Source organism: Flavobacterium sp. FG19 (assembly GCF_057809475.1).
Window position 1 is genome coordinate 1 of sequence record NZ_JBMDKA010000039.1, and the last position, 44,701, is coordinate 44,701.

Consider the following 44,701-nt stretch of genomic DNA (forward strand, 5'->3'; position numbering starts at 1 on the left):
CGTCGCCTTTCTTTTAAGAATCCTCATCATTTATTTGTTGAGGATTTTTTGTTTTTATGACTTTTTGAAAAGAACAAATTTCAAATACTTTCACCAGTTCGCTGCGCTCACGGATCAATCCGAAAAACTCTGGATTGATGAAATTTGAAATGTAGTTTGAAATTTGGGTTTTATAATTTATCTCCAACTAGCTATACAGGAGTTTCTCATTAGGGTACTTTTTTTATTTTTCCTCCGCTTTTTTCTTCTGTCTGATAATACTTTCCTTCTTTTTTATAATATGCTCTTAAAATTGCTGTTTTAAGTGGATTTTTTTATCTGCTCTACTTGTTTTAATTTATTGGTAAATTTGTTTTTGTAATTGTTACTATTATGAAAGAACTCCTTACTCTGATTAACGGCTTTCAAAAATTAGATGCTGAGACTGAAGAAGCGGTCAGGAAATATTTTAAAGTCGAAAAATGCAAAAAAGATGAGCTGATTATTCGGGAAGGAAGAGTCTGTGATAAAATATATTTTATTAAGTCAGGGGCAATTCGAAGGTTTTGTCTGGAAGACGGAACTGAAGTAACGAAATGGATTTATACCGACCATCAGTTTGTAACTTCTCTAAGCAGTTTTTTTGAGCAGAAACCTTCTTTTGAAAATTTTCAGGCGTGCGAAGAAACCATATTGTATTCTCTGTCTTATACTGACGAACAAATTTTACTTGAATATCCTCTTTTTGTAAAGTTTCATATAAATCAGCTTCGTTTATACCTTTCCAGGATAAATGAATTTCATCATTTGTTCAGAGTAATGTCTGCTCATGACAAGTATTTATTTTTACTGAATTCTTTTCCTCAGATTATCATTAAAGCCAAATTAAAACATATTGCCTCTTTAATCGGGGTTAGTCAGGAAACCCTGAGCAGAATCAGGGCTTCGATTTCTTGACTTCAGATCAAGAAATGCTGTTTATTTTTTATCAACTTTTGCAGTCTGTATTTTAAAAGATAAAAGATGAAAAATACCAGTATTGCAAAAAAGGCTGTTATTGGAGAGAATGTTAGTATTGGAAATTTCACCACAATTGAAAGTGATGTTGTAATCGGCCCTAATACTTATATCGGAAATAATGTTACCATTTTAAACGGAACACGAATCGGACAAAACTGCGAGATTCATTCCGGCGCTGTTCTTGGAGGAGCTCCGCAGGATCTGAAATTTAAAGGAGAATATACTTTACTCGAAATAGGAAATCATACCATTATCAGGGAATTTGTTACGATAAACAGAGGTACCGCATCCCGATATAAAACTATAATCGGCGATCACAATCTGATTATGGCAAGTGCGCATATAGGTCATGACTGCATCATAGGTAACCATACTATTATTGGTTTTAATGTTGGTATGGCAGGTGAAGTGGTTGTTGGCGATTGGGTTAATATCAGCGGACTTACCGCAATACATCAGTTTTCTAATATTGGAGATCACAGTATGATTACAGGGTTGAGCCGTATCGTTAAAGATGTTCCTCCGTTTGTCATGGCTGCGAGAGAACCTTTAAGTTATGCAGGATTAAATTCGGTGGGATTAAAAAGGAGAGGTTTTGAGCCAGATCAATTGGAAGAACTTAAAAGAATCTATAAAATAATATTCGAGGAGAAGAAGAATCTAAAAAATGCTTTGGAAATTATAGAGAGAGAATTTAAACCTACTCCAGAGCGGAATGTTATTTTACACTTTATAAAAAATTCCAGGAGAGGAATCATTAAAGGTTTCGTACAGGAATAAATTTCCTATTTTCTAAGATCTTAATAATTCCAAATCAAATATTTGTTTTAATTTTATTTTTAAAGTTTTCTGTTTTCGGAATGATTAAATTTAAAAAGTATCCAATGTTACAAACGAATACAAATCCAAAAGTGGATTTCTTTTTTGAAAAAGCAGATAAATGGCCGGAAGAATTAGAACTGATGAGAACTATAGCTCTGGAATGCCAGCTGACTGAGGAATTAAAATGGGGAACGCCGTGTTATACATTTCAGAATTCTAATATTGTTTTGATCCATGCTTTTAAAGAATACTGTGCCTTTTTGTTTTTTAAAGGTGCTCTGTTAAAAGATACGGATGGTATTTTAATCCGGCAGTCGGAGAATGTTCAGGCGGCAAGACAAATTCGATTTACAAATACAAAAGAGATTACCGATTTAAAAGCAATTCTGAAAACGTATATTTATCAGGCAGTAGAAATTGAAAAAGCGGGTTTAAAAATAGCATTAAAAAAAACTACGGACTTTGAGGTTGCCGAAGAATTTCAGAAAAAGTTAGAAGAAATGCCGAATCTGCAAAATGCTTTTTCCGCTTTGACCCCGGGAAGACAGAGAGCCTATCTGCTGCATTTTTCACAGCCTAAACAATCCAAAACCAGAGAAGCAAGAGTTGAAAAAAATATTCCGAATATTTTAAATGGTAAAGGACTGAACGACTAAAGAATCTGAAAGATGGATAAAAATCATAATCAGGACAATCGTGCTCTGCAGTTGCAAACTATATTGAAAGCCCCGGTTGATCTGGTTTGGGAAGCATGGACCAATCCAGAACATATTATAAACTGGTGGGGACCGAATGGTTTTACCAATACGATTCATAAAATGGATTTTCGGCAGGAAGGCGAGTGGAGTTTGACGATGCATGGACCAGATGGAAAAAACTATCCCAACCGAAGTGTTTTTAAAGAAATTATTCCACTTCAGAAAATAGTCTTCGAACATTTTAATCCGCATTTTGTTACAACTGTTTTGTTTGAATCTAAAAATACTGAAACCCTATTAAACTGGACACTTTTATTTGATACCGAAGAAATGTTTGATATAATTGTAAAAGCACATAAGGCCGATCAGGGGCAAAAAGAGAATATTGAAAAACTCGAAAAATATTTGTCTCAGCTGACCCGCAGCTAAACTTTTTAAAATATAAATCATGAGTAATTCTAAAAATGCATTATCGCCGGAACAACAGGAATCTTTGTTAAATATCTTGGAGGCCCGTTTTGAAAATAATAAACACCGTCATCCCCATATCGAATGGGCAGCTGTTGAGGCAAAACTAAAAGTCAATCCTGAAAAACTCTGGTCGCTTGACGAAATGGAAAGAACGGAAGGCGAACCGGATGTGACTGGTTATGATGAAAAAACAAAAGAGTATATTTTTTACGACTGTTCTGCTGAAAGTCCAAAAGGACGCAGGAGTATTTGTTATGACCCTGAAGCTTTAGAAAAAAGAAAAGAAAATAAACCCAAAGACAGCGCCGTCAATATGGCTGCTGAAATGGGAATTCAGATTCTGAATGAAGAAGAATACCGCAGTCTGCAAAAACTTGGAAAATTTGATACCAAGACTTCCAGTTGGATTTTAACACCGGCCAATATCAGAAAATTGGGTGGGGCTGTATTTTCAGATTTCAGGTATGATACTGTTTTTGTGTATCACAATGGTGCCGACTCCTATTATGCGGCACGTGGTTTTAGGGGGTCACTAAGGGTTTAGTTTGATGATTTAATATTGATAAAAGTACTGTTCCGCATTGTTATGTTGAAGAAAAGAAATTGGAATGGGGAGAACCTTACGAAGTTACAACTCTCATTTTTAATTTAGATATTCTTCCTGATTTGTCTGATATAGAGTTTACAATTGAAGTTTTAGGAAAAAATAATTTTAAGGATAACTTATTAAAGCTTTATAATGTTTTAAATAACAGAGAAGAAAATTCCCGTATTGAGAATTTTTCCGGTTTCATTGAAAACCGCAGTTATTTGTTAGCTTTGATCGAACAGTTTCTGGATTGTAATAAAACGAATGATTCTCCCTGGAATTGGGCGGCAGAAGAATATTACCTGGAAATAATTGAAGAGGATTTAAACAGAAAACTATTTTTTGACAGAAATGAATATTAAGAGAAAAATGATTGCTAAAAATACAGGAATGGTGATTATGGGTTTAGTACTTCTTTTTTCCTGCGGACAGAAAAATGAAAATAACGAAACCTTTACTACACCTCCCGATACAACAGCTGATGTGAATCCGGAAGATTTCAGGATTAAAGACTTTAAACCCAATCCTAATATCATAAAATTTAAAATTGTAAGCGGGATTTATTCAGAAGATGAAATTTCGAAAATGGACGAGAAAACGATTTGGTACCTGAATGAAAAAGGATTTAATAAAAAGACGGATACTATTCTATATTCAAAAGATAAAATCTATATTTCGTATCTGACCTTTAATAACGGATGTGCTGATAATGCCGGAGATTACAAAATTAAAGGCGATTCCTTAATTATCAATCTCGTCAATTTGAACGGGATAGTCTGTACAGAACGAATCTGCGACAGAGTGATGATCGAAATAAAAAATAAAGAAAATAAAAAATACAAAATTGCCAAATGGTAATTTTATAAAATACCAAATTAAAAAACAGTAAGAATGATATTAGCCTTTGATACGTATTACTTTGATACTAAAGCCAAAACCGTTTGTCTGGAATTCCAGGAATGGAACGAAAGTAAAAATTTTACCGTGTACACAGAAATAATTGATAATGTAGAAGAATATATTCCGGGAGAATTTTACAAGAGGGAACTGCCATGTATTATGAGTTTGTTAAATCAGACGAATCTGGAAAATGTGGAAGCGATTATTGTAGACGGATTTGTATATTTAGATGATGATAAGAAATATGGTTTAGGCGGGCATTTATATGAAAAACTGGATAAAAAAATTCCCATTATTGGTGTTGCCAAAACTAATTTTGCCAGTATTGAAAAAGACAAGAAACCCTTATTGAGAGGTGATAGTGCCAAACCGTTATATGTGACGTCTGTTGGAATTGATCTGGAAGAAGCCTTTCAAAAAGTACAGAGCATGGCAGGTGAATTTAGAATTCCAGCCTTATTAAAAGAATTAGACCGTTTAACAAAAGAGTCTTAAAAAAATATGAACAGACCGTTTTGGGAAGATGTAGAAAAATTTGAACTGGACAATCCTAACGATGAATATGGATTTTCAACCCGGCTGGCTTTAGAAAACAGCTGGACTATTTATTTTACAAAACTGGCAGTGCTCGAATATAAAAAATTCATGTATCTGGCAGCTGTATCAAATGAAATGGTTTCTCCTTCAGAAATTGTAGATATAGTATGGCATCAGCATTTGATATTTACTAATTCTTATACCTCATTTTGTTCCGTTCTTGGAAAAAGAATTGAACATATTCCGTCGACACATAATAAGTCCGATTTTGAAAAATTTCAAAAAGCAAAAGAAACCACCCAAAAATTATATGAGATACATTTTGGACAGCAGCCGGAAGAAATCTGGACTTTTGCAAGTCCCCTGGATTCAATGCAGTTAGACAATGCCAATTATAATCTTGGCGTATTAAAACTAATTTTTCTGGGTGCCTTTATACTTTTAAGTTTTCCGGTTTCTCTTCTTCTAAAACCTGTCTTAATCCAGATTGACAATCCTGATTTTTTATATTATTACGTTTTCTTATTTGCTTTGGTGACTTTTTTACTGATGCAGTTTGTTAAAAAGTCCTTTCAGTCACTAATTGAAAAACTAAAGTCGAAACAAATCATTAATACGCTTACGCCTTTCGAATTGGTTTTTTTTCAAAAAGATAATATAGACTTTGTAATTTATGGAGTCGTAAGCAATTTAATTGAAAATCAAAAAATACAAATTACCGGCAGTAAATTAAGTTTAATCGATAATACGCTAACCCAAAATGCATATCAAAACGCTGTTATTGCAATTATGGACGAATACGATTTTATGCCATATCCACAGTTAAATCAATTGATAAGAAGCAAACCTATATTTCAGCAGATAGAAAAAGGAGTCGAAAAAATCAGAGAAACTATTATGGATTCTAAACCGTTTTTACTGGTTGTAAAAATAGCAATGCTGGTTTTTGGATTTCTTTTAAGTATTGGTTTCAGCAGGATTATTATCGGCATGTCGAGAGGAAAAGCAGTAACTTATATCGTCCTTCTTACTGTAACTTTAGCGGCGGTTTCTTATCATTATTATAAAAAAATAATCAGCTACCTGTTTTTAAATACCATTCATTTTATTTTCAAAAAAGAAAAAAGCAATACCGAAGCGGAGCAGGACTGGCAGTGGAAGTATTTTTTATACGGAGGTCTGGCTGCTTCTTTTGTACCTCTGGTTATGCCTGTAAATAATAATGTTACATCATCAAACAGCAGTTCGGGCTGTGGAAGTTCGTGCGGCAGCTCCTGCGGAAGTTCGTGCGGCGGCTGTGGCGGCGGGGATTAATTTATTTTGTATTCGTCATTTTGGCTAACCAATTGTCCAAAATGGCTAAATGCAGGTTTTCGTTTCGCTCCATCTTTGCATTATAATTTTAAAACAATTCAAAATGCAAAAAACAATTTTTATTACAGGAGCTTCAGCCGGTTTAGGAAAATCAGCAGCAAAATTATTTCAGAGCAAAGGATGGCAGGTAATTGCGACTATGCGAAATCCGGAAAAAGAAACCGAATTAACGTCATTAAAAAACGTAATTGTTTTGCCTCTCGACGTTACCGATTTAGAACAAATTAACGCTGTCGTTAAAAATAGTACCGAAAAATATAGTGTAGATGTTGTATTAAATAACGCCGGTTACGGATTAATAGGAGCTTTAGAATCTTTGACCGAAGTCCAGATTGAACGTCAGATTGTGACCAACCTTTTTGGAGTTATTAGAATTACAAAAGCTTTCACGCCTTATTTTCGTCAGAAAAAAAGCGGTACTTTTATCAATGTTACTTCTACTTTTGGATTAATAGGATTCCCGACCTGTTCGATCTACAGTGCTGCAAAATTTGGTGTGGATGGTTTTTCAGAAAGTCTGGCATCAGAATTAACACAATTTGGAATTCAGGTAAAAGTCGTAGCCCCGGGCGGAATGAAAACCGATTTCGCCATCCGTTCAATGGAAACAGGACAGCATGAAGCTTATGAAAAACTTACCGCAGAAGTAAGTAAAGGTTACAGTGCTGAACAATTAGAACATTATACCAATGCCGATGACGTGGCCCGGATTATATATGAGGCAGCGACCGATAATAAAAATCAATTACGGTACATTGCAGGCAATGATGCCAATGCGTTATACAATGAACGCCTGAAAAACGGTGCTGAAACTCAGGTTCAGAATATCAAAGCCATGTTTACTTTTTAATTTAAGATAAGATGAAAAATCAGGCGATAGAATTAACGACTTTAAAATTAAATGGTTATACAACACAGCAGTTTATTGATGCCAATCAGGAAATTGATGCGTTTTTAAAACGTCAGAAAGGATTTCGTTCCAGAACCATTTTTGAACTCAAAAAAGGAATTGTGTATGATATGCTCGTTTGGGACAGTACCGCAGATGGTACCGAAGCGATGCACAGACTCCTGACAGAACTCAGCGATTCTCCTGTACATGATATGATCGATCAGAGTACCGTAAGCTGGAATATTGCAGCTGTAGAACATTTTATAAATTTGTAGTTATAAAGTTTCAGATTAATTTCTTAAAATGAAAAACCAGCCCAGACTATTTCATTCGATTTCAGAACTGCATAAAGCGATGGAAATTCCAAAGCCTCTGCACCCGCTTATTAGTATCATCAATTACGGCGAAGCAGTTTTTGATCCTAAAGAGTATGAGCAGGGCATTATAGTGGACTTTTATAAGATCTCTTTTAAAACGCATTTTTCAGGAAAGCTTCGTTATGGTCACGGATTTTATGATTTTGAAGAAGGCGGAATGTCTTTTGTAGGACCGGGACAAATTTTAAAAATGCAGGAGGAAGAAGCTGATTACAGCGGAATGTCATTAAATATTCATCCCGATTTTATCAGGCCTTATACTTTAAATACGCATATTAAAAAATACGGGTTCTTTTCTTACTCCGCAGCAGAGGCGTTGTATTTGTCCGAAAGTGAAAAGCAGACTATTGTGGGGGTTTTTACCAGTATTCAGAATGAACTGAAGGAACGTATCGATAACTTTAGCCAGGATGTTCTGATCTCGCAGATCGAACTTTTGCTTAATTACAGTAATCGGTTTTACAACAGGCAGTTTATTACCCGAAAAGCAGTTAATAATGACGTTCTTTCTAAACTAGAAACGTTGCTTGAAGATTATTTTACTAACGAAAAACCGCTTGAAAACGGACTGCCGACAGTTCAGTTTGCTGCGGAAGAACTCGGATTGTCTGCCCGATATCTGAGTGATCTGCTTCGGAATCTTTCGGGACAAAATACACAGCAGTTTATTCACGACAAACTGATCGAAAAAGCAAAAGATTATATTGCAAAAGGGACTTTGTCTATTTCTGAAATTGCCTATAAACTGGGCTTTGAGCATCCGCAGTCTTTTAATAAATTATTTAAGAAAAAGACCAGCTTAAGTCCGGTTGCCTTTCAGGAACAATTCAATAAAAATTAAAATAACCCTGATGTATTTTTGTTTTTGCCAAATGACAAATCCGGTCTCTGTAACTTTGATTAACTTGCCCCTATGAAAGAATTTATAGAATACATATTGCAGTTCGGGAATTTAAATCAGCAGCAGCAGGATTTAATTTCCAGTAAAGCCGAAGTATTAGAACTTCGAAAAGACGAGTATTTTTCGGAAGCCGGAAAAGTGGCACAGCGGGTGGGTTTTGTTTTAAACGGCGTTATTCGTGTTTGTTATTACAACAACAAAGGCGAGGAGATTACCAAATATTTTATCGACGAAAATAATCTGGTAGTCGATCTTGAAAGTTTTGAAAATGAAATTCCTTCAACGGCTTATGTACAGGCTGTTACCGATACTGTTATTATGGTTTTTTCAAAGAAGAACTGGAAAGAACTTTCTAATACCATTGTGGGATGGGATGCTATTGTACACAAAGTGGTTTCAAGAGCGCTGATGCAGAAAGTAGAAAGAAGAAGTCCGCTGATTTCTGAAGATGCTAAAACCCGTTATTTGAAATTTTTAGAAATATATCCCAATATTATCAATCGGGTGCCGCTTTCTTTTGTCGCTTCTTATCTTGGAATTACACAATCTTCTTTAAGCAGAATTAGAAAAAACATCCGTTAGCGTGCTTTTTGCCAAATGGCAAATGATTTCATTTTTAAAGTAAGGAACTTTGCCTTAATAATTTAAAACAATAGAAAAATGAATTCAGTATTAATAACAGGAGCAAATAGAAGCATAGGATTAGAATTAACTAAACAACTTTCAAAAAAAGGATTGTTTGTTTATTTAGGAACCCGCGATCTTGAAAAAGGAAATGCAGTTGTAAAAGAATTAAACGAAAACGGATTTCAAAATATCAAAGCGATTCAAATTGATGTTACGGATTCAGATTCAATTCTAGCTGCGAAAAATATTGTTGAAAAAGAGCAGGGGAAACTGGATGTATTAATTAACAATGCGGGAATAAGCGGTGATCTGCCTCAAAATGCATCAGAAACTAATATTACAGAAATCCGAAGAGTATTTGATACGAACTTTTTTGGTGTTATCAATGTTACACAAGCTTTTTTAGAACTGCTTAAAAAATCAGAAAGTCCGAGAATAAGTAATATTACTTCTGGATTGGGGTCTTTAACTTTGCATAGCGATCCAAATTGGAAATATTATAACTTCAAAACGGCTGCGTACGGAACTTCAAAAACAGCTCTGAATGCTTATACCGTTACATTGGCTTATGAATTAAAAGACCTTCCATTTAAAGTAAATGCCATCGACCCGGGGTATACCGCCACCGATTTCAACCATCATAACGGGCCCGGGACTGTCGAAAGTGCCGCTTCGTTTATTATCAAACATACCCTGACGGATCAAAACGGCCCAACGGGACAATTTTTCAGTAATGATATCGAAGAAGAGAGCGGGTTAAGTCCGTGGTAAAAGATACAACCGATTGATAAAAACTCCATTAATTTTTTTAATGGAGTTTTTTTTATGCTTTTCACGGGATAATTTTATTGCTGTTAAGTTGTTGGTTATTAACGTATTTGTTGTTTTTAAAAGTAAGAAAAAGAAAATTTTTACAATTATTTTTGTAAGAATAATAAGTTTTTTGTTAATTGCTGTCTGCTTTTCCGTTCCGGAGAAGTTCCTTCCCCTTAAAAATTTCCTCAAAAACAAAATTGATTTCGCTGCAGTTGTATGTAATGGGATCATTTAATCCGTATCATTTTAGGCTGTTTAAAAAATAGCCAAAATAAGTTATTCACCATAAGATAATGATATGAGAAGATTAATTGTTTTAGTAAGTGCCTTGTTTTTTATGAATCTGTATTCACAAAATCTGGATACAGCGTACCCGCATGTCGTACCAATGACACCCGAAGCCGCAGAATTGGCCAAATATGGAGATTCACCAGTGTCTCATTATACCGGGACTCCCAATATTAGTATCCCAATTTATGAAATAGATGCAAATGGTTTTAAACTTCCTATTGCCCTTAATTATCATGCTTCGGGTATCAGGGTCGATCAGGAAGCTACCTGGGTAGGATTGGGCTGGTCGCTTGATACAGGCAGCCGAATATCCAGAACAGTAAAAAGCGTGGATGATTTTTTATTGTCTAGTTATGATAAGAATTACGGTTCCTGTGAAAAAGGTTATTACGATGCCCCGGATATTGGTTCAACACTTGATAATCAATATTTACAAATTATGGAGCCAGGACTCTCTTGCTATTATTCGGGAGTAATGGGTGATATTGTTAATCATTTAAGGTATGACCCCGAACCGGATATTTTTTATTACAGTTTACCTAATATCAGTGGTAAATTTATATTAGACAAATCAAGAGGAGCTGTTTTGTTTGATAAATCCCATAATTTAAAAATTGAGGTGGTAAGATCTACAGGCAGTGTTACTTTTAAAATAACGGATAAAGAGGGAAATCAATACTTATACAATCAATGGGAAATTACCAAAAATTATTCCGGCCTGGGCTGGCTTAACAAGAATACAGAAAACTATAATACTCAGTATGATAGTGATCTTTCAACCTTTACAGAATGGTCTCCTTTTCGCATAGCATGTGAAACGTTTTTTGATGCAAGTTTTCAAAACCCATATCCTATGGTAACCAGCTGGTGTCTGACCAAAATAATTACAAATAATGGGAATGAAATCAATTTTACTTACGATACAGAAACGCAATTTTTGCCAACACAGGAGTCTTGTGAGAATTATAATTACAATCAGCAGACAGCTCTGTATTATTACAAATCAAAAGTGGTCAATACAGCCCTTAGGTTAAAAACCATTTCAGGTGATTTTGGGCGCATTGATTTTACTGGTACTGATCGATTTGATATAAAAGGGAATAGTAAAAAACTAGAGCAAATTTCCATTTATAACAATATAAATGCTCTAATAAAATCATACAAATTTGACTATAGTTATTTTAATAATGATTATTCGGGAAGTGTTCAGTATGAGCATGTCTTTAAAAGGCTTAAATTGAACAAAGTAACAGAATATGCTGGAAGCACGTCTTTAAATAGCGGTTACAAATTTGATTATTTTGAAGGCAGTTTTCCCGCCAAAAATTCAAAAAATGTAGATTACTGGGGATTTCAAAATGGAAAAACATACGGTGAAAAATATTATATAGGGCTTAAAATTAACAATGTAAATTATAACGGGGTAAAAAAAGACGCCAATTTCGACAAGGCAATTATTGGCACTTTAAAAAAAATAACCTACCCAACCGGAGGAACAGCAGAATATAAATACGAACCGCATATAATTCCTTCAGGATATTTTGAAAATCATACTTATGAACCTATATCAGTTTCGACCTCCAATATAGTTGAGGATATTCCGGTTTACAATCATTTTAGTGTAGCTCCTTTGGATAATTATCCTTCTTCACGTGTATATACTTTCCAGATAAGCAGTCCCACAACATTAAAAATCACGGGCAGTCTTGAAAGTTCTACCGGAGTAAAAGATCCTGGTTATTCTTATCGCAACAGTACTGTCAGTCCTTTGGGCAGGATTAGAAAAATAAGCCCTTCGACCAGCACATTGTTTACTTATGAATGCCCGCATGTTTATGAATATGTCTATGGGTCTGCTCCTTTAGGCCAAGGAAGTGAAGCGGAACTAGCGGTTAAAGAATATACGCTGGATGCCGGTACCTATGAATTTACGGCATATACTCCTCCAAGGGATGTTCTGGTTTATTGGAGATTATATTACCAAAATACAACAGTACTTACACCGGGAGTACCAGGGCCAACTTACAAAACAGGAGGGATCAGGATAAGCGAAATCAAGACCGATGCAAAAAGAAGAAGATTTGGATATCCGACCGGAATGATGCTTGCAGAGCCTGTATTGTATTATTTAGGAAGACGTGCCGGAATTCCCGATCATATTGGCAGTTGTCTTATACAAACATCAGAATCAAAGGCGCCTTTATCAACTTTTAACCAGGGTAATTTTGTGGGTTACAACTGGGTAGAAGAGTATATGCTAGATGATGAAGACGATACTTCTACAGTAAAATATACGTTTTTTAACGATTCAGAGTCAGATAAGTTTGATGACAATTTCCCGGATTCTCCAGCTTATATCAATTATACAAACGGACTGGTTAAATCTGTCGAAAAATTTGGCACAAAAATAACCGGAGGAATGGATATGCTTTTTGAAAAGGAAGAATTTCAATATACATCAACGTATAGTAATGTTATAAAAGCTTTTAGAGACAGGGGACAAAGGAGATTTGATAGCGATCTCCTGCCTTATTATTACAAAATAGAATACCCATTAAAAACCAAACTTACCAATACCCTTAAAACAGATGATGGGAAAAGTATCGTTACCGAAACCAATTACAGCTATAATACCAGGGACTTATTAAAGTCTGTCTCTTATACGGTTGACAATATTCCTATAACAGAAAAAATAAAATATCCTTTTGATTTTAGCGATGCGGTGAATACAGCTATGACAGCTAAAAACATGGTGGGCATACCGATAGAAAACCTTACAATAAAAAATAACGTTGTAACACAGGCAGTAAAAACAGAATATTTTAACAGTTCCGGTCTCTATCTGCCCAAAACAATATATAAAGGAGAATTTGGGAGCGCAGTTCCGGAATCTTCCTACGCTTCTTCTTATAAACCTTTTTTAAGCTTTGACAGTTACAATGCCAAAGCAAAATTACAGCAGCTTAAGTATACCAATGGCACAGAGACTTATTATGTATGGGGCTATAAGAACCAGCATCCCATTGCCAGACTGGAAAATTTTACAGCAGCAAACGCAGCAGCCATACAAAGTACTATTACGGCAGCGGTAAACGCTTCGAATGCCGATACTACCCCGGCACTCGAAAATGCACTGCGTACCGCTTTAACCAATTTAAGGAATGCGGCACCCAATGCTGTGGTAACTACCTATACCTACGATCCGTTAATTGGGGTTACCAGTGTAACTGACCCAAAAGGGTATACCGTTTTTTATGAGTACGATGCCTTTAACAGGTTAAAACAGGTCAAAGATGCCGAGGGTAAAATCGTAACCAGGAACGAATACAATTATAAACCTTAACGCCGCTGCCATGAAAAAGTTATTTTATATTTTAAATATCTCATTGTTTCTGCAATTTTCTATGGCTGCGCAAACGACTACGAGGAATTTTATCAAATCAACCAGTTTTCAGGTAGGCACCACTACCGGAACGGTAACCAATGATGAAAAAATAGAAGTCATTACTTATTTTGATGGTTTAGGCCGTCCTTTACAGCGAATTGCAAAACAGGCGGGAGGCAATAAACAGGACATTATAACCCCGTATGCTTATGATTATTTTGGAAGAAAAAAAAGAGATTATCTGCCTTATGCCAGAGCAGCCAGCAGTTTAAATTTTGAAACGAATCTGGAACCGGATTATTATGGAGATATTTATCAGCTCAGCTCTTTTTATGCGGCCAAATATCCTGCTGATTTTACCGGATTACACCCTTCGGAGGCTCCGGCATTTTCTGAAAAATATTTTGAAGCATCGCCTTTAAGCAGAATCAGGGAGCAGAGCGCTCCCGGTAAAGCCTGGAAACTGGATAAATTTAGTGATACAGATCATACCATTAAATTTGAGTATTATGGCAACAGTACAGATGATGCCGTAAAACGTTTCAAAGTTTCTTTTACAAACGGAAATAAAGAAACACCTTATATAGAAAGTCAGGGAACATATACAGAATTACAATTGTATAAAAACACTATTAAAAATGAGAACTGGATTTCTGGAAAAAACAATACAACAGAAGAATTTAAAAACAAAGAAGGACAGGTAGTCTTAAAAAGGACTTACGATGCCGGGGTTAAACACGATACCTATTATGTTTACGATATTTACGGTAACCTGGCTTATGTACTGCCACCCAAAGCAGAAGGCACCATTACAGCCGATGTTTTAAACGGACTGTGCTACCAGTACAAACGTGACCACCGTGACCGATTAGTGGAGAAAAAACTGCCAGGCAAGCAGTGGGAGTTTATCGTTTATGATAAACTTGACAGAGTTGTGGCCGCTGGCCCTGCCAATTCCCCTTTTAAAGACGATACGGCCACAGGCTGGATGATTACCAAATACGATGTCTTGGGCAGGGTTATTTATACCGGATGGAGCAGTCAGACCGTAAGTTCTGCGGCCAGAAACACCCTGCAGACCGCCCAGAACAATGCCTCAGTTTTGTTTGAAACCAAAGCAGCCACAACTATAGACGGTATCGCCGCAGGTTATAAAAACACCATAAGCCCGACCAGTTTTAAACTGCTGACCGTTACTTATTATGATGATTATACTTTTCCGGGAGCCCAGACAGCACCTTCCAGCATTATTGGACAAACCGTTTTGACCAATGCCAAAGGACTGCCTACAGGCAGCTGGACCAGAGCGCTGACCACAGCCGCTTCTACAGCAGGAGAAACCTCGACAATCTTTTATGACAGCAAAGGCAGAACCATAAGCACCTATCTAAAAAATCATCTGGGAGGCACCAGCCATACCGATATGGAACTTGATTTTACAGGAAAAGTTCTTACTTCCCAGACCGAACACCAGCGCTTAAGCGGAGGGACTAAAATTGCCGTGGAAGAAAAATTCACCTATTCGCCCCAGGGACGTCTTTTGACCCATACCCATAAAATTGGCTCCGGAACGCCGCAGCTCATGGCCAATAATACCTATGATGAACTGGGACAGCTTATAAGCAAAGGCGTAGGAAACACTGCTGCCGCACCCCTGCAGAAAATAGATTATGGTTACAATGTAAGGGGTTGGCTTACCGAGATTAACAATACAGCCAATTTACAGCAGGGCACCGATCCTAAAGACCTTTTTACTTTTAAGATCAATTACAATACCCTTAAGACCGGAATACCGGGAGAAGCACTTTACAACGGCAACATAGCCCAGACGATCTGGCGTACAGGATCCGATAATATCGAAAGAGCCTATGGCTACCAGTACGACAACCTGAACCGTTTAAAAAATGCCGTTTATGCCAAAAGCGGCAGTGTGACCAATGCCTATGATGAAAGCCTGACTTATGATAAAAACGGTAATATACTTTCCTTAAAACGAAATGGCGATATCGACCCGCAGATCCAGCCCATAGAGATCGATAACCTGGCGTATACCTATCCGGCCAATTCTAACCAGTTAAGCAAAATTGCAGACAACAGTAACAATACCAGCGGGTTTAACGATTTTAATAAAACAGGCGATGATTACAGTTATGATGCCAATGGTAATATGACTGTAGATAAAAATAAAAACATTAGCGGTATAGTTTATAATCATCTTAATCTGCCAAAGAAAATTTCATTTGTTGCAGGCGGTACAATTGAGTATATTTACAATGCTGCAGGGCAGAAACTTGAAAAACGGGTTACAGAAAACAGCCTTACCACGACAACCAATTATCTGGGCGGTTTTCAGTATAAAAATAATACTTTAGAGTTTTTCCCAACTGCAGAAGGGTATGTAAGAAACGATAGCGGAGCTTATACCTATGTTTACCAATACAAGGATCATTTAGGCAATATCAGGGTAAGTTATAAAAAGAATGCCCAGAACGTTCCTGAAATTGTTGAAGAAAATAATTATTATCCTTTTGGGTTACAGCATAAAGGGTATAATACGGCAGTGGCTTCTACCAATGCTGCATCGAAGTACAAGTACAACGGAAAAGAATTTCAGGATGAACTTGGGCTTAATATGTATGATTTTGGAGCCAGAAATTATGACCCTGCCATTGGCCGCTGGATGAATATGGACCCGTTAGCCGAAACCTCAAGACGTTTTTCGCCTTTTGCTTATGCTCTTAATAATCCGGTATATTTTATAGATCCGGATGGGATGGAGGCAGAAGTATTTAGTGGAGATAATCCCCGATTAAATAAAGAGGAAAAAGATTGGATTTATGATAAACAAATTATAAGTCAAGAAATAACCCCACTAAACCCTCAACAATATGTTCCTAAATTGAACACCCCTAGTTCAAATTACATCACGTCGACAGTAGTAAATAACAGAGGAGTAGTTATTGATTATCAAGATGACGGAGATGATAATATTTATTTAAATAACCGAAACGGTATTGTTGTGGGAAAAGAAAGAAAAGATATAGAATATATACTAGGTAAAGTTATTACTCAAAAAGACTTATTAGAGGATTTTAAATTTATTAATGGGATGATACATGATTATAGTTTAGTTAATGCTGAGAAGAAAAATGCAAAAAAAATTGAAGATATAAAAAATTGCCCTGTTTGCGATTCTAAAAGGTGTAATGGATCAGCTCATACAAGTGTAACTAGAGCTATTAATGCTGGAGTAAATGGAATGACGACATCAGGAGCGCTTTTATATGGTGGAGCAGCATGGTGGTCACAAGGTCCAACTGCATTTGGAGGAATTTTAGCATTGTTTAGTTCATTTGCACCAGGATATTTAGATGATAGTCAAAGTCAATATAAAGAATACAATTTGGAATTAAAAAAAGTACAAAAAAAGAAAAAAAATGAAAATTAACAACAATAGAATGTTTGATAAAAAGAAGTTATTCTTACTAGTTAAAAGACATAAACTTTTTTTCTTATACGTGTTATTTTGGTTTTACATTATGTATCTGAACAATAGAGAATTTAACTTAGGTAATATTGCTTTTAATTTGGTGCTTGCTTTGATTTTTTATTTAATAGGTGATGGTTTGGTGAATCAAAAATGAAAATTTAAAAACAAATTTTCCCCCGCTCCCGCACGAATCCAGGAAAAGAAAGACCTACAAAATTGCCTGCTGTTGGTAGCACAAAAAATGGAACAAAGGTTACTTTGAAAAATGGTGAATCATATATATTATTTAATAATAAATGGTTAAAATTATCAGGTCGATTAGTTGATGTAAATACCTATTTCAATATACCTGGTGATATGCCTGCACCAGGAACACCTCGCGTAATGGTAGATTCAGCAATATTGGATAAAATGAGTGAAACACATAGAAATAATGTGTTTGGATTAGAAGGACTAATTTCTGGATGGACTTTTGAAAGCCTTACAAAATGGAAATTTACGAAATTGAATTTTGCTGGATTATGGTTAGGATTTGCATATAATGGAATATCAGGCATTTGGAAACAATATGAGGCAAATAGTGAGCACGATAAAGAAACAGAAGCACAATTGCCAGAAAACCAATAAACATTCTAAATTATGAAAAAAGTTTTAAGAATTATTCTTGCTTTTATTGTCTGTATTGGAATTGGATATCTATTCAATTCTCGTAATTATAGGATTAGTGATTTTATTTTCTCATTCACATTAGGGATTGCAATTTTAATTACTCTATTAATTCAACGAAAAATATAAAAATAAAACCCGATTGCGCGGATTTGCAATCCGTGCCTGTAAAGTATATCTACAAAGTGAGAGAAAAAAAATAAAAACTGTGAGAACAAATAAGTTTTGATAATTGGAATGGGCACGGATTGCAAATCCGCGCTATCGGGGCGAAGCAGGTAATAAGAAATCATTTGTTGAGCAACTATCTAGTATGTCCAATATGCAAGATGTAAAAGTATGGGGACAAACACAGCGTTCCTGGCCTTCTCCATTTACAGACACACGAGTATATACAGAAAATATAGGAGCTGGTAATCACAACTATCCGACATATATGGTTGGTAGTAAAATAGGTATTACAAGTTTTAACACTGTTTATTTAAGACAACCTACCTATGGTTATCCTACGTCAATATATCAGAATGGTAAACTAACAGAGTATTCACATCAACCAGGTACGAAAAGATAAGATAAGATAAGATAAGATAAGATAAGATGAAAAAGAAGATGTTAATTATTTGTAGTGTAATACTTTTTATTCTATTATTTGATAGATTATTGTTCATGGAATACAGACTTAAAGAAGTATGGAGTTATAGCGGGGGAAGTTATTTTGGCGATCCTATAGCTTATGATCAAGACTTTGTTTTTAATAAAAATAAAATAAAATTTGTACGTAATAAGTCTGAAGACAATCCTGTTTTAGAAAAAGAGGTTTACTTGATAGGATGTTATTTTAATATATTACTTATGTATGATTATGATTTAAATAAAACAGCATTTTATATTAAATTGTAAATATAAGTGCAACGGTAAAGAATTTCAGGATGAACTTGGGCTTAATATGTATGATTTTGGAGCCAGAAATTATGACCCTGCCATTGGCCGCTGGATGAATATAGACCCATTGGCTGAAACCTCAAGACGTTTTTCGCCTTTTGCTTATGCTCTTAATAACCCGGTATATTTTATAGATCCGGACGGGATGGAAGCTGTTGGTGCCGACGGACTAACAGACGAGCAATGGATGGAAGTTTCAAGACCTGGTGCTGATGCAGAATTAAGAAGAGAATATGTTCAGGCTAATTCTGCACAGGAAGCTGCTGATGAACAAAGAAAACGAGAAAAAAGGTCAACAGTTTCTGTTGGACAGATTGGAAGTCCTTCTGATGATATAACGGTCAATATTTTTGGAATTATTACTAACGTTGTGAAAAACAATAAACCAAATAGATTTTTTGATGAAGTGGGCAACCAGCTAAAACCCAATGATTATGGTTTTGATAGTGAAGTTTTAAATTTTGATTGGAAAGTTGGAAGTAAATTATACACACTAATTCCTTTATCTAAATTTTTTACATTTATTACTAAGGCAGGCGTTATGCCTCCTTCCATTTTTGGGCTTCCATACAGGTATTTTGCAGTAGGATATCAATCTCATTTTGGTAATGCAGATTTTGGGTACAATCAAATGATGAAGGCTTTTGGAGAGAATTATGCCAATACTGAATATGGTGGAAATATAGGAAATGGAACTTTTTATAGATTTCAAGGTACAAATACCTTGTACAATTTGGCTGATGCTGGAAATTTTATGTGGGGAGCTTGGATGTCCTTTAATAATTTTTCTTACGGAGAAGTTTGGGCTAGTTCTAACATAAATAGTGTTATTACTTTTAATGGAATCGATACTGTTTCAGACCAAAGAGCAATCAAAAATGGATTTAATTACCTAAAAAAATAAGGATATAATGAAAGATAAAATATTAAGAACATCATACATTTCATTTGCTGTTTTAGTAGTTCTTCTGATTCTAGAATTTATTATGACAGATAATAAAATTAATCGTTATGGAACAAGTATTAGAGGGATCAAAGTTATATTGTCTTACTTTGTTCATTTGCCACTTTTTATTATTAACCTAGTGCTGACGATAAGAGTGTTTGTATTTTTCTATAAAAATAAGTTTCAAAAGGAATTAAAAGCTTTTTATTTTGTAATTCCGTCCATAATTTTCTATATATTTTGTATAGTATATATAGTAGTTGGAGTGATTATTAGGCAATGATATGGTAAATAAAACTTGACAAAGAATAGAAAAGCAAACTCCCCCCGCTACCACACGAATCCTTTCGTGTGGCATTATGAATTGACACAAGGTTTTTTAGATAGTTACTACTAAAAAATGAATAGAAATTACAAGTTTTATATCCTTTTTAGTGTGTACCACACGAAAGGATTCGTGCGGGAGTGGGGAAAGCTACAGATGGTTATCTTTCAGGTAGTAGCTTTGGAGAAGCAATGGTCAGAGAATATTTTAAAGGAATTATAGCAGTAGGAGCAAATTCAACTCCACAAGTAATAAAGTAAACATGAAAACAAATCTAAAACTAATATTAATTGCTAGTCCCTTAATTTTTATTCTTGTATTTTCATACATAATAAGCAGTAGAGTTGACTCTCAGTTAAAAGAAAAAGGTAAAATTACAATTGGGAAATTTGATAGTATTCAAAAGTATCCTAAACGTACTTATTTAGGGCTGTCTTATTATATTGGAAATAAGAGACATACTTCTTTTGAAAGTGGGCTGCATACAGGAGTTACTGAAAAAGATATGGGGAAGTTTTATAGAATTAAATATTTACCAGATTCTCCTGAAATAGTTAGAGGAATTTATTCAAATGAAATTATAGATACCGTAGCTATTTTAAATGCTGGATTTTCAAGGAAAGAATTGATCTCTGCTGACAGATAAAAAGGAGAAATTGTCCCCCGCTCCCGCACGAATCCTTTCGTGTGGCATTATGAATTGACACAAGGTTTTTTAGATAGTTACTACTAAAAAATGAATAGAAATTACAAGTTTCATATCCTTTTTAGTGTGTACCACACGAAAGGATTCGTGCGGTAGCTCTGGAAAGACTTAAATTTGGATTCTAAAAGGGCTGATGACCATCATATAATACTCAAGAGAATTTATGAATAGCTTAGCAATCAATAACAAACAATAAAAAATGAAATTTGAGAATGTACAATTGGATTTTTACTCTGACTTTTTGGGGGAGAACGAGATACGTTTGTATTGCAATGAAAAATCAGTTCCGTTCCAATTAAATGTTTTTGAAAAAGGAGAGCAGGGATATGAAGTGATCCAGCTGCGTCAGGGAGAAAATCAAATGTATCATTTTAGTTTATGGGACGGGTATTTTTGCGAGATAAGCCAGTTTCTGACTGAGAGTGCAGATTTTAGGGAACTGCCTAAATTTCTCAGGGATTATCATATAGGCGAAGGCTGGACCTGGGATGTGTTTTATGAACCCATAACAGCAGCTGAACTGGATTGGGTTTTAAATCAAATGGAATATCTGGTCGTGACCGGAGAGCAATATAAAGAGCATTTTTCCAATTTTAATTGTATCGAAAACCTGTATTTGTTTTTGAAAATCGTAAAAGAGAAAAATCTTCAGCTGCATATAACCAAAGAGTAAAAAGATAAAAAAACAAAACTCCATTATTTCTAATGGAGTTTTGTTTTTATGCTTTAAAAATTATTCATATTTTAAATACTCTAAAACATCAACCCTGGCTGCCTGATAAGCTTTTGAAAGCACCACGATTAAAGTTAAAGTCAGTAATGCCAGAAATCCAATTAAAAAAGGAAACAGTGAAATGGTAATTCTATAGGCAAAATTCTCCAGCCATTTATTTAGTAAATAATGTACCGGAAAAACTGCGATTACAAAACCAATTAAACAATAATAAATATACTGTTTAGACAAGGCGAGAAGCAGAGTATTGGTTTCGGCTCCCAGTGTTTTCCGAATGGCAATTTCTTTCATTCGCCTTTGTATAGAATAAGATGCCAAGGCAAATAAACCAAAAAGGGCAATAAGGATTACCACGATATTCAGCAGCGAAAACAGGTTTTTTTGTTTGGTATACGTTTCATAAGTTCTCGCATATTGTTTGTCCACAAAATCATATTTAAAAGGATATTCCTGGTCAACATTTGCGGTCCAGAATTTCTCAATAGCCGAAATGGTACTTTCAATTTTCTGCGATTTTAATTTTACATAAACGATATTCATGTTTTCTGCCATCTGCAAAGTTTCGATATGGTAAAATGTCATAGGTGGCACCTTGACTTCTGGGCTTAATAAATTGAAATCTTTTACGATTCCAACAATTCTTAACTTTTGATTTCGAATCAGGATTTCCTCTCCAATTGGATTTTTCATATTCATCAGCTTTGCCGCTGTTTCATTAATCAGGATAGAATTTATAGTGTCTGAAGCTAATTTTCTGTCCAGTCCCCTGCCTTTTGCTATTTTGATTTTCATCATTTCAAGCATTCCAAAATCGATCCCGACATGTTTGGCTTTAAAAAGTACATCGTGATATAAAAGCGGTGCTAGGGAATTGTCTTCGCCATCAAAAGAGAGAAGTCCGGTTGAGACATTTTCAACTCCTTCCATTTTGTTTAACTCCTGTTTGATGGTATTGTATTTATTGAAAATGTTTTTGTCGATGTTTTCTCCTTCGTAAAAAGAAGGCGGAAGATTTAAGTCAATAGCAATCAGCTGGTCTCCTTTAAAGCCAAGATCTTTATTGTTTAGGTATTTTACCTGTTCGTATACAATGTTTGAACCAATAATAAAAAACGATGCGGCAGCAAATTGAAAAATCAGCATTCCGTTACGCAGTCCAATACCATTTTTAGTTCTTGTAAAATCACCTTTCAGGACCTTTACCGTTTCAAAATTAGAAACATATACTGCCGGAAACAGGCCTGCTGCCAAAATCGTAATAACAAAAATCAGAATTAGCTGTACATAAAACTGGGTTCCAATGATCATTAAATTTTTGTTTAAAAAATTATTGTAGTAAGGCAAAGTCAATTCTACAATTACTAAAGCCAGCAAAATCGAAAATAAACTAATTAAAGCCGTTTCAAATATAAACTGCAGAATAATAGCTCTTTTTGAGGCGCCCGCAATTTTACGGACTCCTACTTCTTTAGCACGTTTTATGGCATTGGCTGTAGCTAAATTTATATAATTCACGATCGATAAAATGAGAATCAAAATAGAAAGTCCCATCATAATTACCAAAAACTGATAACTGCCGCGACCTTCGGGATAACCATCTGTAACAGAATGTAATCTGGCTTTTGAAAGCGGTTCGATGAAAACGGTAAAATGTCCCACTTTTTTTGACATTTCTTCCGGAGTAAAACCTGCTTGTTTTGCTTCTCTTACAATGACTTCATCATAATAGGCTTTTTCGAGCATTTTTCGGGTCTGCTCTACTTTTGACGGATCTTTTACTTTCAAAAGAATTTTTAAGGCAAACAAACTTCGGTTTTTGTCCGGATCAACAAGATCTTTCATCCGGTTTACAATGACATTGGGCGCAATCGAGGATTTACCGGGAATACGGTATACTGCGCGAATTACAAACAAATTATCCAGACAATTAATTTGTCGGCCAATTGGGTTTTCACTGCCAAAAATGCGTTTGGCAAGATCTTCAGAAATAGCAATGCTGGTTCCGTCTTTTAAGGCATCGGTACTGCTTCCCTGTATTATTTTAAAAGGAAACAGAGAAAAGAAATCACTTTCAACATTGATTATTTTAGCAACGAATTCCTTTTTACCCTTATAGATTATTTTACTTTTTTGATACCAGCTGTCTGCAAAAACGATATTTTCTACATTGGTATCTTTTTCTAAATAGTCTTTTAACCGTAGAGAATGATCACTGCCCACAGGCATATCCGTAAGTTGAACCAATACCTGGTAAACAGTATCTTTTTCGGGATTCCACTTATTATAACTTTGTTCGTCATTCCAGTAAAGCAGGGCAAAAATGAGCCCTGCGATTCCTATTGACAATCCCAGAATGTTACAGCCGGACAAAAGCTTGTTTTGTTTTAACTGGTAAATGAATATATTAATATAGTTGATTATCATGGTTTTGGTCAGAGGTTAAGTATTGTAGTGTCCGGATTTGTTTATTCATATTTCAAATACTTTAATACATCCACCTTTGTGGCCTGATAAGCTCTTGAAAGCACCACCAGCAAAGTCAGCGTTAATAAAGCCAGAAATCCAATTAAAAAAGGAAAGAAAGAAATGGTGATTCTGTAGGCGAAATTCTCCAGCCATTTATTCAGTAAATAATAAACAGGAAATAAGGCAATTAAAAAACCAAGTACACTAAAAACCACATATTGTCTGCAGAGTTCTTTTAATAAAACATCCGTTTCGGCGCCAAGGGTTTTTCGAATGGCAATTTCTTTCATGCGTCTTTCTATCGAATACGAAGCCAAAGCAAACAATCCGATCAGGGCAATCGTGATCACAATAAGGTTCAGTAACGAAAACAAATTCTTTTGTTTAACATAACTGCTGTATGATTTTTTATATTCCTTATCCACAAAATCATAGGAAAACGGATATTCAGGATCTACTTTTGTCGTCCACAAATTTTCAATGTCGGCTATAGTCTGCTGCATCGTTTTAGGATCGACGGTCACATAAATGTTATTTAAAAGACTGCTAAACCAGGGAACACTTTTAAAATGAAATATCGTGACAGGAGGTATGGCTTCTCCGGGATTTCCGATATTAAAATCTTTTACTACTCCTACGATAACAGCTTCTTTTCCGTCCCAGTTAATTTTTTTTCCTATCGGATCTTTTTCGTTCAATAACTTTAAGGCAGTTTCGTTAATTAACATTGAATTTATAGTATCCTGAGAATAAGCCGGACTCAAAAAGCGTCCTTTACTGATTTTTATTTTCATCATTTCAAGAACCCCAAAGTCTACCGGAACATTATTTCCGTCTATATTGATGTCCTTATGATGATAGGAGATCACCGATTTTGCTCCGCTTCCCAAAACAAAGCCGCCGGCGGAAACGTGTTGTACTCCCTTAATACGCTGCAATTCATTTTTAATGCGGTTGTATTTGAGCATTCTTTCGGTATCACCAATTTTTTCACCATAAATATTTCGATAAGAGATATTCAGGACCTGGTTTCCATTAAACCCCAGATCTTTAGTATTCATATAATTAATCTGCTGATATACGATATAAGACCCAATAATAAAGAACGCCGCCACGGCAAACTGAAAAATCAGCATTCCGTTTCGCAGCCAGATACCGTTTTTACTTCGGGCAAAATTTCCCCGCAATACTTTTAAAACTTCAAAGTTTGACACATAAACTGCCGGAAAAATGCCTGCTGTGATTACGATGATAATGAAAAGAACAAAAAGCTGCAGGTAAAACTGACCGCTTTGTAAAACCAGTGTCTTTCCTAAGAAAACATTATAATAGGGCAGAGAAAGTTCTACAATAACAAGCGATATCAAAATAGAAAATAAGGTTATAACAGCGGTTTCAAAAATAAACTGCTGTACGATTACCGTTTTTGAAGCTCCAATGACCTTACGAACACCAACTTCTTTGGCTCTTTTCACTGCATTTGCGGTTGCCGAATTGACATAATTTACAATTGATAATAGTAGGATTAAAATAGATAAGCCAACAAAAATCAATAATAGCTGGTAATTTCCATTGTCTTCAATAAGGCCGCCGGTTTTGGTGTGCAAACGAACAATAGATAAAGGCTCTAAGTGAGGTTTCACTTCTCCAAATTTCTGAATAAACTCCTGCGGACTCATTCCCTGAGATTTGGCACGGGGCACTGTCATGTTCTCATAATAAACTTTAGCCATACTTTTTGCAACGAGTTCAGCATCAGTCGGATTTTTTAATTTTAATAAAAGAATAAATTGAAAGTTGCCCCATTGCTGAATGGTGTTCTTTATCCGGTTATCCATAAAATTGACCACACAGGAAGGATTAAAAACCGATTTTTTATCCAGTTTATAAACGCCTCTGACAATTAAAACCTGATTTTGTAACATTATTTTTTTTCCCAAACCACTTTCAGTTCCAAAAAGCTGCTGTGAGAGGTCTTCAGAGATACAAATACTATTTACATCCGGCAGTGCATTTTTTATATTGCCTTCAATAAAGGAATAAGGAAAATATTCGAAAAAGCTTTTTTGGGCTATAAGAATTTTATCAGATTGTACTTTTTTATTTTTGTAATGGATAATTTCATTGTTATAATTGCCATTTAAATAACAGAAAGATTCAACCTCGGGACTTACGTTTTTTACAGCAGAGCCAATAGGTGCCGAACTGGAAGCCCAATAGGTGGTTGGGTCCATTTGGTTGGCTACTAAAAATACATGGTCTTTGTTTGGGTTCCATTGATCATAACTCTGCTCATCGTTCCAGTACAAAATGGCAAAGATCAATCCGGCGATTCCAATACTCAATCCTAAAACATTCAAAGCGGTAATAAGCTTATTGTTTTTGATATGGTAAATAAAGATATTAATCCAGTTCTTCAGCATGACCTTAATTTTTAGAAGTTACTAAAACGTCTACATTTTTTTGGTTGAACCTTTCAGAAAGAATCACGCCATCTTTCATAAAAATAGTTTTCTGCGAGAAAGAAGCATCATAATCAGAATGCGTTACCATCAAAATAGTAGCACCGCCGGCATGAAGGTCCGTTAATAATTCCATTACTTCATTACCATTTTTGCTGTCCAGATTTCCGGTAGGCTCATCGGCGAGAATAATTTTCGGACTATTGATTAAAGCTCTCGCTACGGCCACACGCTGCTGCTGTCCGCCCGAAAGCTGCTGCGGAAAATGTTTTAAACGATGCGAAATACCCAGTATCGCGGCCATTTCTTCTACTTTTTTCTTTCTTTCAAAAGAATGCAGTTTATTATAAAGCAGCGGCAGTTCGATATTATCATAAACCGACAATTCATCAATTAAATTGAAATTCTGGAAAATGAATCCGATGTTCTTTTTTCTGGCTTTTGATTTCTGGCTTTCTTTTAAACCTGCCATTTCCTGACCAAGTAACGTATAACTTCCGCCCGAAGGACTGTCCAAAAGTCCCATGATATTTAATAAAGTCGATTTTCCGCTTCCGGAAGGCCCCATAATGGAAACAAAATCGCCTTCGTTAATGGTTAACGAAATATCATTTAAAGCGCTGGTTTCTACTTCTTCAGTTCTGAAAATTTTAGATAGATTTTTAATGGTAATCATAGTAAATGAATGTTTTTTGATTGATGATGTATTTATATTTACTTGTTTGTTTTTTTGAGCTGCATTTGAAGAGTGTCTTTATACAAAATCATTTTCCACTCCATAAATTTTTCGTTGAATTTATCAATTTCAACAGAAATAGTATCGGGGTTCTGCATGTTTCTTTCGTACGATATTACCTTAAAAGTATTTTTTTTATCGTCAAACCGGTATTTCATGTATACAGAAGCACTGTCAACATAACTATTTGGATTGGGGCAAAAGAAAATCTTTTCCCGTTCTTCAATGTAAACAGTTTTCCATGCCGTACTGTCTTTCTGCCAGGCATTTTCAGGAACTGCTTTGCCATTTCGTGTCATAGATTCTACTTTCCATTTTCCAAAATATTTTTTAGGAATCTGAATTTTATTACTATAATAAACAACAAAAAGGCAGGGAATCAGGATACAAAATATTCGGGAAAGGATACGCAGCGGGGTATTTCCTATCTGGATACAGGATTCCTTTATGGGAATTAATAAGACCGCTAAATTTTCTTTATACCTGGCTAATAAAACAACTAGTCCTAAAGTAATTATAATGGAAGTGAAGCAGGTTACTGGGCCAATTTTGTAAAAAAGATTGATTAAAAGGATATTGATCATTACGGGTAAAAGAATACAGATACCCGGCAAAACGGATCGTTTAAAAAGCAGACAGACCCCGCCTGCAATCTGAAGTATTGCCACAATTAAGGAAAGACCGTATGAGTATCCGTAATATTTCCAGGTGAGTTCCTGACCGGTTAAAGTCTGAACCAGCGAGTCATCGATATGATAAGAAAACGAAAAATTAACATCTATCATTTTCTCAAATCCAAAGATACAAACATGGAAAGCAATCCAGTATCGTAAAATTGTAAACAGTAAAGTCTGGTATTTTTCAGAATTTAATGTTTTCTTTTTTTCCTTATAATGCCAGTATACGGAGAAAAACAGTGAGAACACTATTGCAAGGAGTAATGTAAACATTCCTGCAGCATTCGTAAATTGGGTTAATTCATAAGGCAGTAGTGGTAAGAGTACAAAAAGCAAGGCATTGGTTCCTCCAACAATAGCTAAGAAGCATAAGGATAGTTTGGAGAACCATACAGAGTTTGTTTTGGTTTTGTCTGAATTCATATTTTTTTTGGTAATACAGTTTATTAAAATTTTGCAAGTGTTTTTTAGCTGTTTATTTTGTTATTTTTACTTTCGAAAGCCATTAATAATTAATGATTTACCAGTTCTAATGTGATTTTCATGCCAACAATTTAAACCGTATAAGCTGCTTGTTTTTAGCGGTTTAATTATCACTGAAAAAACAAACTGTCCATTAATGGACAGCTTTCGTCCAAAACCGAACAACAATGAAAAAAACTAACGCCTCCATTTTAATCATAGACGATCAGGAAGACATTCTTTTTGCGTCGAAAGTGTACCTTAAAAAATATTTTGAGCACATTCATACCCTTAATAATCCAAAAAAAATAGTCGAATTACTGGCTCAAAATGCTATTGATGTTGTTTTGCTCGATATGAATTACCGTATAGGTTTTGAAGACGGAAGAGAAGGTTTGTACCTGCTGAAAGAAATAAAAACGCTTTCGCCCAAAACGGTAGTGATTTTAATGACTGCTTTTGGTAAAGTAGAAACGGCTGTTGAAGGATTAAAATCAGGTGCATTTGATTATATCTTAAAACCCTGGGAAAATAAAAGACTGCTGGAATCTGTAAAACAGGCCGTAGACAAAGCACGCAAGGAACAGAAAAAAAATAAGGAAACAGTTGTTGAACAGGACTTTTTTACCGGAACTTCCGAAAATATAAAAAAGGCTTATTCACTGGCGGATAAAGTAGCAAAGACCGATGCGAATGTTTTGATCCTGGGCGAAAACGGAACCGGAAAATTTGTACTGGCGCATCATATTTACAGTCAGTCCGAAAGAAAAAATCAGCCTTTTATTGCGGTTGATCTGGGGGCTTTAAATTCGAATATTTTCGAAAGTGAGTTGTTTGGTTATGCTCAGGGCGCTTTTACCGATGCCAAAAACGATACCCCCGGACGTTTTGAAATGGCACAGAACGGCACTATTTTTTTAGACGAAATAGGCAATGTACCGCTGCATTTACAATCGAAACTGTTACAGGTCATTCAGACCAAAACGGTAACGCGGCTGGGTGAAACCAAAGCAAGACCACTGAATGTCCGGATTATTACGGCTACCAATCTGAACTTAAAAATGGAAGTGGCCGACAAAAATTTCAGGGAAGATTTATATTACCGCATTAATACCATGGAAATTGTGCTGCCGCCGCTGCGCGAACGAACAGAAGATAAAATCCCGCTGGCGGAATACCTGCTGGAAAAAATGACCGAAAAATACGGAAGAAGCGAAATCAGTTTTGATAAAAAGGTGCCGGAACAAATTGAAAAACATGCCTGGAACGGCAACATCCGTGAGATGGAAAATAAAATTGAACGTGCCGTTATTCTCTGTGAAAATAATGTCATCACGGTTTCAGATCTGGATCTGGAAAATATAACGTCTTATGACGAAAACCCGGATGATATTCAGCTTTCTTCTGTAGAAAAAGGCGCGATCGAAAAAGCACTTTTAAAACACAGTAACAATATCAGCAAAACCGCCGAAGAGCTCGGATTGTCCAGAGGGGCATTGTACAGACGTTTAGACAAATATAATATCAACCTGAATTAGTATGTTTAAAACACTGCAAACCTATAAACTGCTTTTTTTCAGGCTGCTGCTGATAGTGGCCGGAATAGAAGTTTCGATTTATTTCTTTAAAATCAATTTACTTTTCACGGGTGTATTTGGCTTTTTTATTGTCTTTCTGTTCATTCGGGAAATGTATTTTTATGTCCGCAATTTTGTACTGCTGTACGATAAAACCATTTCTTCGATCCTGCAGCATGATTTTTCCTCCGATTTCACCAAACATAAAACCAATGTAAACTATCAGGAGCTTTTTCAGTTGTATAATACACTTAAAAGCCGGCAGAACGAGCAAGTTTCAAAAGACATTATTTACCGTTCTATTTTAAACAATATCGAAACCGGAATTATCATTTTAGAAAAACAGGATGAGGTCTGGGACATTTTTTTGATGAACGATTATTTCTCTTCTCATTTTGAGGTTCCCAAAGTTTCGAAATGGAAATACCTTAAAAACCAGCTCCCGTCGTTATGTGAAATTATAGAAAAGGACGATTTTCATGAAATAAAAACCTCAGTCGAAATTAGTATCAACGAACAAATTCCGCAGACTTTTGTGCTGCAGGCTTCGCAAACCGAAATTTTTGAACGCAGTTATTGTATTGTTTTACTCGATTCAATTCAGAATGTAGTCGAGAAAAAGGAGAAAGATGCCTGGGTAAACCTGATGAAAGTGATTTCGCATGAGCTTTTAAATTCGATCACTCCAATTCGGTCGATCTGCCAAAACCTTCAGGATCTGGTCGAACAGGATTTGCTTTCGGCAGAAGATTTAGAAGATATTAAAAACAGTGTCGAAACCATGTTACGCCGAAGCGACCACCTGCAGAAATTTGTAGAAGGCTACCGTAAACTGGCGATGCTGCCTTCGCCCGAAAAAGAAAAAACAGCACTACAGCCGCTGATTGAAAACTGTCTGCAGATTATGAACCCGCTGTTTAAAAAAGACAGCATAGAAGTGTTAAATACCATTTCGCTCAAACGTACCATCAATGTCGATCTGCAGCAGACAGAGCAGGTCATCATTAATCTGTTAACGAATGCAATTCATGCGGTACAAAATGCGGCTCAGAAACAAATTGTAATTTCGGCCGAAGCCCGGGAAAACAGGATTTACATCAGAATAGCAGACAGCGGTTACGGAATTGAAAAGGAAATCGAAAACAAAATTTTCCTGCCTTTTTTTACTACCCGGAACGAAGGCGCCGGAATTGGCTTAACCTTATCCAAAAACATCATCGAAGCTCATGGCGGTTATATTTCGTTTAAAACGGAAAACAGCAGAACTGTTTTTGAGATTTGTCTGATCCAGGAGTAATTTCTGCGGTTACGCTTTCATAAGGATATTTCTTATATATTAGCAAAACCAAAACACTTTTTACTTTAGATGTACAAAGTGAAAGACCAAAACCAAAAACAACCGTTTCATGAAAGAAAAAATCCTGAATTCTAAATTAATCCTGCTGATTCCGGCTTACTGGGCCTGCTTATTTGATGAAATTATTACCATTGTTAACCAATCCGATGCTTATTGGAAAGGAGATTTAAGCAAAGCCAATGAAGCAAATCCGATAGGCGCATATATGATGGCCGGCCATACTTCGGGATTGTTTATAATTTGTGCTCTTTGGTTGGTAATCATTGGGATCATAGGCTATAATTTATCCGATAAAAGACTGAAAATTTTTTCGCTTTTCGTTTTAATCGCCCATTCTTTTGGAGCCTCCAGCTGGTTAAGTAATTTCTATAATTTTTGGGCTGCAATTGCTTTTATTTTTATTAATGCTGTCCTTTTCATTGAAATTGACCAGATCTATGAATCGAGAAGGAAACTGAAAACTATTGAAATATAAGCACCTTATTAAAAATGAGAAAAAGATTTTTAGCGGTATTTTTGCTCGTGACCGTTTTTACGTTTGGACAAAAGCCCGTTTTTACCATTAAATATACAGAACAACTTGCCGTTTTTGTTTTTTTACAAAATCTCTCGGAACATTATCCGGACAATGTTTTTAAAACGGAATTTCAAAAATCAAAATACAATACAGATCAGTACAAGAACCTGATTTCAAAATTCGACAAGCTGGCTCTTAACTACAGTTATCGGTTTGAAGAGTTTCCTTATGGATCTAAAAAGAACATGCAGGCCGAAGATATCCTGAAAAAAAATCTGATCGAAACAAACGATTTAAAAAATTTCAAAATACGTTCGGCCGGGATTGTTTCAAACCAGACACTGATGGATCTGGCGGAATGTATTTTAGCCTTTACTCCTGTCTACAACGAACTGATTTATAACCCAAACCGGGAGAAATTTGAAAAACAGCTTGAAGACATTATCCAATATTCAAACGAACATCAGATAGAAAATTATTTTAATACGGGACTCGTGTTTTACAATTCCAGCTGGGATAATGCGATTCCGTTTGAAATTGCTTTTTATCCGCTTCCTAACTCAAAAGGATTTACGGCTCAGGCATTTTGTAATAACTTTATCAGTGCTGTTCAGACCGATTTAAAAGAATATAAGGATTTGTTTAGTGTGATGCTGCATGAAACCTATCATATTATTTATGACGAGCAGTCACTCGAAGTCAAAACACAAATCGATACTTATTTTAAAGAAAATCCATCAAAATGCAGTAATTATGCCTATCAGCTTATGAATGAAGTTTTGGCAACAGCTTTAGGCAACGGCTATGTGTATGGACAGTTAGACGGAAAATTAGATACTTATGATTGGTATAATAAAAAGTATATTAACCTGATGGCGAAACAGATTTATCCGTTGGTTAAAGAATACATTGACCAGAAGAAACCCATGGATAAAAAGTTTGTCGACGATTATATCCGGCTTTATGAAGTAAATTTTCCGGACTGGATTAATGAGCTCCATAACATAATGAGCTACAGGTACGTGCTTTCTGAAGATGAAAAAGATTTTGAAGTAATAGATAAAATGTTCCGTTATCGTTCCAGAACGCAGTATGAAGATCAGATAACCGAAAACAGCATTGGAAAAATGCAGGAAACACCTTTGACCAAAGTGGTCATTATTTCAAAAAATAATGCGCAAAAACTTAAACTGCTCAAAAGTAAATTTAAAGAATTAAAGAAATGGCAGTTTAAAGCCGATAAAGAGTTTGCCGAAAAATTCCTTCTGGAAGACAAAAGCCAGCTCATTGTACTCAATAAAAAAGCATCAACTGTCGAAGCACTTTTAAAACAATTGGATCAAAGTATAAAGTAAATAATTTTTCCCAAAAATAACCAAACCCCAAAACAATTAAACCCATGAAGAAATTTTTGAAGTTCCTTAAGATTACCCTTATTTCTATTGTAAGTATCTGCCTGATTTTTGTGCTCTATGTTTATATCAGCAACCAGCTTTTTTTAGGATCCAAAAACCAGGAGAATATAGATTATTTGGCAAAGAATAAAGTGGAGGTAAAAGGCGCTGTTACCGAAAAATTGTTCGACGGTGATTTTTACAAATCAAAAGTGTTTCTTTTAGGAGAAATTCACGGTTATGCGGACAATCAGGTTTTAGACCGTGAACTGCTTATCTTTTTAAATAAAAAACTGGGTATTAAATATTATATAGCTGAAATGGATAGTATAACGGCTAAAAAACTAAATCAGTTCCTGTCTAACAAAGTAAAAGACGAAAAGGTTTTAAAAGAAGTTGTGGTTTCTGTTGCTAAAAGAATTCCGCAGCAGTCAAGTCAGGAACTATTTGATAAGTGGAATGCGGTTTATGACTACAATCAAAAATTAGCCGATTCTTCAAAACTAACCGTAATTGGAATTGATAAAAATTTCGATGATGAATCAAAAGGCCCGAGAGATATTGCGATGTTTGATAATTTTAAAAATTTCGTCAATAAAAAACATCTGAAAAACGAGAAATTTTACGGGCTGTTTGGCTTTTATCACGTACTTCAGACAAAAACAGCATCAGGAAGAGAAACCTTTGCCGCAAAGCTGAAAGAATCCGGAATTAAAACCACAAGTTTTGTGAGCCATACGATAGACAGTGATATGTACCTTCCTAAAAATCCACAGTTTCCAACACCGGAAAATGAAAAAGTGGACTGGGCCAATGCAGACGGACCTTTGGTAGTAGTAAAAGGAATTAAAGATTTAAAAGAACTAAGCCAGCCTAATACAATTACCCTTTTTAAACTGAATTCGGCAGACTCGCCTTATTTTAAGCTGCAGAATTTAGTTCATTTAAAATCGAGACTGTTTGGAGATAATGTGATTCCTCAGGAAAATACCGTTACAACAGATTATTTTCAGTATGTTTTTTTATTAAGAAATTCTCAGTCCCTAAGTAAACTGAAGCAGTAAAAGAATTTTATGGATGGATTATAATAAAGAGGATCAAATGGATCAAAGAGAAACCGACTTAATCGAAATAAAAAGAATTTTTGCCGAAAAAGACAGTGCGGCAGTATATGAAAAAGCCTCCGGTTTTCTTCATTTTTATGAAGAAGATGAGGAAATTGTGCTGCTGTTGTGCCAGTTGTTTGAAGAAGACTGGCATGAGAGCCATGAAGATATGACAGTGACTTTTCAGTATATTGCCAATCCCATTACGGCGCCATCTTTGTTCAGGGTGGCCTTTTCAGATTTTGAATATTACCGGTGGAACGAGTACTTTCCAATGCAGAGAAGATGTACCTGGTCACTGGCAGACATTGGAACAAAGGAAGCTAAAAAATATCTCGAAGAAATAGCAGAAAAGGCGAATGAAACCGTTGCCGCATATGCAGCAGAGAGATTAATGAAATGGGACTTTGAATTTAGACGAAAAGGACCTGTTTTGGAACGCAGTCAAAATGATGCTTTTGCCCTGGCACTTGAAAAATATGCCGATAGTGTAGCAGAAGTACCTCAAAGCGGACAAAACGTAATAGGGAATTTAATGAAAACCCTGACTTATGATATTATCGACACCACACCTATTGAATTTATTGATATCATAACGGAATATATTGTATTGTATCAGGCACATGAAAAAAGTACAGCCCAATATGCCTTTGAGAATCAGAAGTTTGATAGTGCTGTTTACAACAATTCCCATTTAAACACTGTTAATCTCAGCTTTCTTTCCGCCATGCAAAGCTCTGATTGGGCACAAAAGGAAAATCAGGAAAGCATACTCGCTCTCTGGATCAAAAAAGAAGCTTTTGAAGAACTGCTCAGAGAAACAAAATTTCAGTGGGTTCCCGATCATGATTATCAGGGGAGTGAACTCCAAAGAAAAACAATACGGTTTGATTTAGATCAGAAAACTTTTGAGCTGTTTATAAATGAGAAACTGGAATTTATACTGGATATTTCAGCTTTTGTTAAAGAACAAAAACAGCTTATAGACCAAAATGAAACAGATAAGCTGCTAATTCCGAAAGAAAGAATAATAGAACTGGAAGATCCTACGGTAATCACAGAAATGTAATCGCAGACGATAAGAATAACAGTAATACGATTTTTTCTAAAAGACCCATAAAGACTCTTTATGAACCCGTTAGATTTTCAAAGAATAGATACAGCCGGTAATTTTGCTTTAAATGAAGAATACCTTCTTTCGTATAGCTATCGCGACGGCTGGACAGAACGGCTTTTAAGTTTCCGGCTTTTTGTGGATATCTATTATGAAAGCAAAGGGGAGATTAGTTTTTATGTATGGGAAAAAGATAAAAAGGAAATCGAAGAACTGCTGGATTTTGAAGTTCCCGAAGAAATTAAAAAACTCATAGCGCTTGTTATGACTCAGGAGAAATTACAATTGAAAAAACATTATGCTGATTTTTTTCTGGAAGATTCCAATAACGTTCTTTTTGTTATTAATCATAAGGGAGTTTCCCATAATGTAAGCATAGGCATTATGCTCAAAGAACTCCAAAATCCAAATGAATCCGAAAGACTGCTTTTTCTTTTAAATAAAGAATTTAAAAAACTTAGAGAAGAAATATATACCAAACTATCAGCAAAATGAAACTAAAAAGGGACTGGTTTAAAAAAAACAACGACACAAAAAAGCTTTCTGATATTACGTTTAAAGACGAAAACTTTAAAGAATTACTCACAGCACTAAATGTTGAGTACGTAACAGAAATAACAATTCTCGATTGCAGTAATTATGATTTAGTCTCTGTTGATGAGATTAAATATTTTCCTAATCTGGAAACTTTAATTATTGATTCGCATGATTTACAGGATCTGGACCTGACATGGAATGAAAAACTAAAGAGCGTTACGATTGAAAGAAGTGATTATCTTACAGAAATTGATTTTTCAAAAAATACAGCGCTTGAATTTCTTAAACTGGGAGGTTTAGAGTTAGAAAGATTGGATTTAAGCCAGAACCTGAACCTCAAAAAAATATGCTTAGACGGTGTCGACATTGAAGATCTGGACCTGACCTGTAACAGCAGCCTTGAAGAATTATATCTCCAACATATGCCTTTTTTTAATGGTGTTGTAAATGAAAAAAATAAAGCTCTTAGAATAATTTATTGTTCTTACGGAGGTTCCTGCCGATGGACTGAAAACGGATTACCAGAATTGGAAAAACTGACATTAGAAAACTGTGAATTAGATTCGGTAGACGTTACCGCTTTTCCAAAATTGAAAAAACTGGACATCACCTGGAATCAAATAGCGGCTATTGATCTTTCGCAGAACAATCTTTTAGAAGAATTACGTATGGCCGATAATGCGTTTTCAAATATCAATCTGGAAAAGAATAAAAACCTGAAATATCTTTATTTAGGAGGAGATCATGACAGGTGGTCGTCTGAAGAAATTGAACATACTTATTTAGACATAAAACACAATACACAATTAATAGAACTTTTCATCAATCAAAGTGGTCTGACGGAAATTGATTTATCAGAAAACTTGTTTCTTGAAAGACTTTATATCGATGAGAATCCGATAAAAAATATTGATCTGTCAAAAAATATCCGGCTTAAAAATCTTACGATCCAGGATACTCTATTAGAAAACCTTGATCTTTCAGAGAACATTGAGTTGAAATATTTGAGATTAAAGAATAACCAATTAAGTGCTCTTCAGTTTCCTTCGGCTGCGAGTATTAAAGATTCGGCTTTAACTCCCGATCAATTAGCCAATGAAACAATAAATAATTTAAAAAATAAAGGCTTAGTTTTTGAAGACAAAGCCGATGAAGAAGATGAAGAAGTTTAAGGCTTTATGCATCAGTATCAATCCGTACTTTTGGCAATCCTTCAAAACGAATACAAAACATGAAAGAACTTTTACATACTATTTTTAATAATCCTGAAAACCAGAAAGTACTGGCCTTTTTAAATGTTCAGATGAAAGAAACACCTCTTTATCTAAAAACATGGAAAGAATCGTACTCCGGTTTTGATGAAGGCGCTGTTGCCCTGTTTGACAGATATGGCGAATATGTACCGGAAGAATGTAAATATTCATTTGAGACTCACAGTATAATGGTCAACAATTCCAGCGGTGAAATATTTGCTTTTAATACCGGACGTTTTTCGGTTTTCTTTAAATGCGATTTTGTTAAAGCCGGAATTGAAAACGAAGATTCTTTAAGAAGAGGTTATACCTTTGACTGCATAACCGATATAACAGAATTAGGCGAAAAATGGTGTTTTATGGATCGTTTTAATAATCAGAAAGAACAATTAAAATGGAGTTATGAATTAACCCGGTAAGACCTTTTACCATAACTTTAAAAATACAATACAGCAATGTGGTACACTAATGAAACAGAGGTTATACCGGAAGAAGTATTAGATCTTTTCTGGCGGGAATTAAAAGAACAGGCCGGAGAACTTCAAAGTAATGAATTTGAATTTTACTGGGAAATGCTGGGTGGTCCATTGTGGATGTCCTGGTCTATAGAAATAAACGGTAAATCACTCCGGTTTACAACCCATTATTTCAGCGAAAGATACCTGGAGGCATTCCTTAATAAAGGACTCATTGAGATCATTAAAGTGTATGATCAGTCTGAAAATGAAGGCCAGTATGACAAAAAGAGATACAGAATATTAAAAAACAAGGATTAGCGAAGATTAAAACAAATTAGCGCCATTCGTTATAATTATGAAACAGGATATCATTACTAAAATAAATAACGCTGCATTAACAGAAAATACCAGATCAGCTATTATAGACAGCTTAACGGATCGATTTTTAATTGAAACACGGCAAACCGAAATTAAGATTGGAGATTCAAAAATAGGAGGTTATCCTCATTTACCTGAAAATTTTGACTATCCGCAGGAAGAAACTTTTTTTTATGAGTTTGTAGGACAGATAAATCTTTCTGATTTAACAGAAAATGATATTCCGGATTTTCCCAAAAAAGGAATGCTGTATTTTTTTATTGATGATGATTTTAACGTAAGTAATGTCAATACCAGAGTTTTTGTTCTGAATGTCCCTGTTTCAGAGCTGGTAATAAAATATCCTCCCCAAAATAAGAAAAGCCGTTGTGAGTCTTTTTTAGACAGAAACGAAACCGCCGAACTCAAATTGCAGTTAAATAAGGATTTTACCATGAACCAGCATCTTCTGGACGAAATTATCTTTGATAATCCAGATGATGTAAATTTTGATTTAGAACATTTTTACACCCGTGACCAGATTTGGGGTTTTACAACAAGCTGGGGCGGAGGCGATGCGCAATGGAGCGCCTATCTGGCAAAAAAAAGATTTGGTTGCCTTTATTGGCTCACACTTGATCATCAAATTGAGGGATTAAGAAAGCAAAACACCGATTTGAAGACCTGGTTAAATGAAAAGGTCGACAGCATGATAGCAGAACAAAAAGAAAAACTTTTAAAATATGATAAAACGATTACGATCTATCCGTATTGGGAAAAAGAACTAACAGATACGGAGTTTACCAAACAGCATCTCAATGCCTTTATTGAGGAGCTGGATTTTCATAAAGCACAAAGTAAAAAATGGCAGATGCTGCTGTCATTATCTTCATACCCTGAAGCCGAAATGCAGTTTGGAGATGGTAAGATGGAGTTTTTTGTCAATTTAGAAGACTTAAAAAATCAAAACTTTACTAATTTTTTCTGTCATATTTATAATTAAAAAAGACGAACTGACCAGAAAACAGTGGCTAACAGAATCAAAAGACTTTTATCTTCTATGAAACCGATATTTTTCCTCTTAATTTTAAGTTTAGTATTTCTAAGCTGTAATAAGAATGCTGAAAAAAAGGCCAGCCCGCCTGCTGTCGTTAAAACTTCAGATAAAAGTATGCCTTTTCACAAGCTGAAAAAACTTTTTGTAGTTGGGGATTTTGAAGGAAAGGGTAAAAAAGATACTCTTTTTCAGTACAATTATTCGAACCTGACCCAAACAGAAATTAAGGAATCACCCGATCCGTTTGAAAACGAATGGGACACAGTGGTAGACTGGTTCTTTAAACAGGATGCCGATTTGTATCTCGCATTTAACCCGGACAGCCAGCCAAAACTGCATCTGGGAACTGCACAGGGGTTATACTGCTTATTAAATATTGGTGATAATAATGCCGATGGCAGAGATGAAATTGCACTGGTCATAGATTATTTAGATTACAGCAGGGTAAACAGCTGTAAAATTTATTCTTTATGCAATAATAAATGGGTACTTTTAAAACAGTTTGGCATACATGAAGGTTCCTTTGATTATACAACAGATAGTGAACCCGTTTTTGAAAATATCCCGGATTTTCTGGAAATGAAAGAGGGTGAGTGGAGGTATAAAGATTATCTGCAAAACGCTTATGATACCGTAGAAGAAGTGGGGAAAATGAAAGCACTCGGATTAGAAAAATGCCAATAGATAGTTTAAGAATGAAATCAACATCCGGAAGAATTAATATCATACTGTTTTTTTTAATTGTACCGTTTTTGGGGTATAGTCAGATTGAAACAGTAAATATTGGGGGAGTACTGCATTGTTCAAGAAATGTACACGATATTATAAAAAAGAAAAAGAAAGCATGGTACTGGTCTATGCCCGAAGAGTTTATACCGGATTCAGTTCCTTATCAAAAAGACAGTTCGTATATAATGATTAAAAAAAGGAAATACCTGCAGAAGATTTATTCTTCAAAAAGATTTAAAATTAAAACAGTTGAGCCCGCTGAAGGTGTTAAGGATACATTCCTGATCCAAAATTTAATCACCGGACGAAAAGAAGAGATTCAATTTACCGAATCCTGTAATGTTATTTTTAAAGGGGCAGAATGGATCAGAAAAGAACCTTATTTTTTGTTTGAAGCGCGGTTTGACGGATATGAAGATCTTTTTAGTTTAAAATTTGGTAGTAATAATATTGCTATGTTCAATTTTGATCTGCCGCATTACAGGAAATGTGATTGATAAATTTTAAATAGAATTAAATGGAACTGATTTTATTATATACCAAAGATGAACTGAAATCCGGAAGTTTAGTGAAAAAGATAATTATCGTAACACTATTATTTAGTATCTTAAGCTGTACCCATAAAGAAAAGATTTACAGCGAAAAAGTAAAAGTGAAATCCCTGGAAAAGTTTGATCTTAAAAAGTTTAAGGAGCATAAAAAAGACAGCATTTATGAATATCTGAAGAAGGATACCATTGTCCGGTTATCCGAAGATGAAAATCAGTACAAACAGGAGTTCTTTACACAAAATCGTAGTTTTAAAGATATTTTTATTTACAGTAAAACGACAAATTCATTGACAGGTGAATTTCATTATTTTTACGGAATGCCGATTGGAACCTGGAAAAATTATGATGAAAACGGAATTTTGAAAGACAGCCTGAATTATGACGAAGGTTTTGATTTTACGGTAAACGATTTAATTGTAAAACTCAAAAAAGAACTCACGATTGATCTGGTCTACGATACAGATTATAAATCACTGGTTATAGAAAGATACGACTGTAAACGATTCTATTTGATAAACAGCCGCTGTTATTTAATACAAATAACGAACGAGGGAGGCGAAAGAACGATTGTGGCTGATGGTAAAACAGGAAAAATTGTAGAAGATACAACCTATTATTTTGAGGAATAATTTGCCTTGAAAATAATAACGTTTAATAATGACAGCTTAACCGGAATAAAATGAAGAATATGCAGATCAAAAACATAAAAAGAATCTTATCGACGTTTGGAATCCTGATTTTCTTTCTTCCTTTTTTTCAGATGTGTTCCGATGAAAATCTGAAATCAAAACCTGCGTTTTTTAGAAATCATTCAGATCCTCAGACTCCATCTGAAAAAAATGCAGCTTTCCGGAAATCTAAAGAAAATGTGACTTTAACCGGTTACGAACTGGCATTCAACCCCGAAGTTCCCATTCTGCTGATCTTTACCGTAATGATGATTTTCAACTTTATTATCTGGGTTCTTGCGCTTCGGGATTTTAAGATTACGATTTTTGTGTTTTTAAATACGCTGCTGTCGTTAATTTCGATTATAGGACTGGTTACGATTCTTCCGTTTGGACAGCTGCGGTACGGATTTTTAGTATTTCAGTTAAACTGCCTGCTGCTCTGTTATTTTGCATGGAGAAGTAGTAAAGAGTAAAGAGAATAGAGTATAGAGTGAAGAGTAACTAGATGGTGACTGCTGTAAATGTACTATACTCAATCCGTAAAATAAATGTTTTATGATTGGATTTTCTAAAGAAAGAAACAATTATTTATCAAGTACAGCCTGAATCGAATTACTGATTTCCTCCAGATTATTTTGTTTGTTATTGGTCATTAAAATAATCGTCGAGTTGACGCTGCTAATTAATAAAGCCTGATAATTAAAAGCCGCGCCATCGTGAACATGACTGGTTACTTTTCCGTTTTCGATAGTCCCGCCGCCAAGACCCGTCTGATTATCTTTAGAAAATGGCTCGAAAAGTTCACGTGTCGACTGTTCATTAATAATTTTATAGGAATTAATGGTTTCAGACCATTTGTAAAAATCTTTTAAGTTTAAAGCCGTCCAGCCCGAAATGTTGTATTTCAGCATGTCTGCTTTTCCCGAATTATTAAACGATCGGGCAAAAAGAGGCTCTTTCTCGTCCGGATCGACTACGGCATTTTTGATCCCGAGAGGTTTTAGAATTTTTTGTATCACAAACGAATTGAAACTCATTTTTGTGATTTTTTCAATAATACGCCGCTGCAAAAACACATTATTATTGTTGTAATCATACTTGGTTCCCGGTTCAAAGTCAAGCTCTGCCGTTTTTAGCAGAAAAGCCATATTATCAGTATCCTGACTGACTTCGCTCCATTTGATCTGAGGAAGTCCGCTTGTATATTGCAACAGGTTGATAATTTTTATAGTATTGGCCCACGATGGCAGTTCCGGAAGGAATTTAGAAACCGGATCATCGAGTTTTAATTTCCCCTGTTCTTTTAACATCATAATGCCCACTGCATTAAATTCTTTGGCAATCGAACCTATATGAAAACGGTATTTTGTATTTAAGGGTACATTACTGCTGGCATCTGCTTTTCCAAAAGCCTTTTCATAGATTATTTTTCCTTTTTGGGCCACCAGAACATTCCCGTTAAAGGTTTTAGATTCCAATGCTTTTTGAAAAACAAGATCCAGTTTTTTTTCGGTTTCATTACCCTGTCCGTAAAAAGCACTGCCTGTTGTCAAAGCAATAGTAAAAAAGAGAAATTTAATTTTCTGAAGAGTGGTATTCATTTTGGAAATTTTGATAAATATAAACAATACAAAGCTTTAGTCAGTAACCGCCGTTCCTGTTTTTCTGTATCTAAAATAACCTGATTTCAGGCATTGGCGGTGTTTTCAAATTGATTTATGCTTTTTTCGTTTTTCTGATGATTCTTTTTACAATACTGTACAAAGCGACTGCGACCAAAACGTGTATCAGATAGGATTTAGGTTCGCCTTCGCCATTTACAAAAGAGAAAACCCTGTTCCATCGTACTTTGTTAATTCCGCTTCCGTTTTTGTCCCAGCTGAACCAGATAAAAACCGGTTTGCCAATTACGTGATCAAAAGGAACAAATCCCCAGAATCGGGCATCAAGAGAGTTTTCACGATTATCGCCCATCATCCAGTAATAATCCTGTTTAAAAGTATAGGAATCGGCCGCTTTTCCGTTTAGTATAATTTTACCGTCCTGAACTTCTAAATTGTTTTGTTCGTATTCCTCGATGATTCGTTTATAAAAAGGAAGTGTTTTTAGGTCCAGCTTAACAGTGGCTCCCTTTTTTGGAATATAAAGCGGACCATAATTGTCCATATTCCAGTTCAGAGAAGCAACATGCGGAAAAACATCTTCGCTCTGGCCTTTTGGCGCTAAGTATTTTTTTACTCCTTTTACCATTGGGTTACGGGCAATCAAGGCCGCTTCCTTGTCGGTTAAGGTCAAAAAATATTCCCCTTTATCTGTAAGGGCAAAAACACCATTTTCGTATTTCATACCTTCTCTGGCGCCATACATTTTTACAAGAGCGTCCTGACTAATGGTTTCTCCTTTGGTATCGACCAAAAAGTTAAACTGAGGTTTTGCGCTTTCGGGCAGTATACTCAGTTTCCCGTTAATGTAAATATCGCCCTGTCTGATTTCTAAAGAATCTCCCGGTACGCCAACGCATCGTTTTACGAGGTTTGTTTTTTTGTCAATAGGTTTGTAATAATTTCGGTCCGGTTTAAAATCGTCCATATTACGCAGTGTATCTGCCGGCTGGTTAAATACGACAATCTCATTGCGTTCGATTTTTTCGATAGCAGGAAACCTAAAATAGGGCAGTTGTAATTTATTAAGCAGCGATGTTTTCTTCTTTTCAACATTATCGTTAAAAAGATAGGATTTCACTCCTACCAAAGGAATAGAATCATGTACCATAGGCAGTGCAACGGTCGTCATAGGCGTTCTTGGACCAAAATTGACTTTGCTGACAAACAAAAAGTCGCCTATTAATAATGTTTTTTCCAGTGATGATGAGGGAATCGTAAACGGCTGTATGATATAAGTATGAACCAGAGTCGCTACTATTACAGCAAACAAAAGAGAACTTACCGTGTTTTCGGCTTTTTTCTCTCTGTTCGCTATATAAGTTACGTTTTGCGAAGTATAGTTTAAAAAAGTAATATAAAATCCTAAAGTCAGTAAAACCAGTACGGTATCGAAGGTGGAATTTTTTCCGAAACTTCTAATGGTTTCTACCCAGACTACAGGAATCATGATCAGGTTAATGATTGGAATAAAAAGCAGGAAACACCACCAGAACGGCCGGTTTATAATTTTCATTAAAATTACCAGATTATAAATCGGGATAAAGGCAGCTAACGGTTTTCGGTTTGCTTTTGCATATAATTTCCACGTAGACAGTCCATGGATAATCTGCATAATTAAAATAAAAATGAGCCATTCAGATAAATTCATAGTATAAAGTGTTAGCAGGTTTATTAAACATTCAGATCGTTGTAAGGGGCCGTAAGTACTTTGAAAAAATAATGAATCCTTTTTTACAATATACAGGCTGATGTGTTATAAGTAGTTTTTCTAAATATTTGTTACAAATAGATTTAAAAAAAGCAGGCTGTCTCAAAAGCAAATCCTTTTTGAGCAGATTTCGATATTTCTTAAAAAAATATTCTGAAAACCCCCGGAGGGGTAAAATAGTTGTAGAATTTCAACAGGAAAATAAAAAAAGCTCCGGAGGAGCGACATCTTTTTTGCAGTTTAATAATATATGCCGCTCCTCCGGAGCTTTATATTGCAGGCATTTTTCCTTTGCTATAAATATTCTGCTTCTCCTATGTTTGCCAAGTCAATTTACAAATATCTATAAAATGTAAATTTG

General features: G+C 35.3%; 42 protein-coding genes. 36 read left to right on the forward strand and 6 right to left on the reverse strand.

The features are described from left to right. The first annotated feature begins 372 nt into the window (after positions 1-372). The 21 genes from ACODST_RS25325 (at position 373) to ACODST_RS25425 (ending at position 21,427) form a co-directional block, all read left to right on the forward strand. Positions 373-936: a Crp/Fnr family transcriptional regulator gene (locus ACODST_RS25325; RefSeq protein WP_488934885.1), complete on the forward strand. Its 564-nt coding sequence runs from the start codon at positions 373-375 to the stop codon at positions 934-936. 66 nt (positions 937-1,002) lie between these two features. Continuing rightward, positions 1,003-1,779, forward strand: a complete 777-nt coding sequence (lpxA, locus tag ACODST_RS25330; protein WP_488934886.1) for an acyl-ACP--UDP-N-acetylglucosamine O-acyltransferase — start codon at positions 1,003-1,005, stop codon at positions 1,777-1,779. Positions 1,780-1,883: 104 nt separating this feature from the next. Beyond that, a complete protein-coding gene (locus tag ACODST_RS25335) occupies positions 1,884-2,477 on the forward strand; it encodes a YdeI/OmpD-associated family protein (RefSeq protein WP_488934887.1) in 594 nt (197 codons plus the stop codon). A 12-nt stretch (positions 2,478-2,489) separates the two neighbouring features. Further along, a complete protein-coding gene (locus tag ACODST_RS25340) occupies positions 2,490-2,948 on the forward strand; it encodes an SRPBCC domain-containing protein (RefSeq protein WP_488934888.1) in 459 nt (152 codons plus the stop codon). Between the two features lie 19 nt (positions 2,949-2,967). After that, the gene (locus tag ACODST_RS25345; protein ID WP_488934889.1) at positions 2,968-3,534 is read left to right on the forward strand and encodes a DUF4256 domain-containing protein; all 567 of its coding nucleotides are present in this window, start codon (positions 2,968-2,970) and stop codon (positions 3,532-3,534) included. Between the two features lie 59 nt (positions 3,535-3,593). Next, entirely contained in the window at positions 3,594-3,941 is a 348-nt protein-coding gene (locus tag ACODST_RS25350) for a hypothetical protein (RefSeq protein WP_488934890.1), read from the forward strand. Positions 3,942-3,948: 7 nt separating this feature from the next. Beyond that, a complete protein-coding gene (locus ACODST_RS25355; RefSeq protein WP_488934891.1) occupies positions 3,949-4,437 on the forward strand; it encodes a hypothetical protein in 489 nt (162 codons plus the stop codon). A gap of 33 nt (positions 4,438-4,470) precedes the next feature. Further along, entirely contained in the window at positions 4,471-4,974 is a 504-nt protein-coding gene (locus ACODST_RS25360; protein WP_488934892.1) for an endonuclease V, read from the forward strand. 6 nt (positions 4,975-4,980) lie between these two features. Then, positions 4,981-6,330 carry a glycine-rich domain-containing protein gene (locus ACODST_RS25365; RefSeq protein ID WP_488934893.1) on the forward strand — a complete coding sequence of 450 codons (1,350 nt, stop codon included), beginning with the start codon at positions 4,981-4,983 and terminating at the stop codon, positions 6,328-6,330. 103 nt (positions 6,331-6,433) lie between these two features. Beyond that, on the forward strand, positions 6,434-7,240 hold the full coding sequence (locus tag ACODST_RS25370) for an SDR family oxidoreductase (RefSeq protein ID WP_488934894.1): 807 nt from the start codon (positions 6,434-6,436) through the stop codon (positions 7,238-7,240). Between the two features lie 11 nt (positions 7,241-7,251). Continuing rightward, positions 7,252-7,557, forward strand: coding sequence for a hypothetical protein (locus ACODST_RS25375; RefSeq protein WP_488934895.1), 306 nt, complete (start codon positions 7,252-7,254; stop codon positions 7,555-7,557). A 28-nt stretch (positions 7,558-7,585) separates the two neighbouring features. Beyond that, positions 7,586-8,500: a helix-turn-helix domain-containing protein gene (locus tag ACODST_RS25380; RefSeq protein WP_488934896.1), complete on the forward strand. Its 915-nt coding sequence runs from the start codon at positions 7,586-7,588 to the stop codon at positions 8,498-8,500. Positions 8,501-8,572: 72 nt separating this feature from the next. Next, positions 8,573-9,142: a Crp/Fnr family transcriptional regulator gene (locus tag ACODST_RS25385; RefSeq protein ID WP_488934897.1), complete on the forward strand. Its 570-nt coding sequence runs from the start codon at positions 8,573-8,575 to the stop codon at positions 9,140-9,142. A gap of 78 nt (positions 9,143-9,220) precedes the next feature. Further along, positions 9,221-9,958, forward strand: coding sequence for an SDR family oxidoreductase (locus ACODST_RS25390; protein ID WP_488934898.1), 738 nt, complete (start codon positions 9,221-9,223; stop codon positions 9,956-9,958). 343 nt (positions 9,959-10,301) lie between these two features. Beyond that, on the forward strand, positions 10,302-13,637 hold the full coding sequence (locus ACODST_RS25395) for an RHS repeat domain-containing protein (RefSeq protein ID WP_488934899.1): 3,336 nt from the start codon (positions 10,302-10,304) through the stop codon (positions 13,635-13,637). Positions 13,638-13,647: 10 nt separating this feature from the next. Then, positions 13,648-17,127 (forward strand): DUF6443 domain-containing protein, encoded by a 3,480-nt coding sequence (locus tag ACODST_RS25400; protein WP_488934900.1) that lies wholly within the window; start codon positions 13,648-13,650, stop codon positions 17,125-17,127. A 258-nt stretch (positions 17,128-17,385) separates the two neighbouring features. Continuing rightward, entirely contained in the window at positions 17,386-17,796 is a 411-nt protein-coding gene (locus ACODST_RS25405) for a hypothetical protein (RefSeq protein ID WP_488934901.1), read from the forward strand. A 705-nt stretch (positions 17,797-18,501) separates the two neighbouring features. Continuing rightward, positions 18,502-18,735, forward strand: coding sequence for a hypothetical protein (locus ACODST_RS25410; RefSeq protein WP_488934902.1), 234 nt, complete (start codon positions 18,502-18,504; stop codon positions 18,733-18,735). A 46-nt stretch (positions 18,736-18,781) separates the two neighbouring features. Further along, entirely contained in the window at positions 18,782-19,681 is a 900-nt protein-coding gene (locus tag ACODST_RS25415; RefSeq protein WP_488934903.1) for an RHS repeat-associated core domain-containing protein, read from the forward strand. 629 nt (positions 19,682-20,310) lie between these two features. Then, positions 20,311-20,694 (forward strand): hypothetical protein, encoded by a 384-nt coding sequence (locus tag ACODST_RS25420; RefSeq protein WP_488934904.1) that lies wholly within the window; start codon positions 20,311-20,313, stop codon positions 20,692-20,694. 259 nt (positions 20,695-20,953) lie between these two features. Next, positions 20,954-21,427 (forward strand): hypothetical protein, encoded by a 474-nt coding sequence (locus tag ACODST_RS25425; RefSeq protein WP_488934905.1) that lies wholly within the window; start codon positions 20,954-20,956, stop codon positions 21,425-21,427. Positions 21,428-21,487: 60 nt separating this feature from the next. On the opposite strand, the gene ACODST_RS25430 is transcribed toward ACODST_RS25425, so the two are convergent. The 4 genes from ACODST_RS25430 to ACODST_RS25445 are packed head-to-tail and all read right to left on the reverse strand — an operon-like array spanning position 21,488 to position 28,251. Beyond that, positions 21,488-23,911 (reverse strand): ABC transporter permease, encoded by a 2,424-nt coding sequence (locus tag ACODST_RS25430; RefSeq protein WP_488934906.1) that lies wholly within the window; start codon positions 23,909-23,911, stop codon positions 21,488-21,490. A gap of 41 nt (positions 23,912-23,952) precedes the next feature. Continuing rightward, the gene (locus ACODST_RS25435; RefSeq protein WP_488934907.1) at positions 23,953-26,376 is read right to left on the reverse strand and encodes an ABC transporter permease; all 2,424 of its coding nucleotides are present in this window, start codon (positions 26,374-26,376) and stop codon (positions 23,953-23,955) included. A gap of 4 nt (positions 26,377-26,380) precedes the next feature. After that, the gene (locus ACODST_RS25440; protein WP_488934908.1) at positions 26,381-27,091 is read right to left on the reverse strand and encodes an ABC transporter ATP-binding protein; all 711 of its coding nucleotides are present in this window, start codon (positions 27,089-27,091) and stop codon (positions 26,381-26,383) included. Positions 27,092-27,129: 38 nt separating this feature from the next. After that, entirely contained in the window at positions 27,130-28,251 is a 1,122-nt protein-coding gene (locus ACODST_RS25445) for a hypothetical protein (protein WP_488934909.1), read from the reverse strand. A 227-nt stretch (positions 28,252-28,478) separates the two neighbouring features. Here ACODST_RS25445 and ACODST_RS25450 point away from each other — a divergent pair, with 227 nt between their 5' ends. From ACODST_RS25450 to ACODST_RS25520, 15 genes are all read left to right on the forward strand, one after another. Then, entirely contained in the window at positions 28,479-29,828 is a 1,350-nt protein-coding gene (locus tag ACODST_RS25450) for a sigma-54-dependent transcriptional regulator (RefSeq protein ID WP_488934910.1), read from the forward strand. Position 29,829: 1 nt separating this feature from the next. Then, positions 29,830-31,164 (forward strand): sensor histidine kinase, encoded by a 1,335-nt coding sequence (locus ACODST_RS25455; RefSeq protein ID WP_488934911.1) that lies wholly within the window; start codon positions 29,830-29,832, stop codon positions 31,162-31,164. Between the two features lie 109 nt (positions 31,165-31,273). Beyond that, the gene (locus tag ACODST_RS25460) at positions 31,274-31,699 is read left to right on the forward strand and encodes a hypothetical protein (RefSeq protein WP_488934912.1); all 426 of its coding nucleotides are present in this window, start codon (positions 31,274-31,276) and stop codon (positions 31,697-31,699) included. A 14-nt stretch (positions 31,700-31,713) separates the two neighbouring features. Continuing rightward, positions 31,714-33,096 (forward strand): hypothetical protein, encoded by a 1,383-nt coding sequence (locus ACODST_RS25465; protein WP_488934913.1) that lies wholly within the window; start codon positions 31,714-31,716, stop codon positions 33,094-33,096. Positions 33,097-33,140: 44 nt separating this feature from the next. Continuing rightward, positions 33,141-34,199 carry a hypothetical protein gene (locus ACODST_RS25470; RefSeq protein ID WP_488934914.1) on the forward strand — a complete coding sequence of 353 codons (1,059 nt, stop codon included), beginning with the start codon at positions 33,141-33,143 and terminating at the stop codon, positions 34,197-34,199. 13 nt (positions 34,200-34,212) lie between these two features. Then, entirely contained in the window at positions 34,213-35,310 is a 1,098-nt protein-coding gene (locus tag ACODST_RS25475; RefSeq protein ID WP_488934915.1) for a DUF4291 family protein, read from the forward strand. Positions 35,311-35,370: 60 nt separating this feature from the next. Then, positions 35,371-35,850 (forward strand): hypothetical protein, encoded by a 480-nt coding sequence (locus tag ACODST_RS25480; protein ID WP_488934916.1) that lies wholly within the window; start codon positions 35,371-35,373, stop codon positions 35,848-35,850. Next, positions 35,847-37,064 carry a leucine-rich repeat domain-containing protein gene (locus ACODST_RS25485; RefSeq protein ID WP_488934917.1) on the forward strand — a complete coding sequence of 406 codons (1,218 nt, stop codon included), beginning with the start codon at positions 35,847-35,849 and terminating at the stop codon, positions 37,062-37,064. Before ACODST_RS25480 ends, ACODST_RS25485 begins: the two co-directional genes overlap by 4 nt. Before the next feature lie 59 nt (positions 37,065-37,123). After that, the gene (locus ACODST_RS25490) at positions 37,124-37,564 is read left to right on the forward strand and encodes a hypothetical protein (protein ID WP_488934918.1); all 441 of its coding nucleotides are present in this window, start codon (positions 37,124-37,126) and stop codon (positions 37,562-37,564) included. A 36-nt stretch (positions 37,565-37,600) separates the two neighbouring features. Continuing rightward, positions 37,601-37,921 (forward strand): hypothetical protein, encoded by a 321-nt coding sequence (locus ACODST_RS25495; protein WP_488934919.1) that lies wholly within the window; start codon positions 37,601-37,603, stop codon positions 37,919-37,921. A gap of 37 nt (positions 37,922-37,958) precedes the next feature. Further along, complete coding sequence (locus ACODST_RS25500) at positions 37,959-38,963, forward strand: DUF1963 domain-containing protein (RefSeq protein WP_488934920.1); 1,005 nt, start codon at positions 37,959-37,961, stop codon at positions 38,961-38,963. Between the two features lie 57 nt (positions 38,964-39,020). Then, on the forward strand, positions 39,021-39,701 hold the full coding sequence (locus ACODST_RS25505; RefSeq protein ID WP_488934921.1) for a hypothetical protein: 681 nt from the start codon (positions 39,021-39,023) through the stop codon (positions 39,699-39,701). Between the two features lie 11 nt (positions 39,702-39,712). Continuing rightward, positions 39,713-40,243, forward strand: a complete 531-nt coding sequence (locus ACODST_RS25510; protein ID WP_488934922.1) for a hypothetical protein — start codon at positions 39,713-39,715, stop codon at positions 40,241-40,243. A gap of 20 nt (positions 40,244-40,263) precedes the next feature. Continuing rightward, on the forward strand, positions 40,264-40,926 hold the full coding sequence (locus ACODST_RS25515) for a hypothetical protein (RefSeq protein WP_488934923.1): 663 nt from the start codon (positions 40,264-40,266) through the stop codon (positions 40,924-40,926). 50 nt (positions 40,927-40,976) lie between these two features. Further along, on the forward strand, positions 40,977-41,441 hold the full coding sequence (locus ACODST_RS25520; RefSeq protein ID WP_488934924.1) for a hypothetical protein: 465 nt from the start codon (positions 40,977-40,979) through the stop codon (positions 41,439-41,441). A 111-nt stretch (positions 41,442-41,552) separates the two neighbouring features. Here ACODST_RS25520 and ACODST_RS25525 read toward each other — a convergent pair whose 3' ends face one another. Both ACODST_RS25525 and lepB read right to left on the reverse strand, forming a co-directional pair. Next, the gene (locus ACODST_RS25525; protein WP_488934925.1) at positions 41,553-42,569 is read right to left on the reverse strand and encodes a serine hydrolase domain-containing protein; all 1,017 of its coding nucleotides are present in this window, start codon (positions 42,567-42,569) and stop codon (positions 41,553-41,555) included. A gap of 115 nt (positions 42,570-42,684) precedes the next feature. Next, positions 42,685-44,280: a signal peptidase I gene (lepB, locus tag ACODST_RS25530; RefSeq protein WP_488934926.1), complete on the reverse strand. Its 1,596-nt coding sequence runs from the start codon at positions 44,278-44,280 to the stop codon at positions 42,685-42,687. Positions 44,281-44,701: the final 421 nt, after the last annotated feature.

Bases quoted from the DNA above. Each gene is read 5' to 3' on its own strand.
- ACODST_RS25325 (WP_488934885.1), top strand. From the start codon at position 373: ATGAAAGAACTCCTTACTCTGATTAACGGCTTTCAAAAATTAGATGCT.
- lpxA (WP_488934886.1), top strand. From the start codon at position 1,003: ATGAAAAATACCAGTATTGCAAAAAAGGCTGTTATTGGAGAGAATGTT.
- ACODST_RS25335 (WP_488934887.1), top strand. From the start codon at position 1,884: ATGTTACAAACGAATACAAATCCAAAAGTGGATTTCTTTTTTGAAAAA.
- ACODST_RS25340 (WP_488934888.1), top strand. From the start codon at position 2,490: ATGGATAAAAATCATAATCAGGACAATCGTGCTCTGCAGTTGCAAACT.
- ACODST_RS25345 (WP_488934889.1), top strand. From the start codon at position 2,968: ATGAGTAATTCTAAAAATGCATTATCGCCGGAACAACAGGAATCTTTG.
- ACODST_RS25355 (WP_488934891.1), top strand. From the start codon at position 3,949: ATGATTGCTAAAAATACAGGAATGGTGATTATGGGTTTAGTACTTCTT.
- ACODST_RS25360 (WP_488934892.1), top strand. From the start codon at position 4,471: ATGATATTAGCCTTTGATACGTATTACTTTGATACTAAAGCCAAAACC.
- ACODST_RS25365 (WP_488934893.1), top strand. From the start codon at position 4,981: ATGAACAGACCGTTTTGGGAAGATGTAGAAAAATTTGAACTGGACAAT.
- ACODST_RS25370 (WP_488934894.1), top strand. From the start codon at position 6,434: ATGCAAAAAACAATTTTTATTACAGGAGCTTCAGCCGGTTTAGGAAAA.
- ACODST_RS25375 (WP_488934895.1), top strand. From the start codon at position 7,252: ATGAAAAATCAGGCGATAGAATTAACGACTTTAAAATTAAATGGTTAT.
- ACODST_RS25380 (WP_488934896.1), top strand. From the start codon at position 7,586: ATGAAAAACCAGCCCAGACTATTTCATTCGATTTCAGAACTGCATAAA.
- ACODST_RS25385 (WP_488934897.1), top strand. From the start codon at position 8,573: ATGAAAGAATTTATAGAATACATATTGCAGTTCGGGAATTTAAATCAG.
- ACODST_RS25390 (WP_488934898.1), top strand. From the start codon at position 9,221: ATGAATTCAGTATTAATAACAGGAGCAAATAGAAGCATAGGATTAGAA.
- ACODST_RS25395 (WP_488934899.1), top strand. From the start codon at position 10,302: ATGAGAAGATTAATTGTTTTAGTAAGTGCCTTGTTTTTTATGAATCTG.
- ACODST_RS25400 (WP_488934900.1), top strand. From the start codon at position 13,648: ATGAAAAAGTTATTTTATATTTTAAATATCTCATTGTTTCTGCAATTT.
- ACODST_RS25410 (WP_488934902.1), top strand. From the start codon at position 18,502: ATGGAATACAGACTTAAAGAAGTATGGAGTTATAGCGGGGGAAGTTAT.
- ACODST_RS25415 (WP_488934903.1), top strand. From the start codon at position 18,782: ATGTATGATTTTGGAGCCAGAAATTATGACCCTGCCATTGGCCGCTGG.
- ACODST_RS25420 (WP_488934904.1), top strand. From the start codon at position 20,311: ATGAAAACAAATCTAAAACTAATATTAATTGCTAGTCCCTTAATTTTT.
- ACODST_RS25425 (WP_488934905.1), top strand. From the start codon at position 20,954: ATGAAATTTGAGAATGTACAATTGGATTTTTACTCTGACTTTTTGGGG.
- ACODST_RS25430 (WP_488934906.1), bottom strand. From the start codon at position 23,911: ATGATAATCAACTATATTAATATATTCATTTACCAGTTAAAACAAAAC.
- ACODST_RS25435 (WP_488934907.1), bottom strand. From the start codon at position 26,376: ATGCTGAAGAACTGGATTAATATCTTTATTTACCATATCAAAAACAAT.
- ACODST_RS25440 (WP_488934908.1), bottom strand. From the start codon at position 27,091: ATGATTACCATTAAAAATCTATCTAAAATTTTCAGAACTGAAGAAGTA.
- ACODST_RS25445 (WP_488934909.1), bottom strand. From the start codon at position 28,251: ATGAATTCAGACAAAACCAAAACAAACTCTGTATGGTTCTCCAAACTA.
- ACODST_RS25450 (WP_488934910.1), top strand. From the start codon at position 28,479: ATGAAAAAAACTAACGCCTCCATTTTAATCATAGACGATCAGGAAGAC.
- ACODST_RS25455 (WP_488934911.1), top strand. From the start codon at position 29,830: ATGTTTAAAACACTGCAAACCTATAAACTGCTTTTTTTCAGGCTGCTG.
- ACODST_RS25460 (WP_488934912.1), top strand. From the start codon at position 31,274: ATGAAAGAAAAAATCCTGAATTCTAAATTAATCCTGCTGATTCCGGCT.
- ACODST_RS25465 (WP_488934913.1), top strand. From the start codon at position 31,714: ATGAGAAAAAGATTTTTAGCGGTATTTTTGCTCGTGACCGTTTTTACG.
- ACODST_RS25470 (WP_488934914.1), top strand. From the start codon at position 33,141: ATGAAGAAATTTTTGAAGTTCCTTAAGATTACCCTTATTTCTATTGTA.
- ACODST_RS25475 (WP_488934915.1), top strand. From the start codon at position 34,213: ATGGATTATAATAAAGAGGATCAAATGGATCAAAGAGAAACCGACTTA.
- ACODST_RS25480 (WP_488934916.1), top strand. From the start codon at position 35,371: ATGAACCCGTTAGATTTTCAAAGAATAGATACAGCCGGTAATTTTGCT.
- ACODST_RS25485 (WP_488934917.1), top strand. From the start codon at position 35,847: ATGAAACTAAAAAGGGACTGGTTTAAAAAAAACAACGACACAAAAAAG.
- ACODST_RS25490 (WP_488934918.1), top strand. From the start codon at position 37,124: ATGAAAGAACTTTTACATACTATTTTTAATAATCCTGAAAACCAGAAA.
- ACODST_RS25495 (WP_488934919.1), top strand. From the start codon at position 37,601: ATGTGGTACACTAATGAAACAGAGGTTATACCGGAAGAAGTATTAGAT.
- ACODST_RS25500 (WP_488934920.1), top strand. From the start codon at position 37,959: ATGAAACAGGATATCATTACTAAAATAAATAACGCTGCATTAACAGAA.
- ACODST_RS25505 (WP_488934921.1), top strand. From the start codon at position 39,021: ATGAAACCGATATTTTTCCTCTTAATTTTAAGTTTAGTATTTCTAAGC.
- ACODST_RS25510 (WP_488934922.1), top strand. From the start codon at position 39,713: ATGAAATCAACATCCGGAAGAATTAATATCATACTGTTTTTTTTAATT.
- ACODST_RS25515 (WP_488934923.1), top strand. From the start codon at position 40,264: ATGGAACTGATTTTATTATATACCAAAGATGAACTGAAATCCGGAAGT.
- ACODST_RS25520 (WP_488934924.1), top strand. From the start codon at position 40,977: ATGAAGAATATGCAGATCAAAAACATAAAAAGAATCTTATCGACGTTT.
- ACODST_RS25525 (WP_488934925.1), bottom strand. From the start codon at position 42,569: ATGAATACCACTCTTCAGAAAATTAAATTTCTCTTTTTTACTATTGCT.
- lepB (WP_488934926.1), bottom strand. From the start codon at position 44,280: ATGAATTTATCTGAATGGCTCATTTTTATTTTAATTATGCAGATTATC.